General features: G+C 65.6%; 50 protein-coding genes, 3 pseudogenes and 1 riboswitch. Of the genes and pseudogenes, 37 read left to right on the top strand and 16 right to left on the bottom strand.

Annotation, left to right across the window (positions count from 1 at the left end):
• The first annotated feature begins 365 nt into the window (after positions 1-365).
• The 18 genes from ATI53_RS15240 (at position 366) to ATI53_RS15155 (ending at position 19,647) form a co-directional block, all read left to right on the top strand.
• Entirely contained in the window at positions 366-986 is a 621-nt protein-coding gene (locus ATI53_RS15240) for a calcium-binding protein (RefSeq protein WP_111550760.1), read from the top strand.
• 74 nt (positions 987-1,060) lie between these two features.
• Complete coding sequence (locus ATI53_RS15235) at positions 1,061-1,537, top strand: Lrp/AsnC family transcriptional regulator (protein ID WP_034452284.1); 477 nt, start codon at positions 1,061-1,063, stop codon at positions 1,535-1,537.
• A 110-nt stretch (positions 1,538-1,647) separates the two neighbouring features.
• Positions 1,648-3,105 (top strand): NAD-dependent succinate-semialdehyde dehydrogenase, encoded by a 1,458-nt coding sequence (locus ATI53_RS15230; RefSeq protein ID WP_009504279.1) that lies wholly within the window; start codon positions 1,648-1,650, stop codon positions 3,103-3,105.
• Between the two features lie 47 nt (positions 3,106-3,152).
• Positions 3,153-4,523 carry an aspartate aminotransferase family protein gene (locus ATI53_RS15225; protein WP_009504280.1) on the top strand — a complete coding sequence of 457 codons (1,371 nt, stop codon included), beginning with the start codon at positions 3,153-3,155 and terminating at the stop codon, positions 4,521-4,523.
• A gap of 525 nt (positions 4,524-5,048) precedes the next feature.
• The gene (gene repA, locus ATI53_RS15220; protein ID WP_034452273.1) at positions 5,049-6,251 is read left to right on the top strand and encodes a plasmid partitioning protein RepA; all 1,203 of its coding nucleotides are present in this window, start codon (positions 5,049-5,051) and stop codon (positions 6,249-6,251) included.
• The gene (gene repB, locus ATI53_RS15215) at positions 6,251-7,195 is read left to right on the top strand and encodes a plasmid partitioning protein RepB (RefSeq protein ID WP_111550759.1); all 945 of its coding nucleotides are present in this window, start codon (positions 6,251-6,253) and stop codon (positions 7,193-7,195) included. Before repA ends, repB begins: the two co-directional genes overlap by 1 nt.
• 225 nt (positions 7,196-7,420) lie before the next feature.
• Entirely contained in the window at positions 7,421-8,494 is a 1,074-nt protein-coding gene (gene repC, locus ATI53_RS15210) for a replication initiation protein RepC (RefSeq protein ID WP_223865934.1), read from the top strand.
• Between the two features lie 132 nt (positions 8,495-8,626).
• Positions 8,627-8,756, top strand: a riboswitch (FMN riboswitch).
• A gap of 64 nt (positions 8,757-8,820) precedes the next feature.
• The gene (locus tag ATI53_RS15205) at positions 8,821-9,291 is read left to right on the top strand and encodes a 6,7-dimethyl-8-ribityllumazine synthase (RefSeq protein WP_009504285.1); all 471 of its coding nucleotides are present in this window, start codon (positions 8,821-8,823) and stop codon (positions 9,289-9,291) included.
• A gap of 340 nt (positions 9,292-9,631) precedes the next feature.
• Positions 9,632-11,413, top strand: a complete 1,782-nt coding sequence (gene thiC / locus ATI53_RS15200; protein WP_111550758.1) for a phosphomethylpyrimidine synthase ThiC — start codon at positions 9,632-9,634, stop codon at positions 11,411-11,413.
• Positions 11,410-12,333 (top strand): FAD-dependent oxidoreductase, encoded by a 924-nt coding sequence (locus ATI53_RS15195; protein WP_111550757.1) that lies wholly within the window; start codon positions 11,410-11,412, stop codon positions 12,331-12,333. The genes thiC and ATI53_RS15195 overlap by 4 nt, the downstream gene beginning before the upstream one ends.
• A complete protein-coding gene (gene thiS, locus ATI53_RS15190; protein WP_009504287.1) occupies positions 12,323-12,520 on the top strand; it encodes a sulfur carrier protein ThiS in 198 nt (65 codons plus the stop codon). The genes ATI53_RS15195 and thiS overlap by 11 nt, the downstream gene beginning before the upstream one ends.
• A gap of 2 nt (positions 12,521-12,522) precedes the next feature.
• A complete protein-coding gene (locus ATI53_RS15185; protein WP_111550756.1) occupies positions 12,523-13,281 on the top strand; it encodes a thiazole synthase in 759 nt (252 codons plus the stop codon).
• Positions 13,278-13,880, top strand: a complete 603-nt coding sequence (locus ATI53_RS15180; protein ID WP_009504289.1) for a thiamine phosphate synthase — start codon at positions 13,278-13,280, stop codon at positions 13,878-13,880. The genes ATI53_RS15185 and ATI53_RS15180 overlap by 4 nt, the downstream gene beginning before the upstream one ends.
• Positions 13,877-14,773, top strand: a complete 897-nt coding sequence (locus ATI53_RS15175) for a HesA/MoeB/ThiF family protein (protein ID WP_190323955.1) — start codon at positions 13,877-13,879, stop codon at positions 14,771-14,773. Before ATI53_RS15180 ends, ATI53_RS15175 begins: the two co-directional genes overlap by 4 nt.
• Positions 14,773-15,489: a hydroxymethylpyrimidine/phosphomethylpyrimidine kinase gene (locus ATI53_RS15170; RefSeq protein WP_111550755.1), complete on the top strand. Its 717-nt coding sequence runs from the start codon at positions 14,773-14,775 to the stop codon at positions 15,487-15,489. Before ATI53_RS15175 ends, ATI53_RS15170 begins: the two co-directional genes overlap by 1 nt.
• A gap of 76 nt (positions 15,490-15,565) precedes the next feature.
• Positions 15,566-16,504 carry a transaldolase gene (tal, locus tag ATI53_RS15165; RefSeq protein ID WP_034451682.1) on the top strand — a complete coding sequence of 313 codons (939 nt, stop codon included), beginning with the start codon at positions 15,566-15,568 and terminating at the stop codon, positions 16,502-16,504.
• A gap of 171 nt (positions 16,505-16,675) precedes the next feature.
• Positions 16,676-17,089 carry a response regulator gene (locus ATI53_RS15160; protein ID WP_009503144.1) on the top strand — a complete coding sequence of 138 codons (414 nt, stop codon included), beginning with the start codon at positions 16,676-16,678 and terminating at the stop codon, positions 17,087-17,089.
• Positions 17,086-19,647 (top strand): ATP-binding protein, encoded by a 2,562-nt coding sequence (locus ATI53_RS15155; protein WP_111550754.1) that lies wholly within the window; start codon positions 17,086-17,088, stop codon positions 19,645-19,647. Before ATI53_RS15160 ends, ATI53_RS15155 begins: the two co-directional genes overlap by 4 nt.
• A gap of 373 nt (positions 19,648-20,020) precedes the next feature.
• Here the strand turns inward: ATI53_RS15155 and ATI53_RS23965 are convergent, their stop codons facing one another.
• The 3 genes from ATI53_RS23965 to ATI53_RS24435 form a co-directional block, all read right to left on the bottom strand.
• Positions 20,021-20,410 (bottom strand): alkaline phosphatase family protein, encoded by a 390-nt coding sequence (locus tag ATI53_RS23965; RefSeq protein ID WP_009503146.1) that lies wholly within the window; start codon positions 20,408-20,410, stop codon positions 20,021-20,023.
• A gap of 458 nt (positions 20,411-20,868) precedes the next feature.
• On the bottom strand, positions 20,869-21,345 hold the full coding sequence (locus tag ATI53_RS15140; RefSeq protein ID WP_111550751.1) for a tripartite tricarboxylate transporter permease: 477 nt from the start codon (positions 21,343-21,345) through the stop codon (positions 20,869-20,871).
• A 37-nt stretch (positions 21,346-21,382) separates the two neighbouring features.
• Positions 21,383-21,532, bottom strand: a complete 150-nt coding sequence (locus ATI53_RS24435; RefSeq protein WP_375342740.1) for a tripartite tricarboxylate transporter permease — start codon at positions 21,530-21,532, stop codon at positions 21,383-21,385.
• Positions 21,533-21,810: 278 nt separating this feature from the next.
• On the opposite strand from ATI53_RS24435, the gene ATI53_RS15130 reads away from it, so the two are divergent.
• From ATI53_RS15130 to ATI53_RS15120, 3 genes are all read left to right on the top strand, one after another.
• On the top strand, positions 21,811-22,029 hold the full coding sequence (locus ATI53_RS15130; RefSeq protein ID WP_111550750.1) for a type II toxin-antitoxin system prevent-host-death family antitoxin: 219 nt from the start codon (positions 21,811-21,813) through the stop codon (positions 22,027-22,029).
• Positions 22,026-22,433: a type II toxin-antitoxin system VapC family toxin gene (locus tag ATI53_RS15125; protein ID WP_111550749.1), complete on the top strand. Its 408-nt coding sequence runs from the start codon at positions 22,026-22,028 to the stop codon at positions 22,431-22,433. The genes ATI53_RS15130 and ATI53_RS15125 overlap by 4 nt, the downstream gene beginning before the upstream one ends.
• A 124-nt stretch (positions 22,434-22,557) precedes the next feature.
• Positions 22,558-24,882, top strand: a complete 2,325-nt coding sequence (locus ATI53_RS15120; protein WP_111550748.1) for a Tex family protein — start codon at positions 22,558-22,560, stop codon at positions 24,880-24,882.
• 105 nt (positions 24,883-24,987) lie between these two features.
• Here ATI53_RS15120 and kce read toward each other — a convergent pair whose 3' ends face one another.
• Together kce and ATI53_RS23960 are read right to left on the bottom strand one after the other, a co-directional pair.
• A complete protein-coding gene (gene kce, locus ATI53_RS15115; protein ID WP_009503154.1) occupies positions 24,988-25,920 on the bottom strand; it encodes a 3,5-dioxohexanoate:acetyl-CoA acetone transferase in 933 nt (310 codons plus the stop codon).
• A gap of 4 nt (positions 25,921-25,924) precedes the next feature.
• Positions 25,925-26,095 (bottom strand): hypothetical protein, encoded by a 171-nt coding sequence (locus tag ATI53_RS23960; RefSeq protein WP_009503155.1) that lies wholly within the window; start codon positions 26,093-26,095, stop codon positions 25,925-25,927.
• Between the two features lie 726 nt (positions 26,096-26,821).
• Here ATI53_RS23960 and ATI53_RS24430 point away from each other — a divergent pair.
• The 4 genes and pseudogenes from ATI53_RS24430 to ATI53_RS15095 all read left to right on the top strand — a co-directional run.
• Positions 26,822-26,896, top strand: a pseudogene (locus ATI53_RS24430) (TRAP transporter small permease); the annotation flags it as partial.
• Between the two features lie 67 nt (positions 26,897-26,963).
• Positions 26,964-27,152 carry a hypothetical protein gene (locus ATI53_RS23955; RefSeq protein ID WP_223870822.1) on the top strand — a complete coding sequence of 63 codons (189 nt, stop codon included), beginning with the start codon at positions 26,964-26,966 and terminating at the stop codon, positions 27,150-27,152.
• Positions 27,149-27,454, top strand: a complete 306-nt coding sequence (locus tag ATI53_RS23950) for a hypothetical protein (protein ID WP_009503159.1) — start codon at positions 27,149-27,151, stop codon at positions 27,452-27,454. The genes ATI53_RS23955 and ATI53_RS23950 overlap by 4 nt, the downstream gene beginning before the upstream one ends.
• 8 nt (positions 27,455-27,462) lie before the next feature.
• Positions 27,463-27,609, top strand: coding sequence for a TRAP transporter large permease subunit (locus ATI53_RS15095; protein WP_170134591.1), 147 nt, complete (start codon positions 27,463-27,465; stop codon positions 27,607-27,609).
• 19 nt (positions 27,610-27,628) lie between these two features.
• On the opposite strand, the gene ATI53_RS23945 is transcribed toward ATI53_RS15095, so the two are convergent.
• The gene (locus ATI53_RS23945; RefSeq protein WP_009503162.1) at positions 27,629-27,796 is read right to left on the bottom strand and encodes a hypothetical protein; all 168 of its coding nucleotides are present in this window, start codon (positions 27,794-27,796) and stop codon (positions 27,629-27,631) included.
• Here ATI53_RS23945 and ATI53_RS15090 point away from each other — a divergent pair.
• The 4 genes and pseudogenes from ATI53_RS15090 to ATI53_RS15075 all read left to right on the top strand — a co-directional run bounded on the left by ATI53_RS15090 (position 27,765) and on the right by ATI53_RS15075 (position 30,036).
• Positions 27,765-28,196, top strand: coding sequence for an SDR family oxidoreductase (locus ATI53_RS15090; RefSeq protein WP_311136004.1), 432 nt, complete (start codon positions 27,765-27,767; stop codon positions 28,194-28,196). The two genes, ATI53_RS23945 and ATI53_RS15090, sit on opposite strands and share 32 nt — an antisense overlap.
• Positions 28,197-28,302: 106 nt before the next feature.
• The gene (locus ATI53_RS15085; RefSeq protein ID WP_009503164.1) at positions 28,303-28,566 is read left to right on the top strand and encodes a C45 family peptidase; all 264 of its coding nucleotides are present in this window, start codon (positions 28,303-28,305) and stop codon (positions 28,564-28,566) included.
• A gap of 145 nt (positions 28,567-28,711) precedes the next feature.
• Positions 28,712-29,470: pseudogene (locus tag ATI53_RS15080) on the top strand (IS5 family transposase).
• On the top strand, positions 29,467-30,036 hold the full coding sequence (locus tag ATI53_RS15075) for an acyl-CoA dehydrogenase family protein (RefSeq protein WP_170134590.1): 570 nt from the start codon (positions 29,467-29,469) through the stop codon (positions 30,034-30,036). Before ATI53_RS15080 ends, ATI53_RS15075 begins: the two are co-directional and overlap by 4 nt.
• A gap of 103 nt (positions 30,037-30,139) precedes the next feature.
• On the opposite strand, the gene ATI53_RS15070 is transcribed toward ATI53_RS15075, so the two are convergent.
• A complete protein-coding gene (locus ATI53_RS15070; protein ID WP_170134589.1) occupies positions 30,140-30,490 on the bottom strand; it encodes an OsmC family protein in 351 nt (116 codons plus the stop codon).
• Between the two features lie 51 nt (positions 30,491-30,541).
• Between ATI53_RS15070 and ATI53_RS15065 the strand changes: the two are divergent.
• Positions 30,542-30,923 (top strand): annotated as a pseudogene (locus ATI53_RS15065) (IS5 family transposase); the annotation flags it as partial.
• A gap of 766 nt (positions 30,924-31,689) precedes the next feature.
• On the opposite strand, the gene ATI53_RS15060 reads toward ATI53_RS15065, so the two are convergent.
• The gene (locus tag ATI53_RS15060; RefSeq protein WP_009503166.1) at positions 31,690-32,874 is read right to left on the bottom strand and encodes an MFS transporter; all 1,185 of its coding nucleotides are present in this window, start codon (positions 32,872-32,874) and stop codon (positions 31,690-31,692) included.
• Positions 32,875-32,890: 16 nt separating this feature from the next.
• Entirely contained in the window at positions 32,891-33,679 is a 789-nt protein-coding gene (locus tag ATI53_RS23940; RefSeq protein WP_034451688.1) for a hypothetical protein, read from the bottom strand.
• A 262-nt stretch (positions 33,680-33,941) separates the two neighbouring features.
• Here ATI53_RS23940 and ATI53_RS15045 point away from each other — a divergent pair, with 262 nt between their 5' ends.
• The 5 genes from ATI53_RS15045 (at position 33,942) to ATI53_RS15025 (ending at position 43,144) form a co-directional block, all read left to right on the top strand.
• Positions 33,942-35,822: a putative bifunctional diguanylate cyclase/phosphodiesterase gene (locus tag ATI53_RS15045; protein ID WP_009503169.1), complete on the top strand. Its 1,881-nt coding sequence runs from the start codon at positions 33,942-33,944 to the stop codon at positions 35,820-35,822.
• 324 nt (positions 35,823-36,146) lie between these two features.
• Positions 36,147-38,222 (top strand): glycogen debranching protein GlgX, encoded by a 2,076-nt coding sequence (gene glgX / locus ATI53_RS15040; protein ID WP_111550742.1) that lies wholly within the window; start codon positions 36,147-36,149, stop codon positions 38,220-38,222.
• The gene (gene treZ, locus ATI53_RS15035; RefSeq protein ID WP_111550741.1) at positions 38,219-39,937 is read left to right on the top strand and encodes a malto-oligosyltrehalose trehalohydrolase; all 1,719 of its coding nucleotides are present in this window, start codon (positions 38,219-38,221) and stop codon (positions 39,935-39,937) included. Before glgX ends, treZ begins: the two co-directional genes overlap by 4 nt.
• Positions 39,934-42,153: a malto-oligosyltrehalose synthase gene (gene treY / locus ATI53_RS15030; protein ID WP_111550740.1), complete on the top strand. Its 2,220-nt coding sequence runs from the start codon at positions 39,934-39,936 to the stop codon at positions 42,151-42,153. The genes treZ and treY overlap by 4 nt, the downstream gene beginning before the upstream one ends.
• Positions 42,154-42,454: 301 nt before the next feature.
• A complete protein-coding gene (locus ATI53_RS15025; RefSeq protein ID WP_111550739.1) occupies positions 42,455-43,144 on the top strand; it encodes a LuxR C-terminal-related transcriptional regulator in 690 nt (229 codons plus the stop codon).
• A 309-nt stretch (positions 43,145-43,453) separates the two neighbouring features.
• Here the strand turns inward: ATI53_RS15025 and ATI53_RS15020 are convergent, their stop codons facing one another.
• From ATI53_RS15020 to ATI53_RS14990, 7 genes are all read right to left on the bottom strand, one after another.
• A complete protein-coding gene (locus ATI53_RS15020; protein WP_009503174.1) occupies positions 43,454-44,692 on the bottom strand; it encodes an aminopeptidase in 1,239 nt (412 codons plus the stop codon).
• A gap of 72 nt (positions 44,693-44,764) precedes the next feature.
• Entirely contained in the window at positions 44,765-45,511 is a 747-nt protein-coding gene (locus tag ATI53_RS15015) for an SDR family oxidoreductase (protein ID WP_009503176.1), read from the bottom strand.
• A 13-nt stretch (positions 45,512-45,524) separates the two neighbouring features.
• Positions 45,525-46,172, bottom strand: coding sequence for a nucleoside triphosphate hydrolase (locus tag ATI53_RS15010; protein ID WP_009503177.1), 648 nt, complete (start codon positions 46,170-46,172; stop codon positions 45,525-45,527).
• Positions 46,165-47,280, bottom strand: coding sequence for an ABC transporter ATP-binding protein (locus ATI53_RS15005; protein ID WP_009503178.1), 1,116 nt, complete (start codon positions 47,278-47,280; stop codon positions 46,165-46,167). The genes ATI53_RS15010 and ATI53_RS15005 overlap by 8 nt, the downstream gene beginning before the upstream one ends.
• Before the next feature lie 4 nt (positions 47,281-47,284).
• Positions 47,285-48,136: a carbohydrate ABC transporter permease gene (locus ATI53_RS15000; RefSeq protein ID WP_009503179.1), complete on the bottom strand. Its 852-nt coding sequence runs from the start codon at positions 48,134-48,136 to the stop codon at positions 47,285-47,287.
• Complete coding sequence (locus tag ATI53_RS14995) at positions 48,133-49,029, bottom strand: carbohydrate ABC transporter permease (protein ID WP_034451692.1); 897 nt, start codon at positions 49,027-49,029, stop codon at positions 48,133-48,135. The genes ATI53_RS15000 and ATI53_RS14995 overlap by 4 nt, the downstream gene beginning before the upstream one ends.
• Before the next feature lie 77 nt (positions 49,030-49,106).
• A complete protein-coding gene (locus tag ATI53_RS14990) occupies positions 49,107-50,360 on the bottom strand; it encodes an ABC transporter substrate-binding protein (protein WP_009503181.1) in 1,254 nt (417 codons plus the stop codon).
• A 131-nt stretch (positions 50,361-50,491) separates the two neighbouring features.
• Here ATI53_RS14990 and ATI53_RS14985 point away from each other — a divergent pair, with 131 nt between their 5' ends.
• Together ATI53_RS14985 and ATI53_RS14980 are read left to right on the top strand one after the other, a co-directional pair.
• Positions 50,492-51,667 (top strand): ROK family transcriptional regulator, encoded by a 1,176-nt coding sequence (locus ATI53_RS14985; protein ID WP_111550738.1) that lies wholly within the window; start codon positions 50,492-50,494, stop codon positions 51,665-51,667.
• 215 nt (positions 51,668-51,882) lie between these two features.
• Positions 51,883-52,129: helix-turn-helix domain-containing protein (locus tag ATI53_RS14980; RefSeq protein WP_146609935.1), on the top strand; the 247-nt coding region annotated here is incomplete at its 3' end.

The following is a 52,129-nucleotide window of genomic DNA, read 5'->3' as shown; positions in this document are numbered from 1 at the left end:
ACGCATTGGCGTTCCTGCGATGGGCGTCCATTCGATCAATGCTGCGAAGGCTTTGCCAAGAAAGGATATGATCTCGGACGGACTCTAAGGCATTCTGGGGTCTTCCTTTGCCGAAGACTGGGTCAGCGTCGAACTGGAGGCCGGCCAGAACGTCATCATCACGCTCAGGGGCAGCGCCGATGAATTCTTCCCCGCCTGCCGGACCCGTATCTGAACCTGTACAACGCCTATGGCGCCAGGCTGGCCTGGAACGACGACAGCCAGAACGATTTGAATTCCCGCCTGACCTTTACCCGGCCGAACACGGCATTTACTATGTCAGTGCCGGGGGTTACGGCGCGCATACCGGCGCGTATCTGCTTGAGATGAACCTGCCGGTCACTCTGACCAGCGGCGATGATTACCACCAAGCGGTTGCGGGCCAGCGTCCGGTGGACGCACTGGCGGTCGATGATACCCTGATCGAGTCCGACCCGCCCGACGCCCTGCGCGGCCAGGCGGGGGATGACAGGGTCTATCTTTGGCACGACCGGACAACCGCCTATGGCGGCGCCGGACGTGACCGGCTGCATGGCGGCGCGGGCGCCGATGTGATGATCGGCGGCGCCGGCAGCGACGTCGCCCATTACGACGATGCAACCAAAGGCGCGGTGCTGGATCTGCTGGATGCGTCGATGAACGCGGGCGCCGCCCTTGGCGATGTGCTGACCGGCGTCGAGAACGTGCATGGCACCGATCTGGCAGACACCATCAGCGGCGACGGCGAGGACAACATGCTGTTCGACCGCGGCGCTGACGTCATCAGCGATTTCGACGTGGCAAGCGACATCCTGGCGTTTCATGGCGTCAGCGTCACGGATGTGTCGCGGATCGGCGCGGATACGATCGTCCGCTACGACTCCGGCGGCACGGTGACGCTCGAAGCTGTGCTGAGCGTGCAGTCGGATCTGGCGATGATCTTTGCGCTGTCCGACCTGGCCGCCTGACCGGCCCGCCGCGCGCGGCGTGCGGCGTGCGGCGCGCGATTGACAATCCGGTGCGCGGCCTCAACAACCAAACCATGAACCAGACCCGCCTTGACGATCGCGACATCGCCATTCTTGCCACGCTCAGCCGCGAGGGCCGCATCGCCAAAACCGAACTGGCGGCGCGGGTGAACCTGTCGCCGACCCCCTGCTGGGACCGGATGAAGCGGCTGGAAAAGGCAGGGCTGATCGTCGGATACCGCGCGGAAATCGACCTTGCGGCGCTGGGGCCGCACGTTCAGGTGTTTGTCACGGTCGAGCTGGAAAGCCACAAGGCGGAAAGCTTTCAGATCTTTGAACGCATCATCGCGCGGACCGATGCGGTGACGGGATGCTGGGCCATCGGGGGCGGGTACGATTACCTGATGCAGGTGGTCACCCGCGACGTTGGCTCGTTTCAGGATCTGATGGACGGGCTGCTGGAAAGCCGCGCCGGCGTGCGGCGCTATTACAGCTATATCGTCACCAAGCCGGTCAAGGCCGACCCGCCCGCGCTGGGGCTGCTGCGCTAGAGTTGCCCCTTGGGCGCGCGAAATCAGAGAGATCCTCGGCCAGGAGCGCCGCGAACAGGCAAACCCTCTGGAGTGCCCGCGCCATGGTGTCCCTGACAAAGGAGACCCCCATGACCGACATGACAGCTGGCCTTGCGCCCTGGATCCGCGACACGTCCCTGCTGTGCGAAAGCGGCGATTTTCCCGGCGACGGCCGCCTTGCGGTGCGCGACCCGGCAAGCGGCGCGCTGGTGGCGCAGGTCGCGATGAGCGATGCCATCGGCGCGCGCGCCGCCGTCGATGCCGCCCACCGGGCGTTCGAAGGCTGGGCCCAGATGCTGCCGCAAAAGCGCGCGCAAATCCTGCACCGCTGGCACGACCTGATGATGGCCGCCAAAGAAGACCTTGCCCGCATCATGACCGCCGAACAGGGCAAACCGATTGCCGAGGCGCGCGGCGAAATCGACTATGCCGCCAGCTTCGTGCAGTTTTACGCCGAAGAGGCGCTGCGCCCCAACATCGAAGGCGTCACCAGCCATCTGCCGGATGCGGAAATGGAGCTGTGGCGCGAACCCGTCGGCGTGGCCGCGCTGATCACGCCGTGGAACTTTCCCTGCGCGATGATCACCCGCAAGGCCGCGGCGGCGCTGGCGGCAGGCTGCACGGTGGTCATTCACCCATCGGCGGAAACCCCGCTGTCGGCGCTGGCGCTGTCCCAGCTGGCCCGCCGGGCGGGGTTTCCCGACGGCGTGATATCGACCGTCATCGGCGACGCCGCCACCATCGTGGGCGAATGGACCGCCGATGTGCGGGTGCGCGCGCTGTCGTTTACCGGTTCGACCGAGGTCGGCAAGCTGCTGTACCGCCAATCGGCGGACACCGTCAAAAGGCTGGTGCTGGAACTGGGCGGCCACGCGCCGTTCATCGTGTTCCCCAGCGCCGATCTGGACCGCGCGGTGGCCGAGGCGATCAAGGCGAAATTCGCCACCTCGGGGCAGGATTGTCTGGGGGCCAACCGCTTTTACGTTCACCGCGATGTCTATGACGCGTTCTGCACCAAGTTCGCCGCCGCCACCGCCGCCCTGACCATGGGACACGGCCATGACAACCCCGACATCGGCCCGCTGATAAATGAGCGCGCCATCGAAAAACAGCGCGCGCAGGTGGCCGACGCCATCGCCAAGGGCGCGCGCCTGCTGACGGGGGGCGCGGTTGACGATTCTCACGGCCCGCTGTTTTTCAAGCCCACGGTTCTGGCCGATGTGCCGGATACGGCCGACATCATGAGCCAGGAAAACTTTGGCCCTGTCGCGCCGGTCACGGTGTTCGACACCGAAGAGGACGTGATCGCCCGCGCCAATGCCACCGAATACGGCCTTGTCGCCTATGTGCACAGCCAGGATCCGCGCCGGATCTACCGCATGACCCGCGCGCTGCAATTCGGCATGGTCGCGGTCAACCGCACCAAGGTCACCGGCGCGCCGATCCCGTTCGGCGGCACCAAGCAATCCGGGCTGGGCCGCGAAGGCGCGCGCCAGGGGCTCGAAGCGTTCACCGACATCAAATACGTCTGCCGCGACTGGGGCTGAGGTTGGGCGCGGGGCTTGGCCCCGTTTGCGATAAGAAAGGAAAGACAATGCTGCGCAACGACATGCTGGAAAAATGGGACCGTGAGAATTTCTTTCACCCTTCGACCCATCTGGCCGAATTCGCGCGGGGCGACGCTCCGCACCGGGTGATCCGCACCGGATCGGGCTGCCATATCGAAGACCGCGACGGCACCCGCCTGCTGGATGCCTTTGCCGGGCTGTACTGCGTGAACGTCGGCTATGGCCGCCCCGAAATCGCCGATGCGATCGCCGATCAGGCGCGCGAGCTGGCCTATTACCACGCCTATGTCGGCCACGGCACCGAGGCGTCGATCACCCTGGCGCGGATGGTGCTGGAACGCGCGCCCAAGGGCATGAGCAAGGTCTATTTCGGCATGTCCGGATCGGATGCGAACGAGACCAACATCAAGCTGGTGTGGTATTACAACAACATTCTTGGCCGCCCGGAAAAGAAAAAAATCATCTCGCGCTGGCGGGGCTATCACGGGTCGGGGCTGATGACAGGCTCGCTCACCGGGTTGGAGACGTTTCACAATAAGTTCGATCTGCCGCTGTCGCAGGTGATCCACACCGAGGCGCCGTATTATTTCCGCCGCGACGATCTGAACCAGACCGAAGAACAGTTCACCGCCCATTGTGCCGCCGAGCTTGAGGCGCTGATCCAGGCCGAGGGCCCCGACACCATCGCCGCCTTCATCGGCGAGCCGGTGCTGGGCACGGGCGGGATCGTGCCGCCTCCGGCTGGATACTGGGAGGCGATCCAGGCGGTGCTGACCAGGCACGACATCCTGCTGATCGCCGATGAGGTGGTCACCGGCTTCGGGCGGCTGGGCACGATGTTCGGGTCGGATCACTACGGCATCAGGCCCGACCTCATCACCATCGCCAAGGGGCTGACCTCGGCCTATGCGCCGCTGTCGGGGTCCATCGTGGGCGACAGGATGTGGAAGGTTCTGGAACGGGGCACCGACGAAAACGGCCCCATTGGCCACGGCTGGACCTATTCGGCGCATCCCGTGGGGGCGGCGGCGGGGGTGGCGAACCTTGCGCTGATCGACAAGCTGAACCTTGTGCAGGCGGCGGGCCGCACCGGCGCGGTGCTGAATGCCGCGCTGCGCGACGCTCTTGGCACCCATGCGAATGTCGGCGAAATCCGGGGCGAAGGTCTGATGGCCGCGGTTGAATTTGTGGCCGATCGCGACGGGCGGCGGTTCTTTGATGCGTCCGAAAAGGTCGGCGGGCGCGTGTCGGCGGCGCTGCTGGAACAGGGCGTCATCGGGCGTGCCATGCCGCAGGGCGATATTCTGGGCTTTGCCCCGCCGTTCTGCCTGACCGATTCCGAAGCGGGCGAGATCGCGGACAAGACCGCCAGGGCGGTCGCGTCGGTTCTGGGCTGATCCGCCAACGGGGGGCCGGGTGCGGCCCCTCCCCTGCCCCGCGCGCATCCTGAACCCCACCACACGGCTGCGCGGACAGATGCCGCCCCGGCCCGCGATTGGTCTGCCCTGCCTTTGGGCCCCGCGCCCGGTCGGCCGCCCCGGCGGCATGCCACGGGGCGCGACGATGACAGCTTTTGCGCGAGTCCGCCCGTCAGCCGCCCGGCGGTACCGACTCAGGCCGGTGCCGGAGCCCAACCGGAGCCAACCGGGGCCGGGCTGGCCCGGCCCCGGACGCCCGCCAACCGCGCAATCCGCCAAACTTATCCACAGGCCGGATTGCTTTTCCAATTCAAAGTCTTAAGCTTCTGCCTGCACGCAATACCTGAGCTTTTGCGGGATCATTCGCGGCCAGCGGCCCAGAAAAATGTTGTGATGGCGCATCTTGCGTGCAATGAACTTTATCGACGCACCAGCGCGGCATTCGCGCGTTCCAGCGTCGACAAGACAACGGTCCGACAAGAGACCACCAGAGGCGAGAGCAGTATGACCTCTACCGACACCACTGTCAGCACGGGCGCCGTGGCTGCATCCATATCCGCGAACGCCGAACGGCTGTCGCGGGCGCTGAACGACCATATGCGCAACAGCTTTCAGCCCGAAAGCCGCAAGACGCTGCGTCGGTTCAACGCCTCGGAAGTGTCGGAGCTGACCGGCATCAGCATGTCGAATCTGCGCACCCGCCATCAGGACGGCGATTTTCCCGAGGTGCAGACCGATGCGCGCGGGCGGCGGTCCTATACCGCCGGGGAAATCGACCGGATCCGCGACATCATGGCCCGCACCGGGCGCAACGGCGACGCCTATCGTCCCGGCCGCCGCGACGGGGACAAGCTGCAAATCATCAGCATCGTCAATTTCAAGGGCGGCTCGTCCAAGACGACCACCGCGATCCACCTTGCGCAACGCTTTGCCCTGCGTGGGTATCGTGTGCTGGCGCTGGACATGGACCCGCAGGCCAGCCTGACCACGATGTTCGGCTACCGCCCCGAGATCGAATTTGCCGAAGGCGGTACGATTTACGACGCGCTGCGCTATGAAAACCCCGTGCCGCTGGGCGAGGTGGTGCGCAAGACCTATTTCCACAACCTCGACCTTGCCCCCGCCGGGCTGATGTTGTCGGAGTATGAGACCGAAACCGCCTACGCGCTGCAACACCGGCTGGAGCCGCCCTTCACCCAGCGGCTCGCCATCGCGCTCGACGAGATCGAGGCAAACTACGATCTGGTGCTGATCGACTGCCCGCCGCAGCTGGGATTCACCACCATGTCGGCGCTTTTGGCATCGACAGGGTTGCTTATCACCGTGGTGCCGTCGATGCTGGATGTGGCATCCATGGCGCAATTCCTTGAAATGGCAGGGGAAACCATCCGCGCTCTTGAAGAGGCCTCCGGGACGATCGACTGGGATTTTCTTAAGTTTCTCGTCGCACGCTATGAACCGACCGACGTGCCGCAATCGCAGATGGCGGGGTTCTTGCGGTCGATCCTTCTGGACCAGGTTCTCAACACGCCGATGCTGAAATCCACGGCCATTTCCGACGCGGGCATGACCCAGCAGACGATCTACGAGATTGATCCGGGGCAGGTGGTGCGCAAGACGCTGGACCGCATCATGGAAAGCGTGAACGGCGTTGCCGATGAATTCGAGGCCACCATACAGGCGGCCTGGGGACGGGAGACCGACTGATGGCACGACGCAACCTGTTTCAGCCCCCTCCCCCGCCCTCCGACACCCCCGCGCCGCAAAAACCGCGTTTCCCCGAGACCGGGGCCATGAGCGGCGTGCGCTCGACGCTCAAAGATCTGTCAAGCAACGCGGTGCGCGACATCCCGCCCGAGCTGATCGACGATGGCGGCCCCAACGACCGGCTGAGCTTTGGCGACGCCGATGTCGCCGCTCTGGCGCAAAGCATTCAGGCGCATGGCCAGCAGGTGCCCATCATGGTGCGCCCCCTGCCCGACCAGCCCGGCCGGTTCACAGTGGTCTACGGGCGTCGCCGTCTGCGGGCGCTGCGCAGTCTTGGGCTGAACGCCAAGGCGCTGGTGCGCTCGCTGTCGGACGAGCAGGCAATCCTGGCACAAGGCCATGAAAACAGCCAGCGGCTGGACCCGTCGTTCATCGAGAAGGCGCTGTTCATCCGCGAATTGTCCGATGGCGGCTATGACTCCGAGATCGTCATGGATGCGCTGGCCGTCGACAAGCCGATGCTGTCGCGCATGAACAAGGTAGCGCGTCTGATCCCGCCCGAGGTGATCGAGATCGTCGGCCCGGCCCATGGCATCGGGCGGCGGCGGTGGGAAGACATGGCCGATGCGATCCGAGACCGCGACATTGATCTGCTGGCGCTGGCGGGCGAAATGGATCTGCGCTCGGTGCCGTCGTCTGACGCGCGGTTTGACATGCTGGCGAGCGCAGTCATTGGACGCAACAAGACCGCGACAGCGGCGATCGCCCCCCTGCCCGTCGCTCATGCCGACGGCACCCGCCTTGGTGAAATCCGCCCCACGGCGCGCGCGCTGACGATCAAGCTGTCGCGCGCCGACGCCCCGGATTTCGCGCAATGGCTACAGGATAACGCCGAAGCCGAACTTTTGCGGATTTACGAAACCTGGAAGTCACGGAACGGCTGACCAGGACACCCGAGCAGCAACCAGAAAAAAAGGAGCACGACGCAGCCCGAAAAAGAAAGAGCCCCCCAAGGTCACCCCCGGAGAGCCCGATCTGTTCTTTGCACCCTCAGGTCTACCATCTTCTCTCCTCCAGTCAACACCAACCGATTCGGTTGACCGAGAAACTTTGCCTGATGACAGGGTTTCGCCGGAGTCTCTGCCTTTCCCGGATGCCGTGAAAACGCCATGGCCCCACATCAGATCGCCGCGCCCAACGGGCAGCGGCCCGGCAGCGCATTGTCCGCGGACAATGCGCCGGAACGTCACGTTGTCATGGCGATGCTGCGCCGTGCCGCGCCGCTTTTGGGGCTGCGCGCGCCGGTGCTTGCGACGTTGAACGCGATGCTGTCCTGCCTTCCGCCGCGCCGCTCCCATCACACCGTCTTTGCCTCGAACGAAACGCTGGTGTTTCGCCGCGACGGTATTTCCGAACGCACCATCCGGCGCCATGTGGTCCAGCTGATCGAGGCCGGGCTGCTGCTGCGCCACGACAGCGCCAATCGAAAACGGTTCATGCGGCGCAGCCGCGCCGATGGCACCTGCCTGCGCTTTGGCTTTGACCTGTCGCCGCTGTTTGCCCAGATTGAACGCATCGCGCGGATCGCCGCGCAAGCCGATGACATGCGTGACCGCCTTGCCCTGCTGCGCACCCAGATCCGCGCCGCAGCCAACCAGCGGCTGCGCCATGACGATCAGGACCCCGCCGCGCTGCACGCTCTAAAAGCGCTGCGCCGCAAGCTCGACGCCGATGACTGCGCGGCGCTTCTTGCGGACCTGCCCGATGTGCCAATGCAACCCCTCGACACCGATCCCTGTGAACCAGACAAAATGACCGGCAGGCACGGCCAAAATGTCCGGCACCATCAGAACTCAATAAAAGACATTAATGATAAGAAAGAGCGCCTGACAATGCATGACCTGTCCGCCGCCTGCCCCGAGGCGCTTGCTTTTGCCAGTCACCCGCTTGGAAATGAACGCGATGTCATCAGCCACGGGCGCACGCTTGCCCCGATGATCGGGATTGACCCAAAGATTTATAGCCGGGCCGAGGACAGGGTTGGCGCGACCGGCGCCGCAGTCGCGGTGATGGCGGTGATCCAGATGCAGGACAGGGTGCGCGCGCTTGGGGCCTATTTCCATGCGCTGGTTCTGGGACCGAAAAGCGCCGAGTTCGACGCGCTTCGATTGATCCGCTTTCTGCAACGCTTTGATCGTTGTCCGCGGACAACCCGGCCTCTGACGGCTGCCATTGCCCGCTGATCGCCTCGCCCCATTGTCCGCGGACAATTTTCCGCGTCTTGGACACTGGCACGCGACGCAACGCCGATACGGCGACCTCCTCGTTCGTGCGGAAACGCACTTGACGTCATGCAACGCGATCTGCACTGATATGCGCATTCTCAGGGCGGGGTGAAATTCCCCACCGGCGGTGACAGTCCGCGAGCGCCATCATGCCGATGGGTCAGCAGAGCCGGTGGAATTCCGGGACCGACGGTGAAAGTCCGGACGGGAGAGAAAGGGGCATCGGGTCGCATGATCCGAGGTCTTACGCTCTGGGATTCTGTCATACGGAAAGGACCAGAGCCATGACAAAATCCCCCAAATTCGCCTTTATCCGGGCACGCTGGCACGCGGACATCGTTGATCGCGCGCACGAAGGATTTCTTGCGGAACTCAACGATGCCGGGGTCCCGGCGCAGGTCGATGTCTACGACGTGCCGGGCGCGTTCGAGATGCCGTTGCTCGCGCGCAAGCTGGCCGAAACCGCGGAATATGACGCCATCGCGGCGGCGGCACTTGTGGTCGATGGCGGCGTCTACCGGCATGATTTTGTCGCGCGCTCGGTGGTGGACGGGCTGATGCAGGCCGGAATCGCGACGGGCGTTCCCATCCTGTCGGTGTCCCTGACACCGCATCACTTTCAGCCGACCGCCGACCACATCGGGTTCTTTGCCGAACATTTCGTGACCAAGGGACGCGAGGCGGCACAGGCCGCGCTGTCGGTCACGGCGCTGTATGGCGCGCTGCAACGCCCGGCGACCAAGGCGGTCGCCTGAACCCCGCCTGAACCGCGCCGGCACGCCCTGGATCGCGGCGCCGTCGTATTCGCGGGAAAACCGCGCGCCCTGTTGACAAGCGGGGCGCGCAAGCCCCACACTGGGAACAGTCGGGGGAGTTCCGCCAAGGGAACTGAGAGGCTGACGGGGGGCAACCCCGGTGAAGCGACCCTTCGAACCTGACCCAGTTGACGCTGGCGTAGGAAGACCGGACGGGCGCATCCCCAGACATCTGTCGCAGGGGCGGTCCTTTCGGGCCGCTCATGGCCCTTTGCAACGGGCCATGCGTGGCCGTTTCCCTCGTGCTGTTGCCTGGGTCTTCTTGAAAAAGGAGACCGACATGAAAGACATTCCCCACACGCTGACCACCGGCGGCCTGCCTGCCTCGCGCAAGGTGTACCACCCCGGTACGCTGCATGAACTGCGCGTGCCCATGCGCGAAATCGACCTGAATGGCGAAGAGCCGCTGACCGTCTACGACAGTTCCGGCCCCTACACCGACCCGGCCGCGCGGATCGACATCGCGCGGGGCCTGCCCGAAACACGCGGTGGCTGGCTTCAGGCGCGCGGCGATGTGCAGGAATACACCGGGCGTACCGTCACCGATGCGGACAACGGCTTTGCCAACGGCGCGCGCCTGACCCCGGCCTTTCCGCAACCGCGCGCCGTGCTGCGCGCCACTGACGATCGCGCGGTGACACAGCTGGGCTATGCGCGCGCCGGCATCGTGACCCCGGAAATGGAATTCGCCGCGATCCGCGAAAACGAAGGCCGCCTTGCCGCCCATACCCGCGACGGCGATCCGATGGGCGCCACGCTGCCCGACCTCGTCACGCCCGAATTCGTGCGCGATGAAATCGCCGCCGGACGCGCCATCATTCCCGCCAACATCAATCACCGCGAACTGGAACCGATGGTGATCGGCCGCAACTTCAAGGTCAAGATCAACGCCAATATCGGCAACTCCGCCGTCACCTCATCCATGGAGGAAGAGGTGGAAAAGATGGTCTGGGCGATCCGCTGGGGCGCCGACACGGTGATGGATCTGTCCACCGGGCGCAACATCCACAACATCCGCGACTGGATCATTCGCAACGCGCCGGTGCCCATCGGCACGGTGCCGTTGTACCAGGCGCTGGAAAAGGTCGGCGGCATTGCCGAAGACCTGACATGGGAAATCTTTCGCGACACGCTGATCGAACAGGCCGAGCAGGGCGTCGATTACTTCACCATCCACGCGGGCGTGCGCCTGCACATGATCCCGATGACCGCCAGGCGCGTCACCGGCATCGTGTCGCGCGGCGGGTCGATCATGGCGAAATGGTGCCTGCATCATCACCGAGAATCGTTTCTGTACGAACATTTCTCCGAGATCTGCGACATATGCAGAAAATATGATGTAAGCTTCAGCCTGGGCGACGGCCTGCGCCCCGGCTGCATCGCCGATGCCAATGACGAGGCGCAATTCGCCGAACTTCACACGCTGGGCGAGCTGACCAAGATCGCCTGGGCGCGCGACTGTCAGGTGATGATCGAAGGGCCGGGCCATGTCGCCATGCACAAGATCAAGGCCAATATGGACGAGCAGCTCAAACACTGCGACGAGGCGCCGTTCTACACGCTTGGGCCGCTGACCACCGACATCGCGCCGGGCTATGACCATATCACCAGCGCCATCGGGGCGGCGATGATCGGTTGGTTCGGCACCGCGATGCTGTGCTATGTCACGCCCAAGGAACACCTTGGCCTGCCTGATCGCGACGATGTGAAAACCGGGGTCATCACCTACAAGATCGCGGCCCATGCGGCGGATCTGGCCAAGGGCCATCCGGGCGCGCAACGCCGCGACGACGCGATCAGCCGCGCCCGGTTCGAATTTCGCTGGGAGGATCAGTTCAACATCGGGCTGGACCCGGACACCGCGCGCGACATGCATGACGAAACCATGCCCGCCGATGCCCACAAGGTGGCGCATTTCTGTTCCATGTGCGGGCCGAAGTTCTGTTCGATGAAGATCAGCCACGACATCCGGGCCGAGGCGGAAAAGCGCGAGGGCATGGACCGCATGGCCGCGAAATTCCGCGAGGGGGGCGAATTGTACGTCCCCGAACCGTCCGAATGATCTCGGTTCTCGGGGCAGGGGTGGCGGGGCTGTGCTGCGCCACGGCGCTGGTCGAGGCGGGGCACCGGGTCGAATTGATCGACACCGGCGCCCCCCCGGTGTCGCGCCTTGCCGGGGGCATGCTTGCGCCGTTCTGCGAAGGCGACGGCGCGCCCGAAACCGTGGTGACAGCGGGGCAGGCGTCGGTTGACTGGTGGGCGGCGCGGGTGCCCGGCGTCACCCGGCGCGGCACGCTGGTGGTGGCGCCGCCGCGTGACAGCGCGGAACTGGCGCGCTTTGCCCGTGCCACGCGGGGACATGTTGCGGTCGATCCGGGCACGCTGGAACCCGATCTGGCGGGGCGCTTTGCGCGCGGGTTGTTCTTTGAAGCCGAGGCGCATCTTGATCCCGTCGCCGCCCTCGCTGCCTTGCGCATGGCGTTGGTCGAAACCGGCGTGCCGGTTCGCGACGGCCCGGCACGCGGGCGGATCGTCGATTGCACCGGCATCGGCGCGCCGCTGCCCGATCTGCGCCCGGTGCGCGGCGAGATGATGGAACTGCACGCCCCCGATGTGGCGCTGACGCGGCCCCTGCGCCTGCTGCATCCGCGCTTTGCCTGCTATCTCGTGCCGCGCGGGGGCGGGCGCTACATGCTGGGCGCGACGATGGTGGAAAGCGGGTCGACCGCGGGCATCACCGCGCGCGCCATGATGGAACTGCTGTCCGCCGCCTATACGCTTCACCCCGCGTTGGCCGAAGCCGAGATCCTGACCACCGGCACCGGGCTGCGCCCGTCGCTGCCCGACAACCTGCCCGCGATCCGGCATGACGCGGGCCGCATTCACGTCAACGGCATGTACCGGCACGGGTTTCTGATGGCGCCGGTGCTGGCAACCCGGCTTGCCCGGATGATGACAAAGGAGATGCAAGATGCGCATTGACCTGAACGGCGCGCCGGTGGAAACCGACGCCCCGACCCTTGCCGCCCTGATCGAGGAACGCGGCCATGACGCCGCCTCGGTCGCATCGGCCCTGAACGGGGCCTTTGTCCCGCGCACGCGGCGCGCCGCCACTCCGCTGAGCCATGGCGCACGGGTCGAATTGCTGACCCCGATGCAGGGAGGCTAGCCGTGTTTTACGGAACCGACCTGACCAGCCGGCTGATGCTGGGCACGGCGCAATACCCCTCGCCGCGGGTGCTGCGCGACGCGATCGCCGCGTCGGGGGCCGAGGTCATCACCGTGTCGCTGCGCCGCGAAGGGCCAGAGGGCGGCGCCTTTCGCGACATCCTTGCCGCCAGCGGCTGCCGCGTCCTGCCCAACACCGCCGGGTGCCACACCGCGCGCGAGGCGATCACCACCGCGCAGATGGCGCGCGAACTGTTCGGCACCCGCTGGATCAAGCTGGAGGTCATCGGCCACGCGGACACCCTGCAACCCGATCCCTTCGGCCTTGTCGAGGCCGCGCGGACCCTGTGCGCCGACGGGTTCGAGGTGTTCCCCTACACGACCGAAGACCTCGTGGTCGCGGACCGGCTGGTCGAGGCCGGCTGCCAGGTGCTCATGCCCTGGGGGGCGCCCATCGGCTCGGGGCAGGGGCTGCGCCACATCGACGCGCTGCGGGCGATGCGGGCGCATTTCCCCGGCGTGGCGCTGGTGGTCGACGCGGGCATCGGCGCGCCCAGCCAGGCGGCGCTGGCGATGGAACTGGGCTATGACGCGGTGCTGCTGAACACCGCCGTGGCGCGGTCGCTGGACCCGGTCGCCATGGCGCGCGCCTTTGGCCAGGCGGTCGCGGCGGGGCAGGGGGCGCACAAGGCGGGGCTGATGCCGCCGCGCGACATGGGCGTCGCCTCGACCCCGGTGTTCGGAATGGCGGAACTGGCATGAGGCTTGATCCCTTTTACCTGATCGTCAGCGACGCCGACGCGCTGGAGCGGCTGGTGCCCCTGGGCGTGCGGCTGGTGCAGCTGCGCCTCAAGGACGCTGGCGCGACCCTGCCCGCCCAGATCATCCGCGCCCGCGAGTGCTGTGCCGCCCATGGCGCGCAGCTGGTGGTCAACGATCACTGGCAACTGGCGCTGGATCTGGGCTGCGACGCGGTCCACCTAGGGCAGGAAGACATGGACACCGCCGATGTCGACGCGTTGCGGGCCGGAGGGGTCGCCTTTGGCCTGTCCACCCATGACGACAGCGAACTGGCACGCGCGCTGGCGCTCCGCCCGGCCTATGTGGCGCTGGGGCCGGTCTGGCCGACGCGGCTGAAAAAGATGAAATGGGGGCCGCAGGGGCTGGACCGCGTGACCGCCTGGAAACGCGCCAGCGGTACGGTGCCTTTGGTGGGGATCGGAGGCGTCACACCCGACAGGCTGCCCGCGCTGTTCGGCGCAGGGGCCGACTGCGCCGCCGTGGTAACCGACATCCAGACCGCCGCCGACCCCGCCGCGCGCTGCCGCGACTGGCTGGCGGCGACGCGGAAATGGGCATGACCCGCTACGCCCGCCAGACCTGCCTGCCCGAGGTCGGTCCGCGGGGGCAGGCCCGGCTGGCGGCGGCCCATGTGCTTGTGGCCGGGGCAGGGGGGCTTGGCTCGGCGCTGTTGCCGCTGCTTGCAGGCGCCGGGGTGGGGCGGATCGCCCTGTTCGATCCCGACCGGGTCGAAGCGCACAACCTGCACCGCCAGACGCTTTACCGCATGGCGGACCTTGGCCAGCCCAAGGCCGAGGTGGCGGCAGGGCATCTTGCCAGGCTTAATCCGGAATGCGTCGTGGCGCCGCATGTGGCGCGGCTGGGCCCCGATGCCGACGTCGCGCGCGCCGATCTGGTGATCGACGCCGCCGACAATTTCGCCACCAGCTACGCCCTGTCCGACCTGTGCCTTGCGTCGGGCACACCGCTGATTACCGCATCGGTGATTGCGCGGCAGGGCTACGCGGCGGGGCTGTGCGGCGGCGCGCCCAGCCTGCGCGCGCTGTTTCCCGACCCGCCCGCGCGGGCCGCCACCTGCGCCGAGGCGGGGGTCATGGGGCCGGCGGTGGCGCTGCTGGGGGCGTTGCAGGCGCAGATGGCGCTGTCGGTCCTGCTGGGGCACAGCCCGTCGCCGCTGGGGCAGATGATGACGGTGGATCTTGGCGCCTGGCGCTTTGGCCAGTTCCGGTTCGACGACGCACCGGAACCCGATGCCGCCTTTCCGCCGGTGGTGGCGGGGGCGCGCGCGGGCGATCTGCTGATCGATCTGCGTCACGAGGCGCTGCCCGAAGATCTTCCCTCCGGCACCCGCGTGGTGCTGGCCTGCGCGACCGGGCTGCGGGCCTGGCGCGCGGCGCGCACGCTTCGGGCGCGGGGCCATGGGGATGTGGCGATCTGCGCGGACGGGCGCTGATGCGCCGGGTGCTTTTGGTGGGGGGCACGGATTCCTCGGGCGGGGCGGGGCTGGCGCGCGATGTTGCGACGGTGACCGGGATGGCGGCACATCCCTGCATCGCGGTGACCGCCGTAACCGCGCAGGACGACGCGGGTGTGCAGGCTGTTCACCCGGTCCCTCCCGATGTCGTCGCCGCGCAGATCCGCGCGGCGGGCCGGGTCGATGCGATCAAGCTGGGCATGCTGGTCAACGCCGATACCATCGGCGCGGTGGCCGCGGCGCTGCCCCGCGCGCCGCTGGTGATCGACCCGGTGCTGAGGTCAAGCTCGGGCGCCGCGCTGCTGGATGACGCGGGCCTGGGGGCGCTGCTGTCGCTGTTGGTGCCGCGCGCCACCGTGCTGACGCCGAACCTGCCCGAACTGGCGGCGATCGCGGATCGCGACGGCGCGCCGGACCATTCCGCCGCCCGCCGCGCCCTGTTTGCGCGCGGCTGCAAGGCGCTGCTGGTCAAGGGCGGCCACGCGCCCGACCGCGACTTCTGCGAAGACCGCCTGTATCTGCCCGACGGCACGATGCGGCGGTTTCGCGGCCCGCGCCTTGCCGGAACGCTGCGGGGCACCGGATGCCAGCTTGGCTCGGCGCTTGCTGTGGCGCTGGCCGGGGGGGCGGCGCTGCCCGACGCCGTGGCGCGCGCGCGCGACGGCGTCGCCAGGCGCTTTGCCACGCAGGCCTGAGGGGGGCGGCCGGTCGCCGGTGGACGCCGGTTTCGCGGACTGGTAACGCTATCAGAAAGAGAAAAGGAGATCCGACATGACGTCCCTACTCGATCAACTGCGGGCCATGACCAAGGTCGTGGCCGACTCCGGCGAGGTCGCCTCGGTCAAGCGGCTGCAACCGGTCGACTGCACCACCAACCCGTCGCTGGTGCTGGCCGCCCTGTCGGACCCCGCGTCCGAGGCGCTGATCGCCGCCGAAATCGACGCCGGTCGCAAGGCGGGCCTTTCGCCCGAGGCGCTGGCCGCCACGCTGACCGTCGCGGTGGGGGCCGAACTGACCCGGCTGGTGCCGGGGCGGGTATCGACCGAGGTCGACGCCCGCCTGTCGTTCGACACCGACGCATCTGTCGCCCGCGCGCGTGAGATCGTCGCGGATTACGCCGCGCGCGGCATCGACAAGGACCGCATCCTCATCAAGCTTGCGGCAACCTGGGAAGGCATCCGCGCGGCGGAAATCCTGCAAAAGGATGGCATCGACTGCAACCTGACGCTGCTGTTTTCGATGGCGCAGGCCGTGGCCTGCGCGGATGCGGGGGCGTTCCTGATCTCGCCCTTTGTCGGGCGGATCACCGACTGGTACAAGAAGGCCGAAGGCGTCGACAGCTATGCCCCCGAAAACGACCCCGGCGTCAAATCGGTGCGCGCCATCTACGATTACTACAAATCGAACGGCATCCAGACCGTGGTGATGGGCGCGTCGTTCCGCAGCGTCGACCAGATCAAGGCGCTTGCGGGTTGCGACAACCTGACCATCTCTCCCAAGCTGCTGGATGCGCTGGACAGCGAAACCGGCGACCTGCCCCGTGCGCTGTCGCCCGAAACCGCGCAGCCCGCCGATCCGGTCACGATGGGCGAACCCGCGTTCCGCTGGGCGCTGAACGCCGACGCGATGGCGACCGAAAAACTGGCCGAGGGCATCCGCAACTTCGACGCCGATCACCGCAAGCTGATCGCGCTGCTCGCGGCGCGCTGACGATGCGGGGCGTCCTGGCTGCGGGCGCCCTGACCGCGGACCACCCGCCGGCGCCGTCGTTTCCGGATCCGGGTCGAAACAGCAGCCGGCCCCACGCATGGCTGTACTTACTGCCGCAAGTTGATACGCTGCGACCGTATCTGTTTGATAAGGGCGTTGTTGTTACACGTCATGCCGCATGTGATCATTGCCGACGACAACAAGGAGTTTCGCGCGCTGCTGGCGACTTTCTGCCTGAGGGCGGGCTGGACGGTCGAGATCTGCGGGAACGGCGCGGAACTGATGGATGTGGTGATGTCGGGAACCGAACCGGGATTGCTTTTGATCGACATCATGATGCCGGTCCTGGACGGCATCGAGGCGATTGAGCGGATCTGCGCGCAGGACCGGCCCCTGCGGGTGCGGTTCATGTCCGGTGGCGACAGCGGGCCGCTGATGGCCGCCAAGCTGATCGCCTCGGCGCGCGACATGAGTGTCGGGCGCAACATCTTCAAACCGGTGACGCGCGCGGAAATCCTGTGCATCCTGGAACAGGAGGCCGAACATCTTTCCCGTCTGGCCCCCTGCGCGGGCAAGCGCCCATGATCGTCTCCACGCTCCAGAGCCTGACCGCGCTGACGCTGGCGGGCGGGTTTTTCTACCTGATCTTCGCCACGCCGGGGGTGCGGCGGCGTGTGTATCGGCGCCAGGCGCTGTTCGGGCTTGTCGCCGGGGTGCTGGTGATTTTCCTGGGGTTCAGCGCCTTTTCCATCGAGGCGCTGGCGATTTCGATTTCCGCCAAGCCGGGGCCGCTGGTGTTCGCGGGCTATCTTGGCGGGCCGGTCGGCGGGCTGATCGCGGCCTGCCTGAGCGCGCTTTACCTGCTGTCGCTTGACGTCCCGATGCCGTCCCTGCTGGCGGGGCTGTTCGCGCATGTCGGGTTCGTGGCGGTGGGCCTGGGCGTGCGCAAGCTTGTTGCGCCGCGCGACTGGCCGCGGGTGCCGATGCGGGCGGTCTGGCTGCTTTTGGCGGGGTTCGTGGTGTTGCAGGCGCTGCCGGTCCTCGCGCTGGGGTTGTTCGGCTCCAACGGGCCGTCGCTGGAAACCATCCTGTTCAACGTCGCCTTCGTGTGTGGCCTGGGCATCCTGTCCATTCTGGTGACCTGGCAGGTCGTCGCCCTGGCACATCGCTTTGCGATCCAGGCCGACGAAAAGGCCCGCCTGACGTCGCGGCTGGAACTGGTGCTGAAAAGCGCGGGGGTCGGGGTGACCTCGCGCATCGCGGGAAGCGACGACATCTTCGTGGATGCCGGGGCGCTGGAGATCTACGGCCTTACGGACCGCGCCCCCGGCCTGATGTCGGTCAACGACCTGTGGGCGACGTTTCACCCCGACGATCTCGACCGGGTCAGGACGGACCTGGAAAACCAGACCGCCGCAGAAACGCAGCATCTGTTGCTGGAATTCCGGATCATCCGGCCCAGCGATGGCGAAACCCGGCACATCCTGCTGAACTGGGGCTGCGCGCGCGATCCGCAAAGCGGCAAGCTTGAACTGACATCGGTGCTGTCGGATGTCACGGATCTGCGGCAGATGGCGGCCTCGCGCGCCGAGGCGCTGGGGCGGCTGGAGGCGGCGGCCGACAACGTGCCGGGCATGATCTATCAGGGCATCTGGTCGTCGAATGGCGCCGAAAAGCACCTGTACCTTGGCGGAAAGTCGCGCGAATACTGGGGGGTGGAACCGCAGCAGGCCTATGACGACGCGGCGATCCTGACCACCGGCAAGACGCCCGAGGAACTGGCGATGGGCGGGCGGGTGTTCATGGACGCCGCCCACCGCGGGACGGCGATCCACCGCCGGTCGCAAGTGCGCGGACGCTGGATCGATTTCCACGGCTCGGCCGCCCCCATCGGTGACGATCTGTGCCGCGTCGATGGCGTCGTGGTGGATGCGACAGGCGAAGTCGCGGCGCTGGACGAAGCGCAACGTCAGACCGAGCTGGCCAACCGCGCGCAGCGCATGGAAAGCATCGGCCAGCTCACGGGCGGCATCGCGCATGATTTCAACAACCTGCTGGCAGTCATCATGGGCAATCTGGAACTGCTCAAGGATGACATTCACGGCCCCGATCAACGGCGCATGATCGAGGCCGGGCTGGAGGCGACGCGGCGCGGCGCCGATCTGACCCGCTCGATGCTGGCCTTTGCCCGCCGGGCCCGGCTGGACCCCGAGCCGCTGGACCTCAACGAAGTGATCCGCCACGCGCGCAACTGGATGTACCGGGCGCTGCCCGAAACCGTCGATATGGAAACCTCGCTTCTGGCGGGGCTGTGGCAGGTGCGGCTGGATGCGGCGTCGTTGGAAAGCGCCATTCTGAACCTGCTGCTGAATGCACGCGATGCCATGGCCGGGCACGGCAAGCTGACCATCGAAACCGCCAATCTGCGCATCGACGACGCTTATGTCGACAGCCGCGATCAGGAATTGCTGCCGGGCCGGTATGTGATGCTGGCGATCAGCGACACGGGGACCGGCATTCCCGAACACAGCCTGCACAAGATCTTTGAACCCTTCTACACCACCAAAGGGCCGGGGCAGGGGTCGGGCATCGGCCTGTCCATGGTTCAGGGCTTTGTCAAGCAGTCCGGCGGCACGGTGCAGGTCTATACCGAACCGGGGCAGGGCACGACCTTCAAGCTGTATTTCCCGGCGACCAACGCCGACGGCAGCATGGTGTCGCTGAATTCCCGGCGGGCGGCCAGCGCCCGGTTCGACGCCGGCGGCCTGCGTCTGTTGCTGGCCGAAGACGAAACCGCCGTGCGCAAGGTGCTTGTCGCCACGCTGCGGGCGGCGGGCTTTGATGTGACCGCCGCGGCCAGTGGCGACGAGGCGATGGCGGTCTATGCCGCCAACCCGGTGTTCGATGTGGTCATCACCGACATCGTGATGCCCGGTACCCTGCAAGGCACCGGGCTGGCGCGGGCGCTGCGCGCGCTCAACCCCGATCTGCCGATGATCTTCATGTCGGGCTATGCCAGCGAGGCGACGGTGCATGGCAACGGCCTGCGCCCCGAAGACATCCGCCTGATGAAGCCGGTGCCCAAGGGCGATCTGCTGCGCGCGGTGGCACAGGTGCTGGGGCGCACCGCCCCCGCGCCCTGATCGTGCAGACGCCGGGCGCGCGGCAAGCGACTGGTCGGTCTCTTGAGAAACCGCGCTTTGGACCATGCGTCCTTGGCGGCGCAAGGGCGATGACGATTTCCAGGAAACTGCCGGACGAATTCTTGAAGGGCTGCGGCGGTCCGACAGGAAAGCCGATGCCGCAGGCACATCCGCACGGCCCGCAAAAGGGTCGCGGCGCGAAACCGGCGGCGCCTGCAAGACGGTCCAGCTCGTTGCGGGTAACCCTGGGCATGGGCACATTGCGGCCGATGTATTTGCCCGCATATTCGGGCGTCGGATCATAGGGCGGGTGCGGGCGCGGAAATCCGACCGACGGGAACAGCGGCCTGTCCCTGGGCTTGTGATCCAGCCATCATTCGGTCAGGCGCCCGGCGAAGCTGTCGGAATGCAACCGGTCTTCAATCTCCCATTCGAAAGCACCAAGGGTGTGCCGGTAATCCTCGCCTGCGCGGTAACCCAGACGACCGGGCTTTTCGTGGCCCGCGTTCAGAATGGCCTTGTCCCAGTCGTCGGTGAGCCAGCGTCCCTCCGCGAAGCGGTCCTTGTTCTCGACCACGAAGCGCTCGTGAAGGCCTGCCTTCGCGTCAGAGGGGATGGCGTGCATCTTGCCAATATTGACGCCGTGATACCCGGCATCCGCCAAAGACGGAACCCAGGTCCGGCTCCAGGGCGCGCCATTGGCCAGCACGCCGTTGGTATGGGGATAATAGCCAGAGAACAGGGGGGGCGCGCGAGGGCACATGGCATTGCTCGAAGGCGACCCCGTGCCGGGCCAGCCGGTCCAGGTTGGGCGTATCCATATGGGATGCGCCAGGCGCACGGATCGTGTCGTGGCGCTGCTGGTCGGCGATGATCAGGACAATGTCGGGAGGCCCGTCAGTCATCGCGGTCCTCGGCCTCAACGACCAGCGCAAGGAAGCGCTCGCTCACTTCGTCCATATGCGCTTGCATCGCGGTGCGGGACCGGACGCTGGCGGGCAGCACGAACACGCCCGCGCCAATGCGGATTTCGACATAGCCGCGAATCTCCGGGGCCAGAAGCGCCTCGCCGCGCTGAACCGTGCGGCTGACGCCAACCTGGGCGGCCTGCGCGCGTTCGGATGGGGTGGGTGCCGGGCGGGTCCTGGCCGCTGTCGATCTGGGCCAGATAGCGGCGGCGCGGGAGCTGTCTTGGCGGGGTCGATGCGGTGGTCATGGGTGTCACTCTGTTTGGTTTGCGATGTTGCGCCGGGCGCGTCGGGCGGCAAGGCCGGGCCATGCCAGCGTCAACAGTGCGAGGGTCAGAAAGCCCATCGCGAAGGGCCGCGTCAGGATGGCGCTCGGGTCGTCCCCCGACATCATCATGGCCGCGCGCAATTGCACTTCGGCAATTGGGGTGAGCCCGACTCCGATGACGAAGGGACCCAGAGGCACCCGTGCCGACTCGCGCGCCAGCCCCACGACGCCGAAGCCCAGCATCGTCCGGACGTCGATAAACGAGGTGTTGATCGCATGGGAACCGGCGACGCAGAAGACGAGGATCGCGCTGAGCAAATAGGACCGGGGGATGCGGATCCGCGGCGCGATCCTCCTGGCCGACACCCAGATCAGGACCGCCATGACAAGGTTGGCCGCCAGATATGCGGCGATGATGCCAGCCCCTTCGCCGGTGCCGAGACGCTCGGGCCGCTTGAACATCTGCCGTGTCGTGGAATACGAGATGATGGCCGCGATATTACTGCCGATCCCCCGCAGGATGCCGACATGCCGACATGCCGATGCCCACTGCCAGCGCCCGCTCGGCTTGGCCCTTCCGCGCCATCGGACAGCCGTCGAAGGTGGTGACGACCGAGTTGGGCATGCGCAACAGGATCGCCGTCACCAGCCGGCCCGAGATATTCTCCGATCAGCAGCGTCATCGCCGAAATCGGGTCCATGTGAAAGGGTAACGGCCGCGTCAGTGCGATCAGCAGATAGGCCAGGTTCTGCCAGTGAAGAAGTGTCAGGAAAGCGTCTGTCATCTCAGAGCTCGATATAAAGCCATGTGCGCAGCACCCATGCGACCCCGATCGACAGCTCCAGCTCAACGTCGAAGATCGCAAGTCCCACGAGGGTACGAGGCCGCGGCGCCGGTGGCGGATGGGGGCTTGATGGGGCCAGATCATGATCGTGCCGGCCTTGAACGAAGCGGCACTGTCAGGTCACCCGCAACAGGTCACCCGTCGGGGCAAGCCCGCCGTTGTGGTGCTGTCCGTCGAAGAATACCACCGGCTGGTTCAGGCGGCCCGGTCCCGGCGGGGCAGCTTTCAGGACCATTTGCTGGCCTTTCCCTCCGATGATCTGCCGCGTGCCGAGGTCCTGCCGCGCGACGTGGCGTTTTGATTCGCATTCTGGACACCACCATCCTGTCGCTGGCCCGGCGCGCTGACCGGGCCCCGCAGATCGCGGCATGGTTGCGCGCGCAGGACGAGGCGACGCTGTATCTTAGCGTCATCACATTGGGGGAAATCGAACGCGGCATCGCGTTGCAGGACCGGCACAATCCAGGATTCGCCCGCGATCTGCGCCAGTGGCTGGAAACGACCGTGCGCCTGTTCGCCGACCGTCTGATCGACTTTACCGCCGAAGACGCGTGGCGCTGGGGGGCGCTGTCGGCGCGCATCGGACATCCCGGCGCGGATCTGATGATCGCGGCGCAGGCGCTTACGCGAGATGCGGTGATGGTCACCTGCAACGTCAGGGATTTCGAACCCGCCGGGGTGCGGATGGTCGACCCGTCCGCCTGACCCGCCCGATGGTGCATGCCTCCGGCGAGAGTTTATGTGGCAAGATGAAGCGGGCGGCAGGCTCTTTCGCGCCGGGACGCTGGCCGCTACTAAGGGCGTCCGGGCCGCCAACAGGGAGCATAGCATGGATCGCGCCAACCGCATCAACCGCCGCATCGGCACCGAGATCGGTGCCAGCGCGGCGCAGGTCGCCGCCGCCGTCAAGCTGCTGGACGAGGGCTCGACCGTGCCCTTCGTCGCGCGCTACCGCAAAGAGGCCACCGGCGGGCTGGACGACACGCAGCTGCGCAATCTGTCCGAGCGGCTGGGCTATCTGCGTGAGATGGACGGGCGGCGCGATGCGATCCTGAAGTCGATCGAAAGCCAGGACAAGCTGACGGATGCGCTGGCGCAATCCATCGCGCGGGCCGAAACCAAGGCGCAGCTTGAAGACATCTATCTGCCCTACAAGCCCAAGCGCCGCACCAAGGCGATGATCGCGCGCGAAAACGGGCTGGAACCGCTGCGCGACGCGATCCTGGCGGACCGGCGCGCCGACCCCGAAGCCCTGGCGCGGAAATTCGTCACCGATGCGGTGCCCACGGTCAAGGAGGCGCTGAACGGCGCGCGCGACATCCTGACCGAAGAGCTGGCCGAAAATGCCGGGCTGCTGGGCGGTCTGCGCGGCTATCTTGCGCGTGAGGCGGTGATGACCGCGCGCGTCGTCCCCGGCAAGGAAGCGGCGGGCGCCAAGTTTTCGGACTATTTCGCCCATTCCGAAAAATGGGCCAAGGTGCCGTCGCATCGGGCGCTGGCGATGATGCGCGCCTGGAAGGAAGAGGTCGTGCAGATCGACATCGGTCCCGATCCCGAGGGCGGCGCGGATGTCTGCATCGACATGATCGCGGCGCGGCTTGGCCTGTCGGGCGGTGGCGCCGGCGACACATGGCTGCGCGGCGTGGCGGGCTGGACCTGGCGGGTCAAGCTGTCGTCATCAATGATGCTGGACCTTCTGGCCGATCTGCGCAGCCGCGCACAGGACGAGGCGATTCAGGTCTTTGCCCGCAACCTGCGCGATCTGCTGCTGGCGGCTCCGGCGGGGGCGCGTGCGACGCTGGGGCTTGATCCGGGCATTCGCACCGGGGTCAAGGCGGCGGTGGTCGATGCCACGGGCAAGGTTGTGGCGACCGAAACGATCTATCCGTTCCAGCCGAAAAACGACATCCGGGGCGCGCGGTCGGCGATCCTGGACCTTGTCACCCGTCACGGAATCGAGCTGATCGCCATCGGCAACGGCACGGCATCGCGTGAAACGGAAAAGCTGGTGGCGGATACGCTGGCGATGCTGCCCGCAGCCGTGAAAAAGCCGGTCAAGGTGATCGTGTCCGAAGCGGGGGCCTCGGTCTATTCCGCCTCGGAACTGGCGGCGCGGGAATTTCCGGATCTGGATGTCAGCCTGCGCGGCGCGGTGTCCATCGCCCGCCGCCTTCAGGACCCGCTGGCCGAGCTGGTCAAGATCGACCCCAAAAGCATCGGCGTCGGGCAATACCAGCACGATGTCGACCAGCACCGTCTTGCCAAATCGCTGGAAGCGGTGGTCGAGGATGCGGTGAACGCGGTGGGCGTGGATCTGAACACCGCGTCGGCGCCGCTGCTGGCGCATGTGTCGGGCTTGGGGCCGGGGCTGGCCGAGGCGATCGTGCTGCACCGCGACACCAACGGGGCGTTCGCCGCGCGCCGCGACTTGCTCAAGGTCGCGCGCCTTGGTCCGCGCGCCTTCGAACAATGCGCCGGGTTTCTGCGCATCCGCAACGGCAAGGAACCGCTGGATGCGTCATCCGTCCACCCCGAGGCCTATGACCTGGCGCGCCGCATCGTCAAGGCTTGCGGGCGCGACCTGCGCGCGGTGCAATCGGACCCGAAGCTGCTGCAAGGGCTTGATGCCGAACGGTTTGTCGATGACCGTTTCGGCCTGCCGACGGTGCGCGACATCCTGTCCGAACTGGAAAAGCCGGGGCGTGACCCGCGCCCCAGCTTCAGGACCGCCAGTTTTGCCGAAGGCGTCGATGACATCGGGGATCTCAGACCTGGAATGCGGCTGGAAGGCACGGTGACCAATGTCGCCGCCTTTGGCGCCTTCGTGGATATCGGCGTGCATCAGGACGGGCTGGTGCATGTCAGCCAGCTGGCCGACCGATTCGTCAAGGACCCGCATGAGGTGGTCAAGGCGGGCGATGTGGTTCAGGTGCGCGTGACCGAGGTGGACGTGCCGCGCAAGCGTATCGGCCTGTCGATGCGCAAGGACGGCGGCAGCTCGGCCAGGGATTCGCAGGCCGCGCGCGGGCCGGGCAGGGGCGCTGAGGTCCGTGACAAACCGGGGCGCGGGGCGAAAGGCCAGGGCGATGGCGCGTCCGGCAACCGGACCGGCGCTCTGGGGGCGGCGCTGCTGGACGCGATGAAAAAACCCTGACACGCGGTGCCGGGCCACGCGCGGCAAAGAACCCGCCGCGCGTTTTGCCGCCCGGCCCGGCCCGGTCCGCGCTTGGCCGCCAGGCAGGGGGCAGGGGGGCAGAGGTCAGAACCCGACGACGTCGGCGCCCTTGAGGTCCAGCAGTTCGCGGGCCTCGTCAGGGGTGGCGATGTCCAGCCCGAGGCCTTCGATGATCTGGCGCGCGGCGGCGACCTGTTCGGCGTTGGTCTGCGCCAGCTTCCCCGGACCCGCCCAGAGCGAATCTTCGAGCCCGACGCGCACATGCCCGCCAAGCGCGGCCGAGATGGCCGCGACCGGCAGCTGGTTCTTGCCCGCCCCCAGCACCGACCAGCGGTACTGGTCGCCGAACAGCCGGTCGGCGGTGCGCTTCATGTGCATGACATCGTCGTAATGCGCGCCGATCCCGCCCATCAGGCCGAACACGGTCTGGATGAACAGCGGCCCCTTCACCAGCCCGGCGTCCAGAAAATGCTTGAGGTTGTACAGATGCGCCGTGTCGTAGCATTCGAATTCGAACCGCGTGCCATGCGCCGACAGCGTTGTCAGGATATGTTCGATGTCCTCGAAGGTGTTGCGAAACAGGATGCCCTTGTTGCCAAGATAGTCGCGTTCCCACTGATGTCTGAGCTGCGCGTCAAAGCGCGCCAGCATCGGGAACAGGCCAAAGTTCATCGACCCCATGTTGAGCGACGCCAGTTCCGGCTTCCAGGTATCGGCGGGACGCAAACGGTCCTGGATCGTCATGGTCGGGGCGCCGCCGGTGGTGATGTTGACCACGCAATCGGACCGCTGCTTGATGACCTTGAGAAAGGGATCAAAGGCTTCGGGGCTTTGATCGGGGCGGCCGTCCCGCGGGTCGCGCGCGTGCAGGTGAACCACCGCCGCGCCGGCCTCGGCGGCGCCGATGGCGGCCTCGGCGATTTGCGATGCGGTGACGGGCAGATATTCCGACATCGACGGTGTGTGGATCGCGCCGGTCACGGCGCAGGTGATGATGACCTTGCGTCTGGGGGCCATGGGGTCAGTCCTTTGTTTGAAGGGTGTTCGGAAATCGCGACAGGGCGGTCAGGTCGCACAGCGCCTGTTCGGCGGCGTCGTGGCTTTCCATAGCCCGGTCGAAATGCAGCGGCGCGGTCACCGCATGGCGGTTCAGCGGGCCGACGCGCAGCCACATGCCTTCGATCACGTCCATCAGGACGGGGCGGTTGGCGGCGTTGTAGATCAGCTTGTGAAAGCGCCAGTTGCAGGCCGGCGGTGCCTTCGGTGGCGGCGCGGCGCGGGCTGATTTCTTCGCCGGGGCGAAAATACCCGCCTGTCAGCGCCGCGCGCAGACAGGCATAGATCTGCGCCTGCGCTGTCTCGCCTTTGCGCAGCGTCAGCGGGCCAAGCCGTGACCATGCGTCCCTGTTCAGCGTATCGGTCATGAATCCTGCGTGTAAACTGTGATCGCGGTTTTGGACAGGCTTGTCCGAGGCGGGTATCGACGTCCAGTTAAACAGCGCACAAGGTGTTTTACCGGCGAACCGGACCCTGTTCAGCGTAAAGCGAGATCATCCCTTCGACCGAAGGGATGGCGAGGCCCCCGGTCATCAACACATCACGCTTACGCCTGCCGCAGCGCTTTTGTCGGGCGCCAGCGCTGCACGGCAAACCCGCGTCTTCGAGGTCAGCCTGCCCCCGGGGGCGCAATCGCTCCACGCTGTCGGCGTGCTGAAGTCCGGCCCCGACCTGGTCGATGCGGCGATGACGTTCGAGCCGGCCACCAACCGGGCGGCCCCTTCGCCGGGGGAGCCTGGTCCCCCACCCACCGGAATGATTCTGAGGTTTCAAGATGCAAGACGCGCCGCGCATGGCCGTCCGCGCGGTCGACGGCATCAACTGACTTGTCGGCCGGGTGCGGGACGGGCCGATCCCGGTCATGTCCGTCCTTGTCAGCTGGCAGGTCTTTGCCCGCCATGCGATGGGCCGCTCCCTGAGCCTTTCCGAAGAGGTCTCGCGGTTTTCCATGGCCTGGATGACCATGCCGGGCGCGGCCCGCGCCTATCGCCGTCGCGTCACGCGTGTCTGCCTGGGTGCTGCTGACCCAAGGCATCGCCGAACGGGTCGCGGGGCAGACCGCCCCCGTCACGCGGGTGTCGATGGCCTGGCTTTACGGCGCTATGCCCGCGGGCGCGGCCCTTGTGCTGCCGAACGCCATCGCGATCCTGGCCGAGGATGTCGCCGGCCTGCGCAAGGGCGACGCCACATGATCGCGCTGCTGTTCGGCTCGCTTCCGCAGCCGTTGCCGATCGGGGTTCCGGTCACCTTTGCGGCGGGGCTTGCGGCGATTTTCACGATCCGGGACGGCGACATCGTGCCGCTGCGGGCGATCCCGCGCCTCCTGCGTGACAGCGCCATCATCTCGGCGGTGGTGCTGTCGATCACCGCGGCGGCGGGGCTGTTCGGACGGATCATCCTGTCGTTGCAGGTGCTCGCGGTGATCTCGGATTTCGTGGACGGGCCATTGACTGCGCGTGGCTGTTCATCATCCTTGTCAACCTGCTGCTTCTGATGGTGGGGTTGAACCTGTTCATCGCATCCGGCATCGCGCGCATCGGGGTGCCGCAGATCGCACGCGGAGTGATGCCCTTTGTGCTGATCCTGCTGGTCGATCTGCTGATTATCAGCGTCCCACCCTGGCTGTCGCTGGTGTTTACCGGACAATAAGGAAAGACTCATGGACCTGTCATTGAAAGACGCCCGCGTCATCGTCACCGCCGGTCCCACGGGCCGGATTGAACAGCTGGATCTTGCGCAGGTCGAACAATGCCTGTCGATCTGCCTGACCAGCCAGTTCGTCACCACCTCCCGCGCGGTGCCGCATCTGCGCCAGCGAAAACGCGTCGATCGTCAATGTCTCGTCGCTGGCCGGGCGGCTGGGGTTCCGGCTGCGCAGCCCCTATGCGGCGGCCAAGTGGGGCGCCGTGGGGCTGTCGAAATCCATGGCCATCGAACTTGGCCCCGATGGTATCCGCGTCAACGCGCTGCTGCCCGGCCTTGTGGCGGACGACCGTCAGCGCCGCGTGCTGGAGGCACGCGCCGAGGTGCAGGGCATCAGCTTTGACGAGGCCGAGCGCAACGCCTTTGCCCGCACCTCGATCAAGGAATATGTGACGCCACAGCAGCTTGCCGACCAGGCGCTGTTCCTGGCCAGCCCGCGTGGTGCGACGATTTCAGGTCAGGCCATATCGGTCTGCGGCGATACGGGGATGAGCGGATCGTTCCGACTGGACGGGGAAAGCGCGCGCTGGTGACCGGCATCGGGCGCGGCATCGCGCTGGCGCTGGCCGGGACGTGGGGTCCGGGCGTGCCGCCCTACCTCGCGATCCGGCACCTGATCGACCGGGCACAGCACACAGCGTGGACGAGGCCATCGACATCCTGTCCCGTCTGCCGCTGGCCTCCTCGCGCAATTTCGTGCTCTGTGATCGCGGTGACGCCGCGATGGTCGAGGTCGCAGAAGGCCGGTTGCGCGTCCCGCGCGGTCTTGCCCTGACCCATGGCAACCACTTTCAACTCCCGGATTTCACGGCGCACGACGGGCTGAACGTAATTGCCCGCAATTCCTCCGGCCAGCGGCAAACGGCGGCGAAAGGCTGCTGGCGGCGCATCCCGTTCCCCTGAACCCCGAGCCGATCATGCAGGCGTTTTCCGCCCCAGCCGTGGTTCCAGCACGATCGCGGCGACGGACCATGTCGCGCGGGTCGGCGACATTGATCGACGGGGCGGAAAACGCCTGCATGATCGGCTCGGCAAACGGAGCGGTGACATGAGCGACCTTTACTGGCTGACCGACGAGCAGATGGCCAAGCTTGCCCCTTTCTTCCCGACGTCCCACGGCAAGCCACGCGTCGATGACAGGCGTGTGCCAAGCGGCATAATCGTCATCAATCGCAACGGGTTGCGCTGGCGAGATGCGCCGAAGGAGTATGGCCCTCACAAAACGCTCTATAACCGGTGGAAGCGTTGGAGCGACAAAGGCATCTTCGCGAAGATGATGGCGGGACTGGCTGCCGAGCACGGCGAGAAGAAGATCGTGATGATCGACGCCACCTACCTGAAGGCCCACCGCACAGCGTCCAGTCTGAGCGTCAAAAAGGGGGGCGTGGTCGCCTGATCGGACGGACCAAGGGGGGCATCGAACACGAAACTGCACGCCATCTGCGACAGCCAGGGTCGACCGATCGACCTGTTTCTAACGGCAGGACAGGTCAGCGACGACATCGGTGCGCGGGCGCTTTGCGACAGTCTGCCGGATGTCGACTGGCTGCTCGGAGATCGCGGCTACGACGCCGATTGGTTCCGCGAAACGTTGAAAGACAAAGGGATACGCCCCTGCATTCCAGGCCGAAAGCCACGCAAGACACCGGTCAAATACAACAAGCGCCGGTACAAGCGGCGCAATCGTATCGAGATCGTGTTTGGCAGGCTCAAGGGCTGGAGGCGCGGGGCGACCCGCTACGACCGATGCCCGAAGGTTTTCGTCTCTGCCATCGCCCTCGCTGCAACGGTCATCTATTGGCTATGAGTCCTGAGCCTAAAGCCTCTTTGCCATGCCGGGGACTGCGCCTGACGCAGGGGCCGGACCTGCTGGCCCCGCGCGCCCTGGGGCAGCTTGCGCTCGACGGGGTTTCGCTTGCTCCCGGGACACCGCGCGGGGCCGAGGGGCTAGGTTACGTCTACGCTGTTCAGACCATCGACGCGTTCCGCATGAGCGTCGACGCAGCTGCGAACGACTTTGCGCGTCGGGCGCTTGGCCCCGTGACGGCCCACGTGGTCTCCCGAAAGGTCAAAGGCGGCATGCTGGCCGAAATGCAACTGGTGCAGGCGGCGCTGGCCGACATGCAGGTGGACCTGAACGCGGCCGAGTGGCTGGTGGCACAGGTGGCCTGGAAATGGGGCCGGGGCGCAAGAACTGCGTCGCTGGGCTCTGCATCGACAAAACTTCTGGTCACCGAAACCGCGCAACAGATCTTCGACCGGGCGATGCAACTATTCGGCGCGGTCGGTGACGGCTACGATCCCCGCAGAATCGACCCGTCTGCCGTGCGCTATCGCGCGTCGGCCAATGCCCGCATCTCGGAAGTCAGCTGAACAGGACAGCGCCGGGGGAGGGACCAAGCAGTGTGCCAAATCCGGCGCGATCCGGGGAGCCGACGGGAAACGCCCCTGCCCTGCCAAAAGGAACGGGAGGAGATCAGCCCCCGCGCAGCACCCCGGCAGCCGGTTGCGGTTCGATTCTAACGGTCGACCGCAGCGAGGCCGCGATGAAACACCGCTCATGAGCCTGCGCATGCAATGCCTCCACCTCGGCCGGGTCCACCGGCGTGACAAAGCGGACCTCGGGCCGCAGGCGAATCGCGCCGACGTGGGGCCGCCCCGCGCCATCGGCGATCAGCCGTGCGCGGGCTTCGTCCCGGTAGTGTTCGACCACTAGCCCAGCCGCGGCGCAAATGTGCAGGAAGAACAACATATAGCAACTCGAAAGCGCCGCCAGCAGCGCCTCTTCGGGGTCGATGCAGGCCGGATCGGACCAAGGCAGGGGCACGACCTCCGCCGCGCTCGACGCCGCGATCTCTGTGCCGCCGTCGAAAGCCCATGCCTGAAGGCCCACCGCACAGCGTCCAGTCTGAGCGTCAAAAAGGGGGCGTGGTCGCCTGATCGGACGGACCAAGGGCGGCATGAACACGAAACTGCACGCCATCTGCGACAGCCAGGGACGCCCTCTCAACCTGTTTCTAACGGCAGGACAGGTCAGCGACGACATAGGTGCGCGGGCGCTTTGCGACAGTCTGCCGGATGTCGACTGGCTGCTCGGAGATCGCGGCTACGACGCCGATTGGTTCCGAGAAGCCTTGCAGGACAGGGGGATACGCGCCTGCATTCCAGGCCGGAAGCAACGCAAGACACCGGTCAAATACGACAAGCGCCGGTACAAGCGGCGCAACCGCATCGAGATCATGTTCGGCAGGCTCAATGACTGACGGCGTGCGTGGTCGTGGCGCTGCCGTGAAGAATTTGTCCCATAGTGCGTCCTTCCGATGGTCACAGATAAGTAGACCATCACACGCTGGGACTAAACGCCTAATGCGGAAGAGCCGTTTTGTGGGGCATGCGAATCGGGATCAGGCGCGTTTCCATATTTTGTCGGATCCCGTCTGCATTCTGGGCGCGATCCGCAAGCAGCACGCTCGGTCGGGCTGAATGGTTTGCCAAAACAAAGCCGAAACCAAGTCAGTTGGTCGTCTGCCCCGACGTGATCGCTTTCCTCATGGGAAGGCCGCGCGCCGTTCCGGACGGATGAAGCCTTGCATTGGCGCCTGCTGTCCGATGGCGCGCGCGGATCGCAAGGGCTAACGATCACTGGCGGCGCGCCTGAAACGGCCCCCTCTTTGGGTGAGGGCGTTCATGATGTCCCCTCGCAAACCCTCAAACGTCCAGCGCCGGTTCGATCAGACTTTTCCCATCCCTGAATGTGGCCACCGCGTGTTCGATTGAAGCGCGGGACCACGGTTGCGGCGTTGTCGTGTTGCCATGGTCTTACCGTCGCGCGCCAGAACCGGATGTTTTTGCGCGGAAATTCCATGTGTTCCGTATGGCCAGAGTCCCGACACCATTTCTTGTCAGCATGGGTCGGCGGTTTATACCGCCTGCCAGAGCGCATGGATTCAGCATATGCATCGCCTGGGAAAAGCCGTGCAGCACCGTCGATGGCCTGTACAAACCTGGCTGTCCCCGCTTGGGTGTTTACCCGAGGACGGCGGCGGTTTTGCACGCCGTCAAAGCGCAGAAAGCTGCGACGAAACATGAGAAGCATATTGCGAGCGCGGCATATGCGACTTCCGCCTCTGCAAGGAGGGCGACGGTCAGGATGCCGCCGAGCCGCGCGAAGGTGATGTCGAGGCTCATCGCAATAGCGGACATGCCCTTCGGTGCGAACTTCAGGATCAATTGCGTCGATGGTGCATTGCTGCACGCCAAACCTCCACCGATGAAAGCCGGTGACAACACGAGGATCAAAAGGTTGTCGCTATAGGACGAAAGCGGCAATCCGACCGCAATAAGCAGCGGCGCCGCAACCATTATGGTGCGAATGTGGGGCTTATCCACCATGTTTCTCAACAACGTGCTCAGCGCGGAAAAGGTCAGCCAGACGATCGACAAGATCAAACCGACACTCGTCGCACTGACTTCATAATCTGCAAGCAAGACAGGGATACGGAACAGGTAGTAGGTAATGGATCCATAGGTGCAGAACACATACGCAAATGTCACCCACAGGTCGCGGGTGCGAACGAGATTCGCATAATCTTTGGCCGAGCGCGGATATGGTGCCGGGTTAACCGCGGCTCGCGTTCTCGTCAGGATCACCAGGGCGGCGCCCGCGACAACCGCTATGAATGCAAACGCGAGGTTCCAGCTGTAGCCGCCGAGAAAACGACCATAAAAAAGCGGTGCAAAGGCAGCGACATAGCCCGCGATACTGCCCCAGACGATAAGCGTCCGTCCCGGTTTTTGCTGCGTTGCCCGTGTCAAGAGCAGCGGGACGAGCGGCGAAAAGATTCCGCCGCCAAAACCTTGCAGCGCCCGCCCGGCAATAAGGCTTTCAAAGCTTTCCGATGCCGACACCACGAGGGAGCCGGCAGCGAAAAACGCAACGCCAAGCGCAAACACCTTTCGGGTATCGTAAGCGTCGCCGCAAAAGCCCCCGAGCAGAACGCCGCCCGCAACCGCGATGCCATATGCGTTGAAGACCCACGCCAGATCCCCGATGGACAAGTTCAGCTGCAACTGGATGGCCGGCAAGAGCAGCGGCACCAAGGTGAGTTCCACAACGTACGCGACATTGGCTGCGATCGGTCCGAGAATTGCGCTGCGCAGCGACACGGCCACCGGCTCCGTCTCGCCGATTTCTGGCGTATTCAGGCTCATTCTTCCGTCCTGCCGGTCAGGTGGTGGCCGTGGTGTCGAGATGCGCCTTCGGGTCGATGTCGGCGACGGAGGACCGCGCCACCGGGTCGCGCCCCGCGCGTTGCAGTTGTTCCGGCGCGCGTGCAAGCAGGTTTGACATGTCATCGCTCCCCATCCAGATCAGGTAGTCTTCTTCGGTGACCTGCTGGTCGGGCCCCAGCCAGCGACCGGGTTCGCAATGGGGGTAGCCGTAACGCAGATGCGCGCCCTTGGCGGCCAGTCGTTTGGCCACCAGCGCGAACACAAAGGACGGATTCCAGCTTTCGGCCACAAGCTCCAGCAGGAGGCGTGACAAAAGCGACGTTGCGCCCTGGCTGCGCGGACCGCCGAGGCCACTGGCGCGCAGCCAGAAATCGCCTTGATAGCAGACTTTCCCGGTAATCGTCTGAAGCGCCTGCGGGTCGGAATAAAACGTCATGTCCGGATCGGGCGTCGTATCGGGCGTGATGTATTTGTGCCGATGGAGATTCAGGTGCGTCGCCAGGGATATGCCCGTCAGATCAAGAAGGCGCGCCGCTTGCGTGTGAACCAGTTCGCCTTGCGAATCGAATCCGCAAATCCAGAATCCATTGGTGTGGTCCACATAAGAGCTTGCCACATCGAACATCGGATAAATCGCGCCGCGATCGGGTTGCCGGTTTCGATAGGCGCGATACCTGGCGAAATCGTCTCCGATTTCGACGGTTAATCCGGCCTCCTCAAGATTGCGGAGGATACCGGACAAGTGCCTTGTCAATTCAACCAATCTGCCTGGTGACATCGCCATTCTATCTGGCCCCCCGTTCGTGCGTGCACATGCTTGTCTCCATCGTGACCTAAAGCAAGTGTTAGCTACTTTTTTCATTTTGTGCATGTAGTTAGCTGCAAAATGGTTAACGATCCGTTACGCATTGAGGTCATCCTGCATCACCACAAGGCACCGCGTGTCGCAATCTTTCGAAATTTTGGCAAATAAATGCGCGTTTGATAATCCAGCTTAAACCTTCTTGATGATTTGTCTGACATAGGGGAGTCAAACTATGTAGAAGATGCTCGTGATACCTGCTCAGATATTCAGCCAGATCAACGAAAAATGCGCCGAAGGCCTCGCACTCGCCATAGCATCGAACGATGACGGCGCGGTGATGGAACTGCAATGGTGCAACAAGGCGTTCACAAAAATCACCGGCTATGCCTCGCACGAGGCGGTCGGCCAACGTGGAACCATTCTGATCGGCCCTGATCTGGAGCAGGGCGTCCACCTGTACATCATCGAAAAGCTGATGAACTGGGAAAACTTTTCCGTCAAGGCGTTCAATAACCGCAAAAATGGCGACGTGTATTTCCAGAAAATGAGCTGGATACACCTGTCCGATACCGACACGGGGAATCACTGGTGGCTGTGTTCCATCATCGAACTTGATGACGTTCGCGCCGAACCCGCGCCGCATGTGACAACCGATCCCGTCGCCTGCGGACAGCAGAGCCATGCGAAGCTCGTCGATCAGGTCCAGCGCCTGGAAAAAGAGAACACGCGCCTGCACCAGCTTGCCAAGTCGGTCGCGCGCGACGCGAACGAAGATGCGCTGACCGGCCTGTCGAACCGGCGGCATTTCGAGGTCGAGGTAAAGACCTGGATCGAGAACCTGAAAAAGCACGGCACGGAATTTGCGGTGCTTTACATCGACCTGGACCGGTTCAAATTCGTGAACGATTCGCTGGGCCATGAGGCCGGCGACCGGCTGCTGGTTTCCGCCGCAAACACCCTGCGGGAGTTGACGCGCGAATCCGATCTTGTCGCCCGCCTTGGTGGAGACGAATTCGTCATTCTGACGCAGCTTGGCAAAAGCGCCCTCAACATCAGCAGCCTGGCCGACGAAATCGTGCTTAGAATGCAGGCGCCGTTTAGCTGCGACGGCAAATCGACCTATTGCAGCGTCAGCGTCGGCGTGGCGATCGCGAAAGCGAACATGGAAAACCCCGAGCAGGTCGTCGCGGATTCCGACGAGGCGCTGTACCACGCCAAATCGCAGGGAAAGGGGCGCTGGTCATTCTTCACCGAAGAGATGCACGCCGAGTCCATCGCGACCAAGCAACTGGCGTCCGACCTGCTGGTTGCCTGCGAAAAACGTGAATTCGTTCCGTATTTTCAACCGCTGATAGATTCCGCCACGGGCAGAATCGCATCCGCCGAGATGCTGGTCAGGTGGAACCATCCCACCAAGGGCATTCTTCCGCCGGCCGCATTTCTCGATACCGCCGCGAACATGGGAATCCTGAAGCGGATCGACAAGATCATCTTTGCCTGCGTGCACGGGGCGCTGTCGCGTTTTGACGAGGCGGGTGTCGACCTTCCGCGCGTCGCGATCAACGTTTCCGCCGCGCGGTTGGCCGACCCGACCTTTATCCACGACATCAAGAGTTCGGGCATCGATCCGAACCGGTTGACGGTGGAGATCCTTGAATCGGTCTATCTCGACCGCATGGGCGACGTTGTGCGCTGGACCATCGACGAGCTTGACGAACTTGGCGTCACCATCGCCCTTGACGACTTCGGGACGGGGCACGCATCGGTCAGCGGGTTGCTGGAAATCAGGCCGTCGATCCTGAAGATTGATCGCCATTTCATCCAGCCGATTGTCGACGAAGCGAGCGCCAGGCCGCTGGTCTCGTCGATCATCGGCATCGGAAAGGGGCTGGGGATGCGTGTGGTCGCCGAAGGTGTCGAAACCGAAGAACACGCGCGGCTGGTCAGCGACATGGGCTGCGATTACCTGCAAGGCTATTATTTCGGCAAGCCGATGAACGAGGATGATCTGCGCAACAGGTTGATCGAAACGGGGGGCAGGTTCTGGTCCAACGGCACCGACGACTCCGAAAAACGCCGTATGCAGGGTATCGGCCGGCCGATCCGCAACACCGGCAGTTGATCCAGGGATCGCGCGCAGCGTTGAACAGAGCATGCGGAACCGCACGGCGTTGCGACAGCAGGGGCATGGGGGCGGCGGTCTTGCCCGCGCCACGCTTGCGCGGCTGAAGACGCCGAAGTCCGTGACCCCGGCAAGCCGGCGAACCCCTGACACGGCAGCGGCGCATGCCGCTTGGGGCATCGGACCGGCAGGCCCGGTTATTTGCGCGCCCGGTCGGGGCGCGCTGCACCCGACAAGGAACTTTCCGCGGGCTGCGGTGTTGCCTTTTGTGCCTGTTCAGACACGGGCACCTTATTCTTTTCACCGGTTTCGGAATCCCTCATCATGTTCGACGTCACCCGCAAGGCCGACCCGCGAGAGGCATCTTTCGACCTGTCCGCCGGCCGCCCCGACCGCCTCGGCGCGCGCCCCGACCCCGAAGGCACGAATTTCGCGCTGTTTTCCGATCACGCCGAAAAGGTCGAACTGTGCCTTTTCGACGAGGATGGCACCAACGAGATGGCCCGGCTGGAACTGCCCCGCTCCGAAGGCGGCATCTGGTACGGCTACCTGCCCGGCATCGGGCCGGGGCAAGCCTACGGCTACCGCGTGCACGGGCCGTTCGATCCGGAAAACGGCCACCGCTTCAACCCCGCCAAGCTGTTGCTTGACCCCTACGCCATGGCCATGCGCGGGCAATTGGCGTGGGACGACGCGTTGTTCGGCTATCCTGTCGGCGACACCGATCTGAAAATCGATTCTCGCGATTCCGCCCGCTTTATGCCCAAGGCTGTCGTCGCCGACCCCGATTTCGATTGGGAGGCCGAGCAGATGCCGCGCCACCCCTGGGAAAAGACGGTGATCTACGAGGCGCACGCCAAGGGGTTGACCATGCGCCACCCCGGCGTGGTGCAGGCCGACCGGGGCACGTTCAAGGCGCTGGCGTCCGATCCGATCCTGGAACACCTGCAAAAGCTGGGCGTCACCGCGATTGAACTGCTGCCGATTCACGCCATGGCGCAGGACCGCTATCTGGTCGATCAGGATCTGCGCAATTACTGGGGCTACAACACGCTTGGCTTTTTTGCCCCCAACCGCACCTATCTTGCGGGCGAGGATGTCCGCGAGGTGCGCACCGCCGTCAAACGGTTCCACGACGCGGGGATCGAGGTCATACTGGACGTGGTCTACAACCACACCGCCGAGGGCAACGAGCTGGGCCCGACCCTGTCGTTCCGGGGCATCGACAACGCCTCCTATTACCTGCTGGCCGACGACAGGCGCCACTGCTTTGACACCACCGGCTGTGGCAACACGCTGAACGTGGCCCACCCGATGGTGCTGCGGATGGTGATGGACTCGCTCAGGTACTGGGTCGAGGTCTGCCACGTCGACGGTTTCCGCTTTGACCTTGCCTCGACGCTGGGGCGCGAACCGGAGGGGTTCGAGCGCGAGGGCAGCTTCTTCAGCGCCATGCGTCAGGACCCGGTGTTGTCCCAGGTCAAGCTGATCGCCGAGCCGTGGGACATCGGGGACGAAGGCTATCAGGTGGGCGGGTTCCCCTGGCCGTTCCGCGAATGGAACGACAAGTTCCGCGATGACACCCGCGCGTTCTGGCGGCGCGATCCGGGCAAGACCGGGCGCATTTCGCAGCGTCTCATGGGCAGCCCCACGCAGTTCGACCATTCGCGGCGCCCCGCCACCAGCTCGGTCAATTTCATCGCCGCGCATGACGGCTTTACCCTGTGGGATACCCTGAGCTACAACGAAAAACACAATGAGGCCAACGGCGAAGACAACCGCGATGGCCATGATCACAACCTGTCCGACAACATGGGCATCGAGGGGCCGACCGACGATCCGCGCGTCAACGATGCCCGCCTGCGCCGCGCCAAGGCGATGCTGGCAACGCTGTTTACCAGCCATGGGGTGCCGATGATCCTTGCCGGCGACGAGCTGGGCCAAAGCCAGCAGGGCAACAACAACGCCTATTGTCAGGACAACGAGATCGCCTGGATCGACTGGGACGCTGCAAGGCCCGACCTGACGCAGGCGGTGGCCGACATGATCGCTTTTCGCAAGGATTGGGCGGGGCACCTGGCGCCGGGCGGGTTCTGGCCGCGCCCCGAGGCCACCGAAAGCCGCTGGCTGCACCCGGAGGGGCGCGAGATGTCCGAGGACGACTGGAACGACGAGCTGCTGCGCGTCACCGGGTTGCTGCACCACCGCGACGATTGCCCCGACCTGCTGATCGTGCTGAACGCCATGGACGATTGCGACTTTGCCCTGCCCGACGGGGATTGGCACCGCTGTCTGGACAGCGCGCTGGACCCGGTGATCTGCGACGAGGCCGTATCGGGCACCATCACCGTGTCCGGACAGGCGGTCAGCGTGTTTCGCAACGGAGATCCCGCAGAATGACCGAACGGACCTGGGGCGCACGGCCCCTGCAAGACGGACGCTGGGGCTTTGACATCTGGGCCCCGGCGGCGAAAACCGTGAGCCTCGTGCTGGACGGGCAGGAACGGGCGATGACTGGCACGGACGGCTGGTGGTCGGTGCAGACCAGCGCCGCACCCGGACTTGCCTACAGCTTTCGCATCGATGGCACCGACCGGCCCGACCCGGCCGCGCGCGCGCAGGTGAACGGCGTCGACGGGCCGTCGCTGACCGTCGACGCGGGCGGGTTCGACTGGCGGGGCGACGGGGCCGGCGACTGGGCGGGGCGCCCCTTCGACGAGGCGGTGATCCTGGAAATTCACGTTGGCAGCTTCACCCCCGAAGGCACGTTCGCCGCCGCCGCGCAGCGGCTGCCCGAGCTTGCGTCGCTGGGCATCACGATGATCGAACTGATGCCGGTGTCGCAGTTTCAGGGCCGCTGGGGCTGGGGCTATGACGGCGTGCTGATCCGCGCGCCCCATCCCGCCTATGGCACGCCCGACGACATGCGCGCCTTTGTGCGGGCCGCGCAGGAACAGGGCATCGCCGTGATCCTCGATCTGGTGATGAACCATTTCGGCCCGTTCGGAAATTACATCCCCTCCTACGCGCCGGATTTCTATTCCAGCGTGCCCACCCCCTGGGGCGACGGCATCGCGTTCGAGCGCGCCGAGGTCCGGGGGTTCTTTCGACAGGCGGCGCTGGGGTGGCTGGACGAGTACCGCCTCGACGGGTTCCGCCTGGATGCGGTGCACCAGATCCGCGACGGGTCCGAACAGCATTTCATGCATGAACTTCTGCACGCGATTCACGCCGCCGACCGGGGCCGCCCGATCCATCTGATCTGCGAAGACGAACGCAACCTGCCCGACCTGCGCGATGCCGGGTATGACGCGGAATGGAACGACGACTGGCACAACGTGTTGCACGTTGCGCTGACCGGCGAAACCCAGGGCTATTACGAACGCTACGGCGACGACCCCTTTGCCGATCTGGCCCACACCATGGCGCGCGGGCAGGCGGACGAAGGCCAGGACAAGGGCGATCACGGTGCGCGCGGTGCGCCTGCGGGGCACCTGCCGTGGACCGCCTTCATCAATTCCAACCACACCCATGACCAGATCGGCAACCGCCCCCATGGCGACCGGCTGCTGTCGCTGGTGGGCGATGACACGGGCCGGGTGATCCATGCGGCGCTGCTGTTGATGCCCTTCACCCCGATGCTGTTTCAGGGCGAGGAAATCGGCAGCACCGCGCCGTTTCCGTTCTTTTGCGATCCGCCCGACGACCGGATGCGCGATGCGGTGCGCAAGGGGCGGCGCAAGGAATTGGGGGCGCTTGGCTACGACCTGTCCGACATGCCCGATCCCTGCGGGCCGACCGCGATGGACATGGCCTGCCCCTATCCGGCCCCGGACCCGGACCGCGCTGCGCGATGGGCCGCGCTGACCCGCGATCTGCTGACGCTGCGACGGGGCCGCATCGTGCCGCTGCTGCGGACGGGCGACACCGGACCGGGCGAGGTGTCGCGCCCCTGTGCAAAAGCATTCCGCGCCCGCTGGGGCTTTGCCGGCGGCGCGATCGAAATGGATCTCGCGCTAGGCAGCCCCGTGGGCGAAGCGCTGGACCGCGCCGATTTCACCCTTGGGAACACCGCGACAGACCCCTTTGCCATTTCCGTCAGGATCACCGCATGAAACCGCTTAGCGCCACCTACCGCCTGCAACTGCGCCAGGGCGTGGATTTCGACCGCGCCGCCGAGCTTTTGCCCCATATCGACGCGCTCGGGGCATCGCACCTGTATCTTTCGCCGATCTTTACCGCCGCCGAGGGCAGCACCCATGGCTATGACGTCGCGGATGCGTCGCAGATCGACCCCGAGCTTGGCGGGCGCGCGGGATTCGAGCGCCTGGCGCGCGCGGCGCAGGCGCGGGGCATCGGCATCGTGCTGGACCTGGTGCCCAACCATACCGTGCTGTCGGTGGAAAATCCGTGGCTGTTCGATGCGCTCAGACACGGCGGCGATAGCCGCTATGCGCCGTTCTTTGACGTGGATTGGGACGCGGGGCTGATCCTGCCGATCCTGCCCGAACCGTTCGATGACATGGCCGCGGCCGGGGCGTTCACCGTCAATGCCTCTGATGAGCGGCTGGAATGGGACGGCGGCTGGCTGCCGCTGGCCCCCGGCACGGCGGGGCTGGAGTTCGCCGAGATGATGCGCGCCCAGCACTGGCGCCTGCGTTTCTGGGAACGCGAACGGCGCAAGCTGACGCACCGGCGGTTCTTTAACGTGACCACGCTGATCGGCATGCGGATCGAGGATCGGCCGGTGTTCGACGCGATGATGGCGCTGCCCGTCGATCTGGTGCGCGCGGGTCTGGTGCAGGGCCTGCGGATCGACCACATCGACGGGCTGGCGCGCCCCGGCGAATATCTCGCCCGTCTGCGCGAGGCGGTCGGCCCGGATGTGCCGGTCTGGGTCGAAAAGATCCTGACGGGGGATGAGGACATGCCGCGCGGCTGGGCCACCGAGGGCACCACCGGGTACGAGGCATCCGACCGCATCGCCCGTCTGCTGACCGATGCCGACGGGCGCGCGCGGCTGGACACCGCCTGGCGCGAGGCGACCGGGGTGCGCGACAGCTACGAAGACATCTGCCTGCAGACCCGCGCGCTGATCCTTGACACCGACCTGCGCGCCGAGCTGGCCGAAATGGGCAACCGCGCGCAGGCGGCGCTGGCCGAGCGCGGCGCCCATCCGCGCGATGCGCAGGAGTTGCGCGCGGCGATCCGCGCGCTGCTGATCGCCTTTCCGCAATACCGGTCCTATGTCACGCCCGATGGCGCGCGCGACGAAGACGAGGCGCTGCTGCGCACCACCTTCGACACCGCCGCCACGCTGGTCGACGACGCCGCCACGCTAACCGCGCTGCGCGGGTTGTTCGACGGCACCGCGGGGCCGCAGACCTACGCGTTTGTCCGTCGTTTCCAGCAGGTGACCGGCGCGGTCGTCGCCAAGGCGCAGGAAGACACGGCGTTCTTTCGCTACACCCGCAACCTTGCCGAATGCGAAGTCGGCTCCGAACCCGACGCCCCCGCGCTGACGCCCGAGGCGTTCCAGCTCTGGTGCCAGCAGCGGCAGGCACGCTATCCGCTGGCGATGACGCTGGGCTCGTCTCATGACAGCAAGCGGGCCGAGGATGCGCGCGCGCGGCTGATCGCGCTGACCCACGACCCGCTGGCGCTGCGCGAGCTGTGGCAGCAGGCCGCACCGCTTGCCACCGCCGGCGCGCCGCCCGCCGACGTGCGCTGGTATGTGCTGCAAACCGCAGTGGCGATGTGGCAGCCGCAACGCGACGATCTGGAACAGCGCCTTGCCGCGCATCTGGAAAAGGCGCTGCGCGAGGCGCGCCAGCTGTCGACATGGCTGGACCCGGACATCGCGGCGGAATCGGCGGCGGCGGAATTCGGCGCGGGGCTTGTGGCCCACTGGCGCCGGGCCGAACCCGAGGCGCTGTCGCGGCTCGTGCAGCGCGGCGCGGCGCTGGCGCTGTCGGCGCACGCGTTGCGGCTGGTGATGCCCGGTGTGCCCGACATCTATCAGGGGACCGAGTACGGCAGTTTTGCGCTGACCGATCCCGACAACCGCGCGCCCTTTGTTCCGGGCGAACCCGACGACCAGTTCGGCCATGACAAGCTGGCGCTGACCCGCCGGTTGCTGGGCCTGCGCCGTCGCGCGTCGGATCTGTTCCTGCGCGGCAGTTTCGAGATCCGGCAGGACCGCGACGGGCTGATCGTGACCCGCAGGCTGAAAGACCAGTCGCTGTCGCTGCATGTCACCGCCAACGGCGGCGGCGCGCCGGTTCTGATCGAGGTCAACGGCATCGCGGCATCGGAAACCGCCGCCGCCTGACGCTGCCGTGCTGTGCCCAAAGCCCCGGTTCGGACGCACCCGCCGGCCCGCCATTCTGCCTGAACGCCAACCGACAGCGGACGGGAAAGGGCAGGGGCCCTGGGGCGCAAGGGCACCACAAGGGGGGGCGCCGTACGGATGGCGAACGATACCGTCGCCCCGAAGGCGCACAACACCGTTACACCGAAGGCGCACAACACTGTTACACCGAAGGCGCACAACACCGTTGCGCCGAAGGCGCACAACACCGTTGCGCGAGTGTGGGCAACTGCGCTATCCTTTTACGAGGGAGGACTTTGCTATGAAAGACTTGGTGGACGCGCCGCATCCCGGCGCGATCAGGTCCGTTGTCATCGTTGATGACCACCCCCTTTACAGCGACGGGCTGGCCGCGACCCTCGGCCTTGCCTTGCCCGAGGCCCGGATGGACAAGGCCCGGAACCTGCGTGCGATGCTCGATCTGGTCGACGCGGCAGGGGCGCCCGATCTGGTGATGTTCGGCCTGAATCTGCCGGATGTCACGGGAATTTTGCGGTTTCGGGCGGTCAGGTTGGCGCTGCCGGACGCCCCGGTGCTGGTGATCTCGTCGCTGACCTCGGTGGGGGTCGTGCAGGCACTGATGGAGGAAGGCGCCGCAGGAGTTCTGCCCAGGCATGGCAGCGCCCCGGTGCTGCGCCACGCGCTGGCGGAAATCGCGGCAGGGCGCAAATACCTCTGCACGCCCTATGATGGCGCCGCGCTGGCCGAAATCGCGACTCACCCCGCGCTGGCCGAACTGACCCCGCAGCAGAAAAAGATCCTGAAGCTGATCTGCGCGGGCATGCCCCACAAGCAGATCGCCTATGAGCTGTCGCTGGCCGAAGCCATGGTCACCACCCATATCACCGCGCTGATGCGCCGCCTTGGCGTGCGCACGCGGGCAGCGGCGCTGAACGAAAACGCCCGGCCCGCAACCATCGAGACGCCCGCCCAGACCTGTCTCTGCCACTAGAATCCGGGCGGGGGGCGGAATTCGGTCCCGCGCGCCGGGCGGATGCACAGCATCGCCGCGCTGCTGCCGGGAACCGATCCGAAATGCACGGGGGCGGGGTTCGGCCATTTCCGGCCGATACCAAGGTCGCAGTGACAGGTGCGCCGCCCGATCGACAAAAAGCTGTGTTGTCAGGCCCCGGAAAAGACAGCGCAGCCAAGGGCCTCCGCCCGGTGCGGGCGCAGGCCGGGCTGGTATCGGGCGGCAAATATCCCCGCCGGGCACGGGCCGGGGCTGCCGGCGGGACTGTGCCAGGGCAATGCGTCGGACTCAGGCCCATTCGCCCTTGCGGAATACCGGGGTCGCGGTGCCGTCCGCGGCGATGCCGTCGATGTCGGTGTCCGGGCCGCCGATCATCCAGTCGACGTGGATCAGGCTGGAATTGCCGCCCTTTGCGGTGATCTGATCCGGGCTTAGCGACGCGCCGTCCAGGAAGCACTTGGAATAGCACTGACCAAGCGCGATGTGGCAGGCGGCGTTTTCGTCAAACAGCGTGTTGTAAAACAACAGGCCCGATTGCGAGATCGGTGAGCCGTGCGGCACCAGCGCGACCTCGCCCAGATGCGCCGCGCCTTCATCGGTGGCGATCAGTTCGCGCAGGATGTCCTGCCCCTTGTCCGCCCTGGCGTCGGTGATCCTGCCATCGCTGAAGGTGACTTCGATGCCGTCGATCAGGCTGCCCTGATGCGACAGCGGCTTGGTGGATCGCACCGTGCCGTTGACGCGGCGGGCGTGGGGCGTGGTGAACACCTCTTCGGTGGGGATGTTGGGGTTGCAGGTCACGCCATTCTGCGCCGGCGACGCGCCGCCGTGCCATTCGTGATCGTCCGCAAGGCCCACCGTCAGGTCGGTGCCGGGGCTTTTGAAATGCAGCGCGGTGAACCGCTGGTCGTTCAGCCAGCTGCTGCGGGTTTTCAGCGCGGCGTTGTGGTCGGCCCAGGCGGCGACGGGGTCGTCGCGATCGACGCGCGAGGCGGCAAAGATCGCTTTGGCGAGGCGGGCCTGTGCCTGCGCGCCGGGCAGATCGGGGAACATGCGCCTGGCCCAGGACAGCCCCGGCCAGGAACAGATCGACCAGTTGATTTCAAAGTTCGAGATCTTTTCCAGCGCGGGTTTGTAGGCGGTCGATGTGGCCTTGCCCGCCCGCGACACCCTGGCCGCATCCATATCCGACAGCAGCATCGGGTCTTCGCCGACGATGGCAAGGCGGGCGGCGCCCCCCGCATAGGCATCGGCCATGCCCCGGTACAGCCACCCGGCGGCGGTATCAAAGCTGTCATCGGCGCCGTGCTGAAAGCGCGCCAGCGTCAGGTCCGCATCGCTCAGGATCGGGGTCACGAGGCTGGCGCCCGCCTTGTAGGCGGCGGTGGTGATGCGGCGCACCAGCGGAAGCGCGTCGGCGGGGGCGGTGATGACCAGCTGCTGGCCGGGCTGGATGTTCAGCCCGGTGTGGACGGCCACATCGGCGAGGCGGTCAAGAAGGGTCGGGTCGATGGGGCTGTCGGACATGATACCTCGCATGGGTTGATCGCCCAGAGGTATCATGCCGGGCCGCGCGGGCAACCCCGCGCGGTTGCGCGATCACACCGCCGTAAAGCCGCCGTCGATGGGCAGCGTCACGCCGGAAATCATCGAGGCACCATCCGACAGCAGGAACACGATGGGGGCGGCGATCTCATCCTCGGTCGCCCAGCGGTGCAGCGGCATGGTGTCCAGGAACGGGCCCTGTACCTCGGGGCGGCCCCAGTACCAGGCGCTCATCGGGGTCATGACCACGGTGGGGTTCACCGCGTTGACACGGATGTTGTATTCGCCAAGCTCAAGCGCCGAAACGCGGGTGATGTTGTCCAGCGCGGCCTTGGATGATCCGTAGGAGATATGCCCGCGCAGCCCCACCAAGGACGCCTGCGAGGACACGTTGACGATGGCACCGCCCTTGCCTGCCGCCACCATGATCCGTGACGCGTATTTCGTGACCAGCAGCGCGCCGCGCGCGTTGATCGCCATGACCTTGTCGAACACGGCGATGTCGGTTTCCATCGGGGTGGCGATTTCGCCGCCCCAGCCGCCGCAGTTCACCACGCCCCACAGGTCCAGCCCGTCGAACGCGGCCTTGACCGCGTCTTCGCTGGTCAGGTCGAACGGCAGGGTGGCGCAGCCGGTTTCGGCGGCAAGTTCCGCCAGCGCCTCGGCGTTGCGGCCATTGGCGATGACTGTCGCGCCGGCGGCGACAAGCTGACGCACGGTTGCGCCGCCGATGCCGCCCGAGGCGCCGGTGACCAGGATCGGGCCTTTGCCGTCAAAGCCCGGAGACGAGAAGTTGGTCATTTCAGTGAGCCCTTCAAGGGGTTGGGATGGGTTCAAAACGGATCGTCAGATCCGCGGCAAGAGATTGGTTCAGAACGGTCAGCCCGTTGCGCAGGTCGTTGCCGTCGACCTTGGCGGGAATGTCGGCATCGGGGATGCCATGGGACCGCCAGCGCGTCCAGAGCCGGGCACGCAGTTCGGATTCGGGAACCTGCAGCATCACGGTCAGGTCGAACTGCGCGTGCAGGTCGCGCCAGCCGGGGGCGTCAAGCAGCAGGTAGTTGCCCTCGACGATCAGCAATCCGACCGATGACGGGACCATCCGCGCCGCATTGCGCGAGATTTCCAGCGTGCGGTCAAACACCGGCACGCAGACCTGCGGTTCGGTATTGGCGCGCAGCCGGGACAACAGGTGCGCCAGCCCCGCCACGTCAAAGGTGTCGGGCGCGCCCTTGCGCGGGCGCAGGCCCATCCGGTTCAGCAGCGCGTCGTCATAGTGAAACCCGTCCATCGGCAGCACGGCTGATGCGACCCCGGCGGCGCGCAGGGCGGCATCCAGGCCCTCGGCCAGGGTCGATTTGCCCGACCCCGGCGCGCCCGCCACCGCCACAAGCCTGCGCCCCTTGCCGCGCAGGGCAAGCACCCGGTCCAGCAGGACGGGCGGCACGGGGATGTCAGGCAAGGCGCAGCTCGGTCTTGGGGTCGAAGGCGACGGCGCGGCTCATGTCAAAGGTGACATGGGTCAGCTGGCCTTCGGTGGCGGCGGATTTGGCGCGGAACCGGCCGATGCATTCCTTGCCGCCCAGCAGGATGGTGACAAAGCTGTCGGCGCCGGTGGTTTCGACCAGTTCGACCGGCAGATCCACATGTTCAAGACACGGGCTGTCGTGATCGGCGCTTTCGGGGTCGGTCATGGATTCGGGGCGCACGCCCAGCACGATCTCGCGCCCGATGTCGGACTCCATCGCCGCGCCATGCGGAAAGGGCAGGGTGATATACCCGCCCGCCGTGGTCACCTTGACCCCGATGCCGCCATTCAGCGAAACGATCTCGGCGGGAAACAGGTTCATCGCGGGCGAGCCCATGAACCCGGCCACGAACATGTTGGCGGGGTTGTGGTAGACCTCGTCGGGGGTGCCAAGCTGCTGCACGTCGCCGCCGTACATCACCGCGATGCGGGTGGACAGGGTCAGCGCCTCGACCTGGTCGTGGGTGACATAAACGATGGTGGTGCCCAGTTTCTGGTGCAGTTTCTTGATTTCGGTGCGCATGTCGACGCGCAGCTTGGCGTCAAGGTTCGACAGCGGTTCGTCGAACAGGAACACATCCGGGTCGCGGGTCAGCGCCCGGCCCATGGCGACCCGCTGGCGTTGCCCGCCCGAAAGCTGCCCGGGCTTGCGGTCCAGCAGGTGGGTGATCTGCAACAGTTCGGCGACCTGGGCGATCTTGGCCTCGCGTTCGGGCTTGGGGACCTTGTGCATTTCCATGCTGAACGAGATGTTGCCGCGCACGGTCATGTTGGGGTAAAGCGCGTAGCTCTGGAACACCATGGCGATATTGCGATCCGCCGGGGGAACGCCGTTGACCACGCGGCCATTGATGCTGACCTCGCCGGAGGTGATCGCCTCCAGTCCCGCGATCATGTTCAGCAGCGTGGACTTGCCACAGCCCGACGGGCCGACCAGCACCAGGAATTCGCCCTGCTGCACCGCGATGTCGGTTTCGTTCAGAACCCGGACCGCGCCATAGGACTTGGTGACCTTGTCGATGTTGAGGAACGTGTTTGTCATCGGGTCATCCTTTCACGGAGCCGGACATCAGCCCGCGCACGAAAAAGCGCCCGGCGACGATGTAGACGAAAAGTGTGGGCAAGGCGGCCATGATGGCCCCGGCGAAATGGACGTTGTATTCCTTTTCCCCGGTCGAGCTTTGCACGAGATTGTTGAGCGCGACGGTCATCGGCTGGCTGCTGAAATCGCTGAACGAGGCCCCGAACAGAAAGTCATTCCAGATGTTGGTGAACAGCCAGATCACGCAGACCACCGCGATGGGCCCCGAGTTGGGCAACAGGATGCGCCAGAAGATGGTGAAAAAACCCGCGCCGTCGATTTCCGCCGCGCGCACCAGTTCGGTGGGAAACGCGGCATAGTAGTTGCGGAAATACAGCGTGGAAAAGCTGATGCCATAAACGACATGCACGAACACAAGACCCCCCACCGTGCCCGACAGGTTCAGGAACCCAAGGCTGCGCGCCATCGGAATAAGCACGATCTGGAACGGGATGAAGCAGCCGAACAGCATCAGGCCGAACAGGATGGTGTCACCCCGGAACCGCCATTTCGTCAGCACATAGCCATTCAGCGCGCCCAGCACGGTGGCGATGGTCACCGCCGGGATCACCATGGCAAAGCTGTTCAGGAAATAGGGTTTCAGGCCGGTGGCGGCGACGCCCACCTGTGCCTCGGACCAGGCGTTTTTCCACGGCGCCAGCGTCCAGGCCTGCGGCAGGTTCATCATGCCCCCCGAGGTGATCTCGGACAGGGGTTTCACCGAATTGACCAGCATCACATAAAGCGGCAGCAGGTAATAGACGCAGAACAGCGCAAGCAGCGCGTATAGCAGAATGCGGGCAGGGCGCAGGGTCATCGCGGGTCCTCCCTCAGTTCGGACCACAGGTAGGGGATGATGACGGCGGCGATGGTCAGCAGCATGATCTCGGCCGAGGCGGCCCCGATGCCCATCTGGTTGCGGGTAAAGGTATAGGAATACATGAAGGTCGAAGGCACGGCGGTGGCCGTTCCCGGCCCGCCATTGGTCAGCGCGACCACAAGGTCATAGGATTTGATCGCCATATGCGCCAGCACCACAAAGGCCGACAGGAAGGCGGGGCGCAGCTGCGGAATGACGATCCGGCGATACACCGCAAAGGTGCCCGCCCCATCGACGCGCGCCGCCTTGAGCATTTCGCCGTCAATGCCGCGCAGGCCCGCAAGAAAGGTTGCCATGACAAAGCCCGAGGTCTGCCAGACGGCGGCGATGACGATGGTATAGATCGCCATGTCGCGATCCTTGATCCAGCGGAACTGGAAACTGGTCCAGCCCCAGTCGTGCATCACCGCCTCCAGCCCGATGCCGGGGTCCAGGAACCATTTCCACGCCACGCCGGTCACGATGAAGCTTAGCGCCATCGGATACAGGTAAACGGTGCGGATGAAGCCTTCGGCGCGGATGTGCTGGTCCAGCAGGATCGCCAGGAACAGCCCCAGTACCGAACAGATCACGATATACAGGATGCCGAAGATCGCCAGGTTGGTGACCGCGATATCCCACATGCGCAGGGAAAACAGCGTCTTGTAGTTCTCGAAACCCACCCAGCCATAGCTTGGCAGCATCTTGCTGTCGGAAAACGACAGGTAGGTGGTGAAGAAGATGAAGCCATAGACAAAGATCGCGACAAGCGCGAGCGACGGGCTGAGAACGATGCGCGGCAAGAGAACACGCAGCCTTGCCTTTGTCGACAGGGCGTGATGAGCGGCCATGATGAGCTCCGGAAAGGGCGTAAGACGGGAAGGGGGCCGCCGGTCGTGCCGCCGGCCCCGATGCTGTGGTCAGCCGCCTAGAAGGAGGCGGATTCCACGGCAAGCTGAAGCTCTTCGACGGCGTCCCGAGAGCTCATGTCCGAGTTGAAATGCTCGGTCACCACGTCAAAGATCGCCTGTTGCACCGACGAGGTCTGACCGTGGCCGTGGGCCAGGCTGCCCAGCAGGCTGCCGTTGGCGTTGGCCTCGGTCAGATCGTCCTTGGCCTTGAGCGCGCAGGCGTCGAAATCAGAGATGTCGACATCGGTGCGCGGCGGGATGGACCCCTTGACCATGTTGAAGGCATGCTGGAATTCCGGCGACATCACCGAACTGGCCATGGCTTCCTGCGCCGATTTCTGGTCTTCGTCCACGTCGAAGAAGGCGAAGAAATCGGTGTTGAACAGGTAGGACCCTTCGGTGCCCGGCGCGGCGACGCACAGGATGTCCTCGCCCGGGGTCATGTCGGCGCGGATGATTTCACCTTTGGCCCAGTCACCCATCAGCTGCATCGCGGCTTCGCCGTTCAGCACCATCGCGGTGGCAAGGTTCCAGTCGCGGCCCGAGAAATTGTCATCGACGAACCCGCGCAGCGTGCGCATCTGGTCAAAGACCTGAACCATGGTGTCGGACCCAAGCGCGTCCATGTCCGCCTCGATGATGGCCTTGCGGTAGAAATCGGGCCCGCCGATGCCAAGCACCACGTCATCGAACACGGTCGCGTCCTGCCAGGGCTGACCGCCATGTGCCAGCGGGGTGATGCCCTTTTCCTGAAGCGCGGTGGCGACCTCGTTGAATTCGTCCCAGCTGGTGGGCGGGGTCAGTCCGTTTTCCTCGAAGATCGCGGCGTTGATCCACAGCCAGTTGGGGCGGTGAATGTTGACCGGCGCCGCGACCCACTTGTCGTCGTAGGTGGCAAAATCCACCACGGCCTGGGGCAGAACGTCGGCCCAGTTGCCGTCGGTTGCCAGATCGGAGATATCGCCCAGCGATCCCTCTTGCGCCCATTCGCGCACCGACATGCCAAGCAGTTGCGCGGCGGTCGGCGGGTTGCCGGCCGCGACGCGCGCCTTCAGCGTTGTGGTGGCGGCGGACCCGCCCCCGCCTGCGACGGGCATGTCTTCCCAGCCGACATCCTGTCCGGCCAGATCCTCTTTCAGCACGTTGAGCGCCGCCGCTTCGCCGCCGGCGGTCCACCAGTGCAACACCTCGACATCCGCCGCGGACGCGCCGGTTGCAAGGCCGCAGACAGCCACTGTCGCCAGCAGCCGGGCCGTTTTCACGAGAGCCATGGTCTCCTCCTCATGGAAGTGGCGACGCTTTTCTCCCGAAAGTGCCGCCGGTTTGTTTGGTTGCAAAACAAACATACTGTGCGATACTTGTCAACCACGACCGGGAGCGAAATCAAAGGGAGGACAACGCCATGGCGGGACCTGTGGTTCTGCGCCGGATGAACGAAGCCAGGGCGCTGGAATGCCTGGCCTCGACCGGCGCCATGAGTCGCGCCGACCTGGCGCGGGCGCTGAACATGACGCGCTCGACCTCGTCCAGCATCGTCGCCACGCTGCTTGACGCAGGCCGCGTGCAGGAAATCGAGGAACAGGCGGGACGCCGCGAAAATCGCACCGGACGCCCGTCGATCCGTCTGCGCCTGAACCCGGATCACGCCCATTATCTTGGCGCGGATATCGGGGCGAGCTTTCTGCGCCTGTCGGCCGTCGACTACATGGGTCGCTCGCGCTATCTGCGAGAAGAACGGGTGCACGACCGCCCGGCCGATCCCGAAACCGTGGTCGCCCGAATCGGCGAGATGGTCGAGGATTACCTCGCCACTCTCAAGGATCCCGGCATCGTCGTGGGCGTAAACGTCGCCGTGCCGGGGATCGTCGATCTGGCTGGAAACATCCTGCGCGCCCCCCCCATCGGCTGGGCCGGCGTGCCGTTTCGCAACATGCTGCAAGCGCGTCTGGGATCGCTGCCGGTGCGGCGCCTGGTCAATGACGCCAATGCCTTCGCGCTGTCGGCGCGCGCCCTGCAACGGCAGGACGATGCGCTTGGCGACGCGGTATTCCTGCTGCTGGACGACGGCATCGGCGGGTGCATCATGACCGGCGGCCGCATCCTGGAAGGGTCCAGCGGAATCGCCGGAGAAATCGGTCATATGCCCATCGGAGACACCGGTTTCTGCAATGTCCCACCCGTGGACGGCAGCCTGGAAAGCTATGTCGCGCGCCCCGCGGTGCTGGCGCGGTACCGCGCGCTTGGCGGCGTGGCCGAGCATCTTTCCGATTACCTGGATGCGCTGGATACGGGCGAACCGGTGGCGCGGCAGGTGCTGATGGACTGGTCGTGGTATCTGGCACGCGGGCTAGCCATCGTCACCACGCTGCTGAACCCCGAAACCGTGGTGATTGGCGGGCGGGTCAGCACGCTGTTCGCCCGTGGCGCGGACCATGTGACCGATGCGCTGTCACGCAATCTGCTGGAACAGACCCCGGTGCCGCGCCTGATTCTGTCCGGCGTCGGACCCGAAGGCGTCGCCCTGGGCGCGGCGATGCTGTTGCACGAGATGGACTTTGCCGAAGACTCCCCGCCCTAGCGCGGGCCGGGCGCCGCCGATGGCCGCCTGGCGCGTGGCTTTGACGCGGCGATCGCAACAGGCAGACCTCGGACTGCCGGGAATGACACATAATGCGCCTTATAAGATATAAGTGTTTGAGCGCAAAGTTAAAATGCCCCGCATCTGCAAAGTAGAAGTGTCACTCTTCCCTTTCGGCGAGGAAGGATTGGAGCGTGACCGTGGGATGGGTTTTGATGAGCGAGCGCGAGCTGGATCGGGTTGAGGTTCTTAGTCAGGTGTCCCAGGGCCGCATGACGGCAGTGACGGCAGTGACGGCGGCCAATGTGCTCGGGCTGAGCCGCCGCCAGGTGCACAGGCTGCTGAAACGGTTCGAGTCTGAGGGCGCCGCTTCGATCCGGCACAAGGCACGCGGCCGACCGTCGACCCGCCGGATCGATCCCGGGCTGCGGGAATATGCCGTTTCTCTGGTTCGGGAGCAGT

This window comes from Salipiger aestuarii (assembly GCF_003259905.1).
Taxonomy (GTDB): domain Bacteria; phylum Pseudomonadota; class Alphaproteobacteria; order Rhodobacterales; family Rhodobacteraceae; genus Salipiger; species Salipiger aestuarii.
This window is presented reverse-complemented; position numbering and strand designations above follow the sequence as displayed.

Coding starts and splice junctions, on each gene's coding strand:
- ATI53_RS23940 (WP_034451688.1), bottom strand. CDS start 33,679: ATGGCGATGTCACCAGGCAGATTGGTTGAATTGACAAGGCACTTGTCC.
- ATI53_RS14985 (WP_111550738.1), top strand. CDS start 50,492: ATGGCGGGACCTGTGGTTCTGCGCCGGATGAACGAAGCCAGGGCGCTG.
- glgX (WP_111550742.1), top strand. CDS start 36,147: ATGTTCGACGTCACCCGCAAGGCCGACCCGCGAGAGGCATCTTTCGAC.
- ATI53_RS15075 (WP_170134590.1), top strand. CDS start 29,467: ATGAGTCCTGAGCCTAAAGCCTCTTTGCCATGCCGGGGACTGCGCCTG.
- thiS (WP_009504287.1), top strand. CDS start 12,323: ATGCGCATTGACCTGAACGGCGCGCCGGTGGAAACCGACGCCCCGACC.
- ATI53_RS15230 (WP_009504279.1), top strand. CDS start 1,648: ATGACCGACATGACAGCTGGCCTTGCGCCCTGGATCCGCGACACGTCC.
- ATI53_RS15060 (WP_009503166.1), bottom strand. CDS start 32,874: ATGAGCCTGAATACGCCAGAAATCGGCGAGACGGAGCCGGTGGCCGTG.
- thiC (WP_111550758.1), top strand. CDS start 9,632: ATGAAAGACATTCCCCACACGCTGACCACCGGCGGCCTGCCTGCCTCG.
- ATI53_RS15015 (WP_009503176.1), bottom strand. CDS start 45,511: ATGACCAACTTCTCGTCTCCGGGCTTTGACGGCAAAGGCCCGATCCTG.
- ATI53_RS23960 (WP_009503155.1), bottom strand. CDS start 26,095: ATGGACGTGATCGAAGGCATGTGGCTGCGCGTCGGCCCGCTGAACCGC.
- ATI53_RS15195 (WP_111550757.1), top strand. CDS start 11,410: ATGATCTCGGTTCTCGGGGCAGGGGTGGCGGGGCTGTGCTGCGCCACG.
- ATI53_RS15235 (WP_034452284.1), top strand. CDS start 1,061: ATGAACCAGACCCGCCTTGACGATCGCGACATCGCCATTCTTGCCACG.
- ATI53_RS15170 (WP_111550755.1), top strand. CDS start 14,773: ATGCGCCGGGTGCTTTTGGTGGGGGGCACGGATTCCTCGGGCGGGGCG.
- ATI53_RS15155 (WP_111550754.1), top strand. CDS start 17,086: ATGATCGTCTCCACGCTCCAGAGCCTGACCGCGCTGACGCTGGCGGGC.
- ATI53_RS23965 (WP_009503146.1), bottom strand. CDS start 20,410: ATGTGCCCTCGCGCGCCCCCCCTGTTCTCTGGCTATTATCCCCATACC.
- ATI53_RS14995 (WP_034451692.1), bottom strand. CDS start 49,029: ATGGCCGCTCATCACGCCCTGTCGACAAAGGCAAGGCTGCGTGTTCTC.
- ATI53_RS15025 (WP_111550739.1), top strand. CDS start 42,455: ATGAAAGACTTGGTGGACGCGCCGCATCCCGGCGCGATCAGGTCCGTT.
- ATI53_RS14990 (WP_009503181.1), bottom strand. CDS start 50,360: ATGGCTCTCGTGAAAACGGCCCGGCTGCTGGCGACAGTGGCTGTCTGC.
- treZ (WP_111550741.1), top strand. CDS start 38,219: ATGACCGAACGGACCTGGGGCGCACGGCCCCTGCAAGACGGACGCTGG.
- repA (WP_034452273.1), top strand. CDS start 5,049: ATGACCTCTACCGACACCACTGTCAGCACGGGCGCCGTGGCTGCATCC.
- ATI53_RS15045 (WP_009503169.1), top strand. CDS start 33,942: ATGCTCGTGATACCTGCTCAGATATTCAGCCAGATCAACGAAAAATGC.
- ATI53_RS15160 (WP_009503144.1), top strand. CDS start 16,676: ATGCCGCATGTGATCATTGCCGACGACAACAAGGAGTTTCGCGCGCTG.
- ATI53_RS15175 (WP_190323955.1), top strand. CDS start 13,877: ATGACCCGCTACGCCCGCCAGACCTGCCTGCCCGAGGTCGGTCCGCGG.
- tal (WP_034451682.1), top strand. CDS start 15,566: ATGACGTCCCTACTCGATCAACTGCGGGCCATGACCAAGGTCGTGGCC.
- ATI53_RS15020 (WP_009503174.1), bottom strand. CDS start 44,692: ATGTCCGACAGCCCCATCGACCCGACCCTTCTTGACCGCCTCGCCGAT.
- treY (WP_111550740.1), top strand. CDS start 39,934: ATGAAACCGCTTAGCGCCACCTACCGCCTGCAACTGCGCCAGGGCGTG.
- ATI53_RS15120 (WP_111550748.1), top strand. CDS start 22,558: ATGGATCGCGCCAACCGCATCAACCGCCGCATCGGCACCGAGATCGGT.
- repC (WP_223865934.1), top strand. CDS start 7,421: ATGGCCCCACATCAGATCGCCGCGCCCAACGGGCAGCGGCCCGGCAGC.
- repB (WP_111550759.1), top strand. CDS start 6,251: ATGGCACGACGCAACCTGTTTCAGCCCCCTCCCCCGCCCTCCGACACC.
- ATI53_RS23950 (WP_009503159.1), top strand. CDS start 27,149: ATGATCGCGCTGCTGTTCGGCTCGCTTCCGCAGCCGTTGCCGATCGGG.
- ATI53_RS15005 (WP_009503178.1), bottom strand. CDS start 47,280: ATGACAAACACGTTCCTCAACATCGACAAGGTCACCAAGTCCTATGGC.
- ATI53_RS15180 (WP_009504289.1), top strand. CDS start 13,278: ATGAGGCTTGATCCCTTTTACCTGATCGTCAGCGACGCCGACGCGCTG.
- ATI53_RS15130 (WP_111550750.1), top strand. CDS start 21,811: ATGATCGTGCCGGCCTTGAACGAAGCGGCACTGTCAGGTCACCCGCAA.
- ATI53_RS15000 (WP_009503179.1), bottom strand. CDS start 48,136: ATGACCCTGCGCCCTGCCCGCATTCTGCTATACGCGCTGCTTGCGCTG.
- ATI53_RS15140 (WP_111550751.1), bottom strand. CDS start 21,345: ATGTTCAAGCGGCCCGAGCGTCTCGGCACCGGCGAAGGGGCTGGCATC.
- ATI53_RS15240 (WP_111550760.1), top strand. CDS start 366: ATGAACCTGCCGGTCACTCTGACCAGCGGCGATGATTACCACCAAGCG.
- ATI53_RS15205 (WP_009504285.1), top strand. CDS start 8,821: ATGACAAAATCCCCCAAATTCGCCTTTATCCGGGCACGCTGGCACGCG.
- kce (WP_009503154.1), bottom strand. CDS start 25,920: ATGGCCCCCAGACGCAAGGTCATCATCACCTGCGCCGTGACCGGCGCG.
- ATI53_RS15225 (WP_009504280.1), top strand. CDS start 3,153: ATGCTGCGCAACGACATGCTGGAAAAATGGGACCGTGAGAATTTCTTT.